Raw genomic sequence first — 45,852 nt, forward strand, 5'->3', positions numbered from 1 at the left:
CGCACAGCCCGTCGGTCTGCCGATCTGGGGTTTGGCGGTGTCCAGATCCATGCAGCGCACGGATTTTTGTTGAGCCAGTTCCTCTCCCCCCTCTTCAACCGTCGAACGGATGCCTATGGTGGCCCGATCCACGCGCGGATGCGGTTGCTGATCGAAACCGTTGACGCTGTGCGCGCCGCAGTGCCGTCTGATTTCACAGTCGCGGTCAAACTGAACGCCACTGACCAGCTTGACGGCGGACTGACGGAACAAGACGCGCTCAGGGTGGTTGCCGGGTTAGACGGGAAAGGCGTCGATCTGCTGGACATCAGCGGCGGGACCTATTTTCCCGGCGCGCCATCTAGTTCCGAACGGGCAACCAAAGGTCCCTATTTTCTCGACTTCGCGCGCGCCGCGCGGCGGTTGACCAAGACCCCACTCATGGTGACCGGAGGGTTCAAGCATCGATCAGAAGCAGACGCGGCAGTCAAATCAGGGGATGTGGATGCGGTCGGCATAGCACGCGGCTTCATCCTGGACCCTGATTTGCCCAGCACTTGGCAGGCTGGGAAAAGTGACCCGGTCTTCCCTCGCTTCGCCACTTTGCCGCCGGGTGGGATGACGGCTTGGTTCACCATGCGAATGACGGATTACGGAGAAGATCGGGACGGGCCGGTGGATCGGGATATTTTTCAGGCTATCGCGGAATATGAAAACCGCGACCATCAGCGTGTAGGGATTTGGAACGAGAAGTTTGTTTGAAAACGCCCCTGCCTCCGAACACGCCAAACATAATCGACGAGGGCGTAGATACTGTCGTGGCTTCTACGCCGATCTATTCCGAAAAGCGCCAACATCGCAAACCACCGTCTATCCAACAGATGTTTTGGGAACGTCCACAATGTTGGCTTCACACCTCTGAAACCAATCAAAAAAAGCATTGGCCCCAGGTTTGCACGGATGGTCATAGCGCGTGAATGTCGAACGTATCAGAGAAACCTTTTATCTTCGTTGCGCCGAATGTCTTTTCCACATGGGCACCTTCCAACAGCGCCAGTGTTTCCTGATCTATCAAAATTCGGCTACCGGTTCGCTGGGTTTCCGCTTCAAGACGGGCCGCAAGGTTTACGGTCGATCCGATGCAAGTATACGTCGCCCGGTTGTCCGTGCCGGCATATCCGGCAACAACCTCGCCGGTTGAGATTCCGATGCCGATCTTCAAGGCATCTTTCCCTTCCGCGCGCCGTTCGAGATTTAAAATTTCGATCATGTTGTGCATCTCATGTCCCGCCGCCACCGCACTTTGCGCAGAGTTGGGCAGGGGTTGCGGAACCCCAAAAAGCGCCATCAAACCGTCGCCCAGCATCAGGCTGACAATGCCGCCATTGCTGGTCACAGCCTCGAACATCAAAGTGTAGAAGGTATTGAGCAGATCAATGGTTTCTTCCGGCGCGAGGTTTTCCGACAACGTCGTGAAGCCCCGGATATCGCAAAACAAAACCGACGCGTTGGCACGTTTGCCGCCGATGGCGAAGCCGGACGCTTGCAGGTCCTGGGCTACTTCGGTGGTTGCAAAGCGTTCAAGCAGACGCTTCTGTTCGTCCCGCAGTCTTTTCTTTTCGAGGCCACTGGAAACGCGTGCACTGAGAAGCGTCTTGTTGACCGGTTTCGGCAAGTAGTCTTCGGCCCCCAATTCAATGCAGCGCACCACATTGTCGAGCCCTTCGACAGATGAGGTCACAATCACCGGCAAATCGCGCAGGTCGGTGTCCGACTTGATCGCCTCAAGAACCTGGAATCCGTCCATTTCCGGCATTTCAATATCGAGAAGAAGCAGGTCGAAAGGCTGACTGGACAGCATCTCCATCGCAACCCGACCGTTTTCCGCCACCGAAGCCTGGTGACCCAAAAGCTCGACATTCCGGGACAACAGCAGGCGATTGACCTTGTTGTCGTCGACAATGAGCAGATGTCCGGGGGCGTCAGTCATCAATCAAGCTCCGAAGCGCCGCTGCTGCGGAGTTAAGGGCCGCCTCCAACGCGTTCGCATCCGTAAGATCACCGGCCACGGGCGGCTTTCCAAGCTCGACTTTCCTGGCCAGTTCGGCAAGCGCCGTTGCACCAAATGTGCTTGCATTGGATTTGATGGAATGTGCGGCCCGACGGTATCTGTCGGCATCGGCCGCGCCCGCGGCTGCCTTCAATTCGCTTATCATTCCGGGGGCTTCGTCGAGAAAGGTGTTCACAAGCTCGGCAGCAAAGTCTTCGCCTGTCGCGTCTTTGAGTTCCATGAAGATTTCATGATCAATTGGGCTATCTGTCATGGATCACCTTCTTGTTCGGGGGGAGTTCAAAAGGGCTTCAATTAAAACGGGGACTCGGATCGGTTTGGTGATGTAATCATCCATACCGGCGTCCAGGCACATCTCGCGATCGCCCTGCATCGCGTTCGCAGTCATGGCAATTATGCGAGGACGGCTGCCATCGGGGAACGCCTTGTTGATCCGGCGGGACGCCTCCAACCCGTCCATTTCGGGCATCTGCACATCCATGAACACGACGTCGTATGTTTGTCGGTTTACGCTTTCAACGGCCTCAGCGCCGTTGCTGGCCAAATCCGCGCGATACCCCATCTGCTCCAACAAGCGGAGGGCGAGTTTCTGGTTCACCAAATTGTCTTCCGCCAGCAATATGCGCAGTGGGTGGCGCTTTGCCATATCGGGGTCTGTTTGGGGTTTGTCCGGTGGTTTGGCCACTTTCAATTGCACCTTTTGGGTCGCAAACAATGTGACCAACGTATCAAATAGCTGCGATTGACGTAACGGTTTGGCAAGGTTGGCGGCAAACAACCCGTCCTCAAGATCCACGTCGCGCTGGCCGAGTGAACTGAAAAGGATCATCGGCAGTGCCGGCCGCTTTGTGCGGATCTTTCCTGCAAGTTCCTCTCCATCCATTTCCGGCATATGCATGTCGAGGATGGCAAGATCGAACCGGTCGGCCTTTCCCAGCAGGCCCAGCGCTTCGGACGGGGTTTCACACGTCGTGGTTTGGGTGCCCCACTTCTCGGTTTGGAGAGCCAGGATTTTGCGATTGGTGGCGTTGTCGTCCACCATCAGAATACGCTTGCCCTCAAGCTCGGGCTGAACGCCAACCAGATTGCGAGACGATGACTTCACTGGTTTCGCCGCTTTGGCCCGGATCTTGAACAAAAAGGTAGAACCACGCCCTTCGCCTTCGCTTTCCGCCCACATTGTCCCACCCATAAGCTCTGCAAGACGCTTGGAGATCGCAAGACCCAGACCAGTGCCACCATATTTGCGGGTCGTTGAACTGTCTGCCTGGCTGAAAGATTGAAACAGACGGCGCATGCCCTTGTCAGACAGGCCAATTCCGGTGTCGCGAACTTTGAACGTGAGTTCCAACGCGCCCTGCTCCTTGGCTGATCGTTCAACGGACAGAACCACTTCGCCGCTTTCGGTGAACTTCACGGCGTTAGACAGAAGGTTCAGCAGAATTTGCCGCAATCGGGTCAAGTCGGCGCTGATCGCCGGGGGCAGGGCATCGTCGAACTCATAGGCCAAATCGAGCTGTTTTTCGGCAGCTTTGCCGCTGATCAAATCCAGCGCGCTTTCTATGCATTCACGCAAGTCGAACGGATGGTTCTCGATATCCATTTGCCCGGCCTCGATTTTTGAGAAATCGAGAATCTCGTTGATGATACCCAATAGCGCATCGCCACTGTCGCGGATCGTATTGGCATAATCGCTCTGCTCCGCATCCAACTCGGTGTCCATCAAAAGCCCGCTCATTCCGATCACGGCGTTCATCGGGGTTCTGATTTCGTGGGACATGGTGGCCAGAAAAGCGCTTTTGGCTTCGTTGGCCTCTTCCGCGGCCTTGCGCGCTTCTTCGGCCTCTCGGAATAGGCGCACATTCTCAATTGCTATGACGGCCTGGTCGGCAAAAGATTCCGCCATGGCAATATCGTCATCCGAAAATGGCTTTTTCGTTTTCCTGATGAACACAAGGCCACCCAGGCAGGTGCCGCCACGCATCAACGGAACACCCAGGTAAGCCTCGGTTCCGTTTTCCTTATGCAGTTTTTTCGCCAATCTCGGCAGTTCATGTGATGAAAAGTCGGAAACATGCCGTGTTCTTCCCGACATTAGTACCGATGACTGGAAATTGTCTTGTGGATCAAGCGGGTGACGGGACTGTCCGAAGTCGCGTATCAACCCGTGCGGTGAAGCCACGGCCACTTGCCACCAGGATGACTCATCGGCCAAGGTTGCTATCGCCATATCACACGAAACAAGCCGGGTCGCGGACTCTACGATCATCTCAAAAACAGGCGTTGTATCCGTAGGCGATTGGCTGATCACCCGTAGTACATCAGCACTCGCCGTTTGACGCGCGAGCGCAGTTTGCGTGTCATTGAACAATTGAGAATTCTGGATCGCGATAATCGCCTGCGACGCGAATGTCTCCATTTGCTTGATTTGCTTTTCGTCAAAAGCAGCAGCCGTTCGGCTGCCCATGCTGATGACACCAATTGTGGCGCCGTTACGTATCAGAGGCACGGAAAGAACGGATCGATACCCTTCGAGGTTCGACTTCAGAACCGGATCATAAAGAAGGTCTGCCTGCGTATCCTCGACATAGTCGGCCTGTCCACGAAGAAGTGCACGCGCGGTCGCCGATGAGTTCCCCGGTTCAAATGGGTGCGCCTTCAGAAACTCGGTAAATCCGTCTGACAGGTTGTGCCCCGCAAAGAAATGATACTTCCCGTCCTCTGGTTTCTTCAAGGCGACGAAGGCATCCTGAAGACGGCAGATACGGGACGAAACCGCCAGCAACGCTTCCAGCACGGGTTCCAATGCGTCAGGAGATCGGGAAATCACCTCGAGAACTTCAGTCGTGGCAGTTTGGTACTGCAAGGCCTCTTCGACTTCTGCGGTGCGTGCCTGCACTTCTTCGAAAAGCTGCGTGTTGTTGATGGCGATCAGTGCCTGAGACGCAAAGGTTTCCAAAAGGCTGATCTGTTTGTCGTTAAACGCCGAAGCCTGCCGGTGCGCCATGACGATGACCCCAAGCGTCAGACCATTTTTGACAAGCGGAACGCCCAAAGTGGTCAGGTAATCGCCCATCTCGGCCGCTTGTTTCCATGTGTAAGTCGGATCGTTGCGCGTATCCTCGATGTAGACTGTTTTTCCATGCAACGCCGTTCGCCCGATGCACGAGCCTTCTTCGGGAGCTATGGGGTTGTCTGACAGGAACTTCAGAAACGCATCGCTCACGTTGTGGGACATGACCACCCGGTACAGCCCGTCGTCTGGGTCCCGCATCGCGAAGAATGCATATTCCGGTGAACATATGCGCGAAGAAACCTCGAGGATGGCATCCAGCACCGGCGGCAGATCGTTGGGCGAGCGGGAGATGACATCCAGCACTTCTGACGTGGCTGTCTGGTACTTCAGTGTCTCTTCCACTTCGGCCGTACGTGCCTGAACTTCTTCGAACAACTGGGTATTGTTGATCGCAATCACGGCCTGGGCCGCAAAAGTCTCTAATAGAGAGATCTGCTTTGAATTGAATGGCGCGACCTTGTCGTGGCAGAGCACGATCACACCGACCACCACTTTTCCCTTGATTAGCGGGACACCTAGCAGCGAACGGTACTTTCCGATGCGAGCTGCCTCTTTCCATGCGTATTCGTCAGCTTCCGTGTCCTTGTAATAGACTGTTTCCCCTCGAGCTGCTGTTTGGCCAATTCCGCTCCCGTGACCGGCCGGAACAGGGTTGGCCTTCATGAACTTCATGAAAACACTGTCAAAATCGAGCATGATGTCCGTGTGGTAAAGGTTATCTTCCGGATTGAGGATCGAAATCGCTGCGTATTTTGGTTCGCAGATCCGGCTTGCGACCTTCAGGATTTCCTCAAGTACCGGCTCCAACTCGTTCGGAGAGCGCGATATGACCGACAACACGTCTGACGTGGCGGTCTGGTATTCCAGCGCTTGCTCTACTTCCGCAGTGCGTTTCTCAACCTCGCGGAATAGGTTCGCGTTTGTGATGGCGATAATGGCCTGGTCTGCGAAAGTTTGAAGCAACTGAATCTGTTTCTTGGAAAACCCGGAAACTTCCGGCGACCCGAGCGATAACACGCCCACGACCTTGCTGTTCTTGACCAACGGCACCCCAAGCAGTGATTTGTATTCACCGACGCCGCTTTCTTCCATCCATGTGTAGGACGGGTCCGCTTCGACATCTTCGATATAGATTGTGCGCTTGGACAGAATGGCCCGCCCGCTTACACCGCTCTCACTGGGCGAAATAGGGTGTGATTTGACGTAGTCCGCAAAAGCCGTGTCCTGAGTGAGCGTCGAGTGAACGTGAAATAGTCCGTCGTCCGGATTCAACATCGCAACATAGGCATCCTGCAACTCGCAGATACGCGACGCCTCTTTGAGGATGGCATCGAGAACGGGCGACAACTCATTTGGTGACGCCGAAATAACCCGCAGCACTTCAGATGTGGACGTCTGGTATTCCAGCGCTTGCGTAACTTCCGCCGTGCGGTCCTGGACCTCCCGAAACTGGCGAACATTCTCCATTGCTATCACGGCCTGGGCCGCAAAGGTCTGGACCAGAGCGACGTCGTCATCTGAGAACGGTGCAACTTCACGGCGATAGAGCACGATCACCCCAAGTCCGGTGCCGCCTTTCATCAACGGAACCGCAAGAACCGAGCGTGCTCCTTCGATCTCGACCATCTGAACCCGTTTCGGGTCGCGGTCCCGGTAATAAAGCGGATCATCGGCGATGTTGTCCCGACGAATGACCTGCCCATCGACCATGGGCCTGATTGCGATCAGTTCCGTACGTGTCAAAGGCTCGGTGAATTCCCTGAGCGCTTCATCAAAATCGGTTCTCGCGCCAATATTGGCCGGGATCGTTGCAAGACCGCGTTCGTGATCAGCGACACACAAGAAGGCCAGCGGTGCCTTGCACAAACGGCTGGCATTTTCGAGAATGCTGTGGAAGACCGGCTTGTCGTCGTCGCGGCTGCGGCTGATGACTTCAAGGATTTCTCGCGACGCTTTCTCCCGCTCAAGCCGTTCCTGAACTTCGCGAAACTGGCGCGTGTTCTCGATGGCAATCACCGCGTGTCTGGCGAATTCATCGATTAGCTGCACATCAGGGTCGGCGAATGGACGCACCTCGCGGCGGCTGACCGCGATGGCCCCGATGGCCTGCCCCCCCTGCATCAACGGAACTGCGACGCGGGACCGAATGCCTTCTACCTCAACCATCGCAACCGCCGTTGGATTGCCCGAGCGATAGTAATCTGTGTCAGCTATATCGTCGACGCGAACTACCTGACCTGTTCGTATTGCGATAGCGGCTGTAAACGAACCTTCGAGAGGCCACTCCGTTCCTATTTCAGCCCCTTCTTTTTGGTGACCCCAAGCCGCCACGAGCCTTCCGCAGGTTCCAGCAGAGTTTACCAGAATGAGTGCGGCCTGATCCGCACCACAAACCTGAGTGGCCTGCTGAAGAACCACCTCAAAGACCCGCGCATCGTCGTCCCGGCTTTTGCTGATCACTGTCAGAACTTCCCGCGTCGCCGTTTTGCGTTCCAACTGAGTGTGCAGCTCTGTCATTTGGCGTGTATTGTCGATGGCGATGACAGCCTGAGCTGCAAAGCTCTCGACCAAAGCAATCTCGTCATCGGTGAAAGGGCGTACTTCGCGCCGATAAATCCCGATGACGCCAACCGGGTCGCCGTCCACTGAAATCAGAGGGACTGTCAGAAACGAGCGGACACCTTCTTCATCAACCAACTGACGGCGCCAAGGGTCCCCGTTAATGTAATGGTCTGTCAGGCGTAAATCGACGTTGTGAATAACCCGCGCTTCCCGCACAGACTCGGCAATCTGAAGATTTGAGTCCAACGACCAGCGATCAACACCGACCTCGTACGTGGCCAATTGATCGCCGTAATGGGCGGCGTATTCTAGATGCGTTCCCGCTTCATTCAAAAGGCTCAGCGTCGCGACATCGGTTTCACACAGCCGGGCGGTGTTTTCGAGGATCGTTTTAAAGACCGGAGCTTCATCCTCCCGAGAACGGCTAATTACCTCAAGCACTTCGCGCGTGGCGCCCTCGCGCGCCAGGCGGGTCTGCAATTCGCGGAATTGGCGAACATTCTCGATTGCGATCACGGCTTGCGCGGCGAATGTTTCCACCAGCCGAACCTGATCATCGGTGTATGGGCGCACTTCGTTGCGCGCCAACATCAAACACCCGATTGCCGAGCCATCCAGTTTCAATGGAACAAACAGATTGCTGCGGCATCCATGTGTGTCGACAATCAGCTTGAAACGCTCATCACCGGACTTGTGAAAATCGGTATCTCCCATATCGACAACGCGTTTGGTCTCGCCGCTGAGAATGGTATCGGTCACAAGGGAATTGCCCGGCTCCATGGTGTACTTACCGTCGAGCCAGAGCTGTTGAATGTCCGGGTGCAGATTAACGCTGGCCACCAGTTGCTGAAGGGCACCCCCTTCTCGCCCCAGAACCAGACCGGCGAAGAAAGCGTCGCAGAGATCTTTTGCCAGCGTTACAATCAGATCGCAGACCGGTTGCACGTCATCCTTGGTCTCGGAGATTGCCTGCATAACCCGCGCAGTCGCTTCGAACCGCGCCTGCTGATCAGCGACGCTGAACCCCTCAATTTGCGCGGATGACGACGCAGGACCTGCCGTCTCTCCTGATGGTCTTTTTTCACCCACGTGAGGTTAAGCTCCCCAGTCAACTCATGAAAAGTACCAGGTTCGAGTTTAGAGAGCATGAGATAGAAGTCACTGAGTTTTCTTCGCGGGTCCCGGAATCAGCGTTGCCCCGCAAACAGCCCAAGGGCACATGATCCGATCATTTCAGATGAGCCGTGCCAAAACACACATGACGAAGCGAGCTGCCGTCAGCACCTTTTTCAGGTGTTCTGTTAGCACTTCATTGAAAAATCTGGATTCAACAAAGAAAGCGTTTGGGACTTGTCGATGCGTGTGCTCGACATGCGCGCGTTGAATTGTGTTGGCAACAGCGATCCCATCATCTTCGGGAGAAAGGTATTCCGTCGTTCGCGCCTATCGCAAACTGATCCGCACGAGCCTCAGGCGGAGGCGACGTCCTTCATTTGGATGAGCTGAATGAGATTTCCGCACGTGTCATCAAAAACAGCCATGTGAACTGCCCCCGCATCCATCGGTTCGGTGACGAAATCCACGCCCAGATTTTTCAGCCTCTTGTACTCAGCATCAAGGTCCCGGACCTGAAATGAATGTGCGGCGATGCCGTCTGCAACAAGGGCTGCTTTGTAAGGCCCCACCGCCGGGTGGTCGCTTGGTTCAAGCAGCAACTCAGTCCCTTCGGGATCTTCCTTTGATACGACCGTCACCCAACGGTTTTCGCCCAATGAGATATTGTGCTTGACCTTGAACCCCAGGGTTTCAGTGTAAAACTTCTCAGCTTTGTCTTGGTCATCAACAAATATGCTGGTTACGTAGATTTTCATGTCTTGGATCCGTTTGGTTTGTAATTTGTGAGCCATGATGCAGCCGCGATGTGCTCATCGCTCACGCGCAAGGAGTGCGTTTTTGTCCGACCCTTCCATTCAACTTCGATCAAGCCTGCCTTCTCCAACACCGCCAGATGCTGGGAAACCGTCTGCCGGGACAACGCAACACCATCCTCCGCAACCGATGCGGCGCAAACTTCGAACAGCGACTGGGCAGGTTGCCTGCTCAGACGGTCGATGATGCGGCGGCGGGTGCTGTCGGAAAGTGCCTTGAAGATTAGGTCGAGCTGATCATCTTTCATGGCTTCAATATGCAGCAACATTACTGCATGTTTCTTGCGCCGGAAGAGACGTTCACGAGTCCTGCGAAGATGCCAGAAATGGGCGCACCAGGACTATTTTTCATACGACTTGACACATGACGGGCGGATGACTAAGTCGACAACCGCCTGAGGCATACCGCTTCGTGCAACGGAGATTTTATGAAAGAGACCCGGGACTAACGCCCGTTCCTGGCGACCCAAATTCAGGAACACAAACATTGATAGGCACACTCACGCGCGATGCTGAGTGAACCTGTTTCTGTGCTTTCGTAAGATCGAGACATCCCAATGAATATCTCAAAGCACGAGCAACGTGTTTTGCACGAACTCGCCCTTGGCGGGGCGATCCACTTCGAACGCCTAGAAAACGGCAAAATCCACGACGTCACTTGTTACACGCGCGACGGTCATGTCCTGACCGACTGCAGCCTTGGCGTCTTCAAGCGCCTTTTGAAGCGACGTTTCATTCGTTCGAAAAACGGCAGTCCTTACCGCGCATCCGCGTTGGGGATCAAATCTGTGCGTGCGCAAATGAACCAAAGATAGGAAAGAAAAATGAACCATATGAAAATCGAGGTCATCGGGCTTTTTACCCAAGTTCAAGTTAGTTCCGACAAACAAGCAGACACCGCACCCCTGAGCTTTTGACCCTGTCGCAATTCTGGATGCAGCTTGAGTTGAGGCCCGGAATCGCAAAGCCGCTCGATGGTAAGGCGATTGCGGTCGCACTGATCATGCAGCCGGAGATGACAAAGTAATCTTTGGTTAGGCTCCGTAGTCTGCACATACCCTTCGCCATCCAATTGGCGGAGGGTTCTTTCGGCTACACAGTGCTCAATCTTCTTTTGGGAAATACGTCTTCCACCTCGGCTCTTGGCCTAAACTCGGTGCAGGGAACTGGCAAAATCTTGCCGGGGAATTGGCAACCCTCTTTTCATTTCAGATTGGATTACCGTAAAAGCCTCGAAAGTCTTCGAACAGGCAAAGAAGCGACTTGCACACCAGCGCCCGCAAAACGAATACAAACCTGCCGATTTTGCTCGGCACTGCCCGAACCGCGATTGCGTTGGGGCTTTTCATTCTTGTTTCTGCCTGTGCCCAAAACCCATCCGAAAGGGAACTCAATCCCGAACGTCAGTCAATGGCGTTGCGCGAGGTTTCACAAAAGCAGGCCCGGGGGCAAAGGGTGTGGTGCGTACCCTATGCACGAAGCCTCAGCGGCATCGAAATTCGCGGCAACGCCAAGGACTGGTGGGGCAAGGCGCACAATATTTTTCAGCGGGGCAATGAACCGGTTGTCGGTGCGGTGATGTCGTTTCGGGCTACCCGAGGGATGCCGTTGGGCCATGTGGCTGTCGTGTCCGACATTGTCACCGAGCGGGAAGTTATCGTGAACCACGCGAACTGGCACCGCAATAAGGTAACATTGAAAATGGGCGTCAGGGACGTATCCAAAAACAATGACTGGACGCTGGTCCGGGTCGAAAGTCAGCCGGGCCGGTATGGCAGTTTCTACCCGGTGAACGGATTCATATATCCGATCGCTACCAAGTAGCCCAAACTAATTTCTCTTCTCGTTCGCCGTAGACCCGTAGAATACCCCGCGCGCAATTCTCATCCCGGTCGTTAAGCACGGTCACTGACCGTCCTCGCACAGAAGACGAACAGTGGCGTCGCTCGACATCTCAAAAAATTCAAAGCTTGATTTGTAACACCCGTTTCGGTCCGGCAATAGCAATTGGTAAGTTTTCACCCGAACGGCGTTACCAGAAGGCAACCAGACAAAACTTCGCCGACATTTATTGAGCTTCGATCTCCGACAATGGGAGGTTACCGTGGCCAAAGCTTTGCGCCAAAGATGCAAATCTTTGGGCGAAATGCAAAGCTTTGGGAGCACCTACAACCTGTTGTGGGTTTGCGCATATCGCCGCGCCTATACTATTGATTTAATTCATGAAATTCAAGCGAGCTCGCCCACAACTTTGCGCGACGTTTGCGCAAAAATTTGCGCGATTTGCCCAAAAGCTTGCTCACTCACCATTTTGGTGTCGGCTTAAATCCTTCCGAAAGTCTCTTTTAGTTCTACGACTTGAGCTACATCCAACATTCGGGTTGGCATACCTCGCAGTGCCAAGAGTAACTTGGCTGTTTCTTCCAGCTCTTCTGCTGCACAGACCGCTGAGAACAGATACTTTCCTGAAACGACGGGGCCGTGATTAGCCAACAGAACCGCACTATACTTGCCGCCCAATTCGCGGATCAAATCACCGGATTTCGGATCACCCGGCTTGACGTATGGAACCAGTTTGACCGTGCCGACGCGCATGACCACATACGGCGTAAGTGGTGGAATACAGTCGTCTGGATCGGTGTCTTCCAGGCAAGATAGAGCAGTGGCCCAGGTCGAATGCAGATGAACCACCGCACCCGCGTCTGGCCTCGTCTCATAGAAGGCTTGGTGCAGAAAGACCTCCTTGGTGGGCTTGTCGCCGGAGACGTGGATGCCATCCAAATCAATCTTGGCGATACGCTCTGGGTCGATATCACCCAAGGTGGAATTGGTTGGCGTCATGAGGATTCCGTCATCAAGACGTGCCGAGACATTGCCCGCTGTGCCGACGGAAAAGCCACGCGCAAACAGCGAAGCACACAGTTCCGACATCTGCTGCCGTAAAGCCAATTCTTCAGATCTCATTTGCCGGCCTCCATCATTCTGAGGGCTTTAGCAAAAAAGTCCGGAGCGCCAAAGTTTCCAGATTTTAGGGCCAGCGCAATAGGTTCAGTTTTTCCAACGCTCAGGACTGGCACGCCCGGGTCGATCTCTGGCCCAATTGACATGGCCGGAGACCCCAGTGCCTCAGAGATGACCTTGGCAACAGCTCCCGACGTCTCTCCTCCTGCCACCACAAGGCGCTTGTACCCCGTTTCGGCAAGTTCTCGTGCTGTATCTGCAAAGAGATTGTCCAGCTTTTCCGCCACAGCCTCCTGACCGAATTTGTTTTGGATCGCCCGCACATCATCCGGGCTTCCCGATGAATACGCGAGCGGTGCCTGACCCGGATGCGTTTCAAAGAAATCCAGAAGCGTTTGCGTGGTCACATCCCCGGACATGACACCCGAAACATCGATGGCGAAGGTCGGATGGGATTTCGAATGAACATCAATCTGTCCACGGGTCGCGCCTGAGCAAGACCCGGCAAGGATAGCGGCAGGCCCAGAGATACCTGTGAACACACTGCCACTTCTTATGGATGAAGCTCTTCTGACGAAGTTTCTCGGTAGCCCCAGTGCTATCCCCGATCCCCCAGTAATGAGCTGGGCATCCTTTAGAGCCTCACCCCAAGCCAGCAAATCCTCGTCCGAAATCGCATCGCCGATCACAAAGCGTTCGTCGGCGTTCTGCAACGCATCAAGAATTGCCCCTGATCCTTGCTTCACGGTGTCAATTGACACCAATCCTACCGCTTCTTCAGTCTGATGCTGCAACCAACGCCTGATGTTCGCATCCGTCATCGGAGTAAGAGGGTGATTTTCCATCCCAGACTCGTGCAATAGCTTGCCAAGCACAAAAAGATGGCCCTGATAGATCGTTCGGCCAGTTGTCGGAAAAGCCGGGCAGAAAACCACCTTTCGCGCGCCCAGTTCGTTGGCCAACGCTTCCACAACGGGTCCGATATTCCCATCCATATTGGAGTCAAAGGTTGAGCAATATTTAAAGATGAACTGCTGGCATCCTTGGTCTGCGAGCCATCGCAAGGCTCGCAGGCTGTCCGAAACAGCTTCTTCGACAGGTGCGGTGCGGCTTTTGAGCGAGATCACACCCGCTTCAATCTCTTCGTCAGCCGGGATCGTCGGAATACCTGGGAACTGCGCGGTTCTTAATCCACCTTCCGGTTCAACGCCCTTCGCCAAGGTGTTCGCAATATCGCTCGCACCGGTAAAATCGTCCGCTATGACACCGATTTTCACAGTTCAATGTCCCCCGCCGGCCCTGGATCCAGCCTATGGATATGCGGTGCCGCGCCTACGGGAAATACCGCACGCACAAGTGGATCATGGCCGGGCACGATAAGCCTAGGATGCGACGCTAACTTCTGGAGTGTCTCGAAACCATCCATCATGTCTTGCAGGTCGACGACGATAGGAAAGGCTTTGCGCGCCATGAAATTCTCGTAATAATGCGAGGCATCAGAGGCGAGTACCATCCACCCGGCCGCCGTTCTTACGCGCACGCATTGCAACCCGCGCGAATGCCCACCGATGCAGTGCACCGTGATCCCATCTGCAATCTCGGCTTCTCCGTCGTAGAACACGACTTTGCCCGAATAGAGACGCTTTACGACCTCGCAGACATGGCCAGCCGTGAAAGGCACACGCAGGTGGTCATGGCACATGCAGGGACCTGTAGCGAAGACCATTTCCGCCGACTGCATGTGCAACTTCGCGTTAGGGAACATATGCACCCCCCCTGCGTGGTCATAATGAAGGTGGGTCACGATGACCTCAGTCACCGCTTCCGGCGCGATGCCTAGAGGCCGCAAAGCCTCGCGAGGGTCCATCGCGATGGGACGACCACGGGCGGCAGCCTCATCGGAGTCGTAGCCAGTATCGACCAGAATGACTTTTTTGCCGCGTTTGAGCACCCAAACGAAGTAATCCATCGCATGAGGCGCGTTGTGATTGTCATCGATGATGAAACTATCAGCTCGCGTCCGGGCATTTCGATCCGCGTATTTCACGGCGTGAATTTCCCAATCGTTCATCGGATGACCTCGGAATACTGTTGAACTACCTTGGTGGCGATCATATAAGCCACTGCCGCATCAAAGGATTGAAAATGCGCGCTTTCTAGGTGGGCAGAGAACGCCACGCTGTCATCATAAACCTCATAGAGAAAAACTGTCTCGGGATCGTCGCCGAGGCAAACGTCAAACTGATGGCATCCGGGTTCTTCACGCAAAGAAATTGAAGCGTTTTCGACCATCAGCGGCAAGAAAGCTGCTCTCGTACCGGGTTTGAGAGTGAAGGTGACAGTAACCGCAAACATCAGACAGAAATTCCTTTTAGGCGTGAGTAAGCGCGCTTTGCGACGGGCAGTTGGCTGAGGATCAGACCAATGTTGAGCACCAGCAGAATGGCCGCACCGGGTCGTGAAAAGAAGACCGAAAGATCCCCGTCCGACAAGAACAGCGACCGGCGGAAGGTTTCATCGAACAGACTGCCCAGAATAACCCCGATAACCAAAGGCGCGATTGGGTATTTCATCAGGTTCATGAAATAGGCAACTGCGCCGACGCCAAGCATCAGATAAAGATCATTGATGCCCCCACCAACGCTGAAAGACCCAATTGTTGTCAGAACCATAACGACGGGCAAAAAGATGGTCTGCGGGATGGCAAGTATTTTGATAAATACCCGAGCGGTGAAAAGCCCCATCAGGAACATCGTCAGCGAGGCCAACACCAGGATTGCAACCACGCGCAGAATGATTTCGGGGTCTATCGTCGGGCCCGGGATCACGTTGTTGATCTTGAAGGCCCCCATCAAAGCGGCGGCGGGTGGTGAACCGGGAATGCCCAACACCAACAGCGGGATCAGCGCGCCGCCAATACAGGCGTTGTTTGCAGTCTCAGAGCACAACAGACCTTCCAAGGAGCCTTTTCCGTACTTGTCGCCCTCGGTAGATAAGGTCTTGCCAACACCGTAGCTGACCCAACCGGCTACATCTTCGCCTACTCCGGGAAGTGCTCCGACCCCTGTCCCAATCACGCCTGACCGGCCAATGGTGGGCAGGTAGCGTCGAATTGAGCGAAGGTTCGGAAGGATACGACCTTTCAGGGCCAGAACTTTCCCGGCCTCAACGTGCGTCAAACCGTCAATGATTTGGGGGATCGCAAAGGCCCCCATCAAAACCGGCACGACCTGAAACCCGCTCAACAGGTAAGACCAGCCGAAAGTATAGCGCGGTTCAGACAACAAAGGGTCGAGTCCCACCATGGACATCGCAAGCCCGATCAGACCGGCGATCCATCCCTTAATCACCAGGTCTTCGCTCATCAAAGTGCCAGAAAGCAGAATGCCGAAGAGGGCCAGCAATGCTTTCTCCGGGCTTGCGATGTTCTTTGAAACCAAAAGCAGCGCCCAGACGAAAATCAAAAGTGTGATGGTCCCGATAACTGTGCCAATGAAACTGGCCGTCGTGGTCAGCCCAAGTGCTTCGCCCCCTCGGCCCGCTTTGGCCAGAGGGTAACCATCCATGGCTGTTGCCGCGCTGGCTGCCGTGCCCGGAATGTTCAGCAAAATAGACGGGTAAGAGCCGCCGTAAATCGCGCCGACATAGGCCCCGAGCAAAGCGATGAGCGAATAGTCGAGCGGGATTTTGTTGCCGAAGAAGCCCGTCAGGATCGTCACGGCCAGGGTTGCCGTAAGGCCGGGCAATGCGCCGAACGTGATGCCCAGGAATACGGATGCAATCAAATACAGATAGGTCAGCGGGTCCACTGCCAGGCCCACGAATGCAGTCCCAAATCCAGCCAGTTGCGAAAGAATAAAGTCCATCCGGTCAGTCTTTCCATGGCGGACGAAGCGTCACGTAGTAGTGGTATTCGATTTGCTTGAAGATCAGCCCGCCGCGCGCGGGCACGTTCTGCCGGAAAATAAAGGCCATCGCACATACGAGGATGAGCGGGGCAAGTATTGCCACCAATGGAACGAACCGCAAAACCCATTCGGAAGTCGCTTTGGTCAACACCACTAGTGTTAACGCGACCCACAAGGCCAGAGTGAACCAATCATCACCGTGTGCATTCCAATCCGCCTGAGCAGGAAACACGGCGAACGCAAACAAACCGGTGACGACAACTGCGACACAGGCCACCAAAGCACGCCGCGCATGACCTCCGTAGTAGCCGTAAGTCAAAGCTGTAATCAGCAACCCAGAACACAGAATGAAGTCCACTCTGGGGACCAGTCCGACGACATATGCAAGAAGGATCAGGCCGATTGTTGATGCTCGATAGGCTTCCGACTTATCCCATCCGATCCCCAAAGCACTGAGCGCGTTTTGGGCTCCACCTGAACGGATCGAAATAGCCAGCAAGACGAGGGACAAAACAAGTAATCCACCGAAGATGAACAGCGGTACAATTGCAGCCGAGTTGTACCAATCAGATCCACTTACACCTGCGCGGTTTTCACCCCAAAGCGGGATGTCCGACGTCTTCCAAAGGAAAAAGGTGGAAATTGCTATCAGACCAATCGATGCCCAGAAATCGCGCGCCCGCATGATCAGTGTATCGTCAGGTTTGTCCATTGCCTGCCTCTTGTCGGAAAGGGCGCGATCAGGCGCGCCCTTTCAAAAGTGATCGGATTATGGCTTCTCGATACCCAGCGACGCCGGATCGACGGTCGCTGCGCCCAGATCTTGCAAGGTATAGGCAAAGGTAGCTTCGAGGTTCGCAAACAGCTCTTGAGCTTCTTCGCCGTGTTGACCACCGACATCATAATTGTTTGCAGAGGCCCATTCAGCCACGGTGTCGGAGGCAATCGCTTGCTCGAAGGCATCACCAAGCGCGGCCTTTACGTCGTCCCCGGCTGAACTGTGAACTGCAAACCCGATGGCCTGTTTGAGCGGCAAATACTGATCGAGACCGTCATAAATACCAAAGGCAGAAGGCACTGTTGCCCCTGCAATCTGCGCATCTTCGGGCGTCAACATCGCAAGCGGTTTAAGTTGACCGCCTTCGATCAACGGGGCCTGTTCAGCTAGAGAAGTCACAACCAACGCAACTTCACCCGCTATCGCTGCTTCCTGCCCTGGCGCTGAGCCTTTGTATGGAACAAACTTGAATTCTGCACCGGACCCTTTTTCGATGGCCAGAAGGTTCAAGTGGTGGATCGAACCTGCGCCGGAAGCCGCCGCTGGAATAGTGCCAGGAGCGGCTTTCGCAGCGTCGACCAGTTCTTCCAGAGTATTGTAAGGACTGTCCGCCGGAACCGAGATCAGATCAGGTGATCCGCCAACAATGAACGGATACCAGAAGTCAAATTTCTTATCCCAACCACCCTGCACAGCAGCGGTGACGTTCGATTCAGACAAACCGACGAGTGTATAGCCATCGTCTGGTTGGTTCATCACGTAGACCATCCCGTTGGAGCCTGCGACACCACCTGTTTGGTTGATCACATTGATCGAGACCGGAAGGTGTTTTTCCATCTCGGCCATGATCATTCGGTTGATCGTGTCCGTTCCGCCACCGGCCCCCCAGACCACGGCTGTGGTGATATCACGATAGGGGTAATCCTGCGCAGCAGCTGCGCCTGCAATACCGGTCGCCATCACAGCCGCGGCCGCCAACTGCCCTAGCTTTAGTTTCATTTCCAAGTCCTCCCAAACATCTTTGCGTTTATTATTGCATTTATTTGCGTATACATTAAAGAATGCGTTGTCAACGGACTGTAGTGAGATCTGCAATCGCGCTATGAATACGAAACGGGAAGGAAGCGGGCTAAGATGAAAAAGAATTATGATGTGGCAGTGTTCCACGGCGACGGGATCGGCCCTGAAATTATGGCCCCTACTCTTGAAATTCTGCGCCGGCTCTCAAGCAACAATCCCAGCTACGAATTGGTGTTTACGGACGCGCCGGCAGGCGCATCCCACTACGCAAAAACTGGAGAATCGTTTCCTACCGGGTCACTCGAAACTGCACGCAACGCCGACGCGATTCTGCTCTCTGCAATGGGTTTGCCGGATGTTCGCTACCCTGACGGAACCGAGATTTCACCGCAGATCGATCTGCGAAAGCAACTGGGACTTTTTGCTGGTGTGCGACCGGTGAAGGTATGCAGCGGACAAATGACCCCCTTGGCGCTGCCCCCCGGAAAAGAGATCGACTTTGTCTTGATACGCGAAAGCACAGAAGGACTGTTCTTCACCCAAGGCGCTGGCGAAGTTACTGAACACGAAGCACGTGAAACTTTGCTGATCACTCGTGAGGTGTCCGAAAAACTGTTCCGTTTCGCGTTTGAACTCGCCCAGAACCGCAAAAGAACCGGGCGCGGCCGGGGTCGAGTTACATGTGTCGACAAAGCCAATGTATTCCGCGCCTTTGCATTCTTCAGATCGATGTTTGATGCAGAAGCCGCCCACCATCCCGATTTGCAGGCAGACCATGCTTATGTTGATGCCACCGCACTGTGGATGGTCCAAAAACCTTGGGAGTTCGATGTCTTGGTGACCGAGAACATGTTCGGAGACATCCTCTCCGACCTTGGTGCAGGTCTTATGGGCGGTCTTGGACTGGCTCCATCAGCGGATATCGGGTTGAATCACGCTGTATTCCAACCCTGCCATGGTTCCGCTCCAGACATCGCAGGACAGGGTATTGCCAACCCTTTTGCGATGATCCTGTCCGCAGCAATGATGCTTGAATGGTTGGGTTTGACCCATGATCACCCAGGCCTGTCCAATGACGGCGAACGATTGCGTGAAGCCGTGGAAAAGGTGACTGCGAACGGAAAGAACCTAACGCGTGACCTAGGTGGCTCCGCCGGAACGCAGGATGCAGCCGCGTCGGTATTGGAAGCATTGTGGGCATGAACACTCGACAAACCATCAGAGTCGCGTGTGTGGGTGCGGGGTATTTCAGCAGGTTCCACTACGAAAGCTGGTCCCGAATGCCCGGAGCGGTTCCGGTTGCATCCTGCAACCGTGATATAGGCAAAGCGAAAGAAACAGGACTGGCCGCTTACGATGATCTGTCAAAAATGCTGGAGGCGGAAAAACCAGATCTCGTGGACATCATTCTTCCACCTGTGGCGCAAGCCGACGCCATTCGAACTGCGCTGCATTCGGGCATAAAGTGGCTGATCTGCCAAAAACCTTTCTGCATGTCATTGGATGAAGCTAAGAAGATCGTCTCAGAGGCTGAAGTGGTTGGTGCAACTATTGTTGTACACGAGAACTTTCGCTTTCAGCCTTGGTATCGTGCAATCAAGGTGGCTATGACCGAGGGTCGAATTGGCACACCTCTACAAGCGACTTTCCGGCTTCGGCCCGGCGACGGCCAGGGACCGCGCGCCTACCTTGACCGGCAGCCGTACTTTCAGGACATGCCACGTTTTCTGGTACATGAAACTGCTGTTCACTGGGTAGACACATTCCGATTTTTGTTCGATGCGCCCAGCGCAGTTTATGCAGACTTGCGCCAAGTTAACCCCGTTATCTCGGGCGAGGATGCAGGTTACATCCTGTTTGACCACCCCAACGGTTTGAAAGCTCTGTTCGATGGCAACAGATGCCTTGACCACCGCGCCAAAAACCCGCGTCAGACCATGGGCGAAGCTCTCATCGAAGGAACAGAAGGATCACTGGTTCTTTACGGCGACGGTTCAGTAGAATTCCGCGGTTTTGGAAAACAGGAGCGACAGCAGATTTTGCCTCCAAGCGATCATGATGGATTTGGAGGAGACTGCGTCCACGCCTTGCAAACTCACGTCATTTCGGGCCTTCTACGGGGCACGCCGCTGGAAAACACGGCCCGAGATTATTTGGATGTGATCCGCATTGAAGATAATATCTATCTCTCAGCTGCGGAGGGACGAAAGATCAACCTGGAGACGCCGTGAAGGATCAGGACGCAAAAACTCTTTCCAATACACAACGCGCTGTTAGGGATTTGCGGCGGATGATCCTGTCTGGCGAACTTGCGGCCGGAACTGACCATCTGGAGTCAGAACTCGCCGAGACCCTTGGCATGTCCCGCACCCCGATACGGGAAGCTGCGCTGATGTTGGAAAGCAAGGGATTGCTGGAAATGCGACCCCGCAAGGGCGTGCGGATACTGCCCGTTTCATCAGATGATATGCGTGAAATTTACGACATATTGACGGAACTCGAGAGCCTCGCAGCACAGCGCGCTGCCGAAGCGGGTTATTCAGAAGATGAACTGACAGTACTTGCCGGGTCAATTGCAAAGATGGACCAAGCCATCGAGGCCGAAGACCTTGAAGCCTGGGCCGAGGCCGACGAGTTGTTTCATCAGGAGCTTGTTAGGTTGGGCGGCAACAAACGGGTCGAAGCGATTGTCGCCATGATGAGCGACCAGGTACGCCGCGCGCGCGCAACGACGTTGTTCATCAGGCCCCTGCCCGTCAAATCCAATGAAGATCACCGGGTTGTTTTTCAAGCGATTAGTGAAGGTCGTCCAGATACCGCCCGTGAACGTCATCGAGAACACAGGCTGCAAGCACAGGCTATGCTTTGCGGGATACTTGAAAAGCATCGGCTTAACAGCCTCTGATCTTCTCACATCCGGTCATAAATCAACTAAAATAGATGCTTGTTTTAGGCACCGAAGGCGCTCCGAATACCTGCCTAACACGGCAGTCCATCGTTAAGTCCGGCAGTTCTGACTTACTTTTTTCAGGTCACTCAACCAATCACTGCATCGACGGGGTTGCAATAGTACGATTTCGGATTAATTTAGTTCGATATCGTACTATTGGAGAGTCAAGATGCCAAATCGAAGACGTTTTCTCAAGATTCTAGGCGGAGGCACAATACTGGCGGCAACCGGCGCGGTTGCGTTTCTCGCTACACGCACGCCGCATGACGCGCTGGCTCCGTGGACGCCAAAACCGTATGACGACCCACGCAAAGCCGCTTTGTCCTATGCAATTCTCGCCCCAAACCCACACAATTTGCAGCCTTGGCTGGTCGAGTTGGTTGGACGAGACAAGGTGCGCATCCACCGTGATCCTGATCGCGAGCTTCCGGAAACCGATCCTTACCACCGCCAGCTCTATATTGGTCTCGGCGCATTTGTTGAGACTATGATCCTGGCGGCAGGTGCACAGGGATTTGATACCGAGGTCAAGTTACTGCCCGATGGGGATGATGGACCTATCGCTGAAGCAGTGTTTGTTCCTGGTGGAGCACCCGACCCAATCTCAGATCAAATCCTCAAACGGCATTCCAACAAAGAACCGTACACTGAACAGCGCCTCTCTGCCGACCAAGTGTCTACGCTTGGCGATTATGCAACTTTGATTACCGATGAAGATTTGGTGGCCCGTATTCAAGATCTTACGAAACGCGCTTTCGAAATCGAAATGCGTACACCGCAGACCCTGAAAGAATCCGTCGACCTGATGCGGATCGGGAAAGCAGAAATAAACGCCAACCCCGACGGGATTGAATTACGCGATCCCATGCTGGAAACGCTGCGACTTACCGGCCTATTGGACAACGAGACCCTGATGAACGTTGACCACCCAGGCACTCAGTCACACATGCGAGGCTACTTCGCCATGCTAGACGCGACGCCGCAATACGCAGTCCTCACGACAGCTACAAATACGCGTAGTGATCAACTCGATGCCGGACGTCAATTGATGCGTTTTTACCTGAAGACAACCGAAATGGGCCTGGGCGTTCATCCGGTCAGTCAGGCCCTTCAGGAATATCCTGAGATGGCCGATGAATACGCTCTCGCGCATGAGCTTCTTGCGTCACCAGGCCACACGGTGCAAATGTTGTTACGTTTGGGGTATGGGCCTGAACCAATTGCCACGCCCCGCTGGACTCTAGAGACACGAATTCTGAATGAAGCCTGAAGATGAGACCAACGAAGTCTACCGGTTCTTCACCGAGGTCGGGATCATCAATCAGTTGATCTCGACCAAGCTAGAAGCGTTCTTACCTGGCAGAATGACCGCAACCCAATTTGGCATATTGGGCCACCTGGTCCGGCGCCCCGACGGAGAAACTCCGCTACAGCTATCGAACGCGTTTCAAGTGCCCAAGACGTCGATGACGCACATGCTCTCCAGCCTTGAAAATCATGCCCTAATTACCCTTGAAGCCAACCCCAATGACAAGCGTTCGAAAATTGCCCGGTCCACGCCGCAAGGCGCGGAGTTTTTGAGTGCTTGTATGGAACAGATGTCAAAAGCGCTTGGTCCAGTATTGTCCGAACTCGGGTTCGATCCATTTCACAATTCGCTGCCGAATCTGACGCTCATACGCAAAGTTTTGGACAGCGAACGGGACTAAGAAATACCAACACCAACCAGAATACGAAGCCAAATTGTTAGAACATCATGCAATCTCCGCCCGGGGGAAGCGGCGGTGATCCTTCAGGCAAGGTGGGCGTGTAGTCAAATGTCACAATCTTTGCGCCACCGTCGAATGCCACGAACAATTGGTTTGATCCTGGCCTTATGGCGATGCCTTCCGGGTCGGTTCCAAACTCCAACAAGCTTTGCTGGGCGAGTAGTTGGCCGTCTGCCGTGAACTCATACAAGCTGTTTGACCCTTCCCAATCATCAACAATCAACATGTGACCGGTACGCGGATCAATCGCGATTCCTTGCGCCTCACTCAACGGAGGAGAAAGCTTCATGGTATCCAACCTTGCCGTCAAAGCACCCTCTGAAGTGAACCAAGATAATCGTTCAGGGTCATCTTCCACGGTCACAATCTGCCCTTTGGCATTGATCGCGATCCCTTCAGTATCCGCAAACCCACCTTCAAGTTCAAAGGGTGTTCCTAAAGCGGTTCCTTCCTTGGTGACACGTTGGAGTCTTCCAAGACCGTCGCCAACCAACAAGTGATCCCCTTCGATAGCAATTGCTTTGATCCGGAAGAGATCACTGGATATTCGGCGCAATTGATCCCCTTGCAACGTAACGAGAATTGCCTCGGGTCCCTCGTTCGCAATCCACAGCCCGCAAAACGTTGGATCGTAGTCAAGACTTGCGGGTTGATTGAGCTCGTAGTGCCCTGTTTCGCGAAGATGCAATGCTGTGGCCGGGGTAGACACAGCAAAGATCAACAAGGCTATGGTTCTTGCAATCAATCTAGATGCTCCTAGAAACTGCAATGCAAAGGTGTATCGGTGTCGCGAAGATTCAATGCAAAGAACGCGTAATCTCCTAACGACAATGCGCATCAATTTGCCTGATCAGAGAGACTGAGAACACGAAAAATCTGCACGGGGTTACCGATGCCCTTCAGCTCTCTTTCTTCCAGTTCTTCTGTCTCCACATAATCTTCTATGTCTAATAGCGCCCGTTGGTTCAAAAGGATCTGCCCGTCGCTGGCAAAATCGCAAAGCCTCGATGCAGTGATCACCACGCCGCCGATAGCGGTATAGTCGGCCCGACCATGAAACCCGATAAGCCCAAGGGTTGCGTAACCGCTGCTGATCCCGATACCCAAACCCATCGCATGCCCAAGCCTCAGCCAGGGTGCTCGAATTCTGTCAAAGGCTTCGCTTATTGCTTTAGCCAACCGCACGGCTTGCAGGACGGGTTGCTCGCAGGGAACCGGATCATTGAAGAAGACCATCAAACCATCTCCAGCTCGGTATCCAATCGTCCCCTTGTGTTGGGCAACTAACTGACCGACGTCATCGTGGAATTGCTGGAGAAGGGTAATGACATCTTCCGGCTCAATCGCCTCGGAAATGGCGGTGAAATTACGGATGTCGCAGAATAGGCAAGAGATGTATTGACGATGGGTTTTAAGAAGCTCTTCAGAATTTTCTTCTACGACGAGCTCCGCCACCTGAGGAGCAAGGAATTGTTTAAGTCGCCCCAGCCTGTCAATTTCGCCTTCCTGGCGCTTCACCTTCTCTGTCAGCCTTTCGTTTAACGCCTCTATTTCATGCGTCTGGTCACGAACCTTGTGGTTTAACGCATCGAGTATAAAGTTCTGGTTTAGCAAAGCTGCAATCACCAAAAGTACATAGGCGAGCGCTTCGACGCGTTCGTCATAGCCGAAATACAGCGTGATAATCAAAATAAGGGCAGCAATCCCACCAAGGACGAGTGGAAGCTCTTTGGCATGTCGTTTACGGTCTCTCCACAAGAAACTGACCGCCAACAAAGCAAACACCCACATGAGCACCGCTTGCACATGTGGGTTTATGGAAAGCGCTTCATAGCCAACCAAATAAGTCAACAGAATTCCAGAATAGCATGTGGCCAAAGAGGCAAGTGCAGCCAAAACTGCTCCGATCCCTATTGGCATCGAAATTCTGAATTCCTCCGTTGCCCTTCCGATACCATCGGCTACAGCGTGCGACCTAGGTTCCGCGACGGATTCATTTCTGTTCTCGGGATCAGACATGGTCCTCGTTTGCGCTTGGCTGCTGCCAGAGTACGTTTGAAATGATGTTGCGTCAAAACCGCCAACCCTGCAGCCGGACGGTCGACGTTTCCGCGAAATCGGCGCCGTCAGACAAAACAACCTCAAGTTTCACATTGGTTGGCAACCGAGGTGAATTTCGGAACCTGAACGTCAGTAAAAACCAATCTCACTGACATCTACGCGGGCCTCGTGATCGCGCCCGTAGGCTACAACTCCGACGGAGGTGATTTCGTCAGCAACGGGAATAGCGCGCAACATGGCACCTGAAGCTTTGAAGCCTGACAGAGGCAAATAGACTTCGGTCCATTCTTCAGAAGTTGCGAACGCGGCCTGATAGTATTGCCAAGGAAGCACCGTGCCACGTGTTCTGAGGTGAACGAAGTAGTGCTCGCCGTTGCCCCGTACCAATAGCCTGACGCCTGATACACCCTCATCTGGCCGATCAGACAACTTGCGCCGGAACTGGATGAAGCCGCCGTTATTTTCTGTACTGACGGTTCCGGTCAACCGTGCGAATGCAACATCACCCTCCGAACGAAACTGCACCTGCCCTGAAGAAACTCCTCCCATTACGGTGTCGGCAACGTAGTCCCAACGCGTCTCCGGTGACTCGGAGAAGTCTTCTGCAAGATTTTCATCAGCCTGTGCCATTGTAGATCCGATGATAAAAAGACTTGAAACAAGCCCAGCGAAGTTTCCACGCATATCGTTCTTTCTCAGTTCAGTATTGCAATAGAAAGGTTCAAGACAGTGGCAAATGCGACCCATGCAAAGTACGGCAGGAAGGCTAGTGCAGAAATCCGATCCGAATTCCTGACCTTAACGATGAACACAACGATGACAGCCAACAACGCGACAATGACCAAAAGGGCAAACCACGGCAGTTGCAGTACGAAAAAGGTCGGGGACCACAAAAAGTTCAGACCCATCTGTGCCCACCACAGCTTCATGGCGGTCGAGCTTCGGTCTGTTTCAAACTGGCGCCAACCCGCCATAGCGATCAAGACATAAAGCACCGTCCAAACCGGCCCAAAAATCCAATTTGGTGGATTGAAAGCCGGTTTAGAAAGCTGTGCATACCAATCGCCGGGTGCAGTCAGTGTCCCAATCAGGATGCCGCCTCCCACCATCAGCGCAAGGAATGCTATGCGGATCAACCAATTCGACATTGTTGGATAGCTTTCAGCAGTCCTTGGTCGTCACGTTCACAAGTGCTTCGGAAGAGAAGGTCGCAGTATTAGTCTCATCCGCATCGGTATATGACACCGTGGCGCCTGCGATCTCCGACCTTGTTACGGTGACTTCGCGTTGCCCGATAGTGTCATCGACATCGATGGTAAAGGCGAGATTGTCCCCGGCTGCGAGGGAGGCGATCTCAAGCTCAATTGTATCTTGCCCATCCACGACCGCTGGAATTTGACGCAGAGCATCCGCACCCTCAACGAATTCGAGAGGTTGGAACACCTCCACGCCCGCACCCTTTTCGGTAACGTCGAAAATCAGACGCCCGGCAGATTGCGACAAGTCAATTTTGACGGTCGAGGCTTCTACTTCGCAAGCTCCGAGGTTTGTCAGAACAAAACGGTCCTTGGGTGCGCCTTCTATGAATCGAATTTGCACACCAGCCTGAAGGGACGTGGCCGCAAATAATCCGACGGTCGCCGCGAGAATACACTTCGGGAGCATATTTTTCTCCTTGCTAAAGAGTTCTTGATGGATACGCCTGGGTGGGTTTCTTGGATCAGACTTTGAGCTACTCCCCGATGTTTGGACAGATTTTGGCGTTGTTTAAGCTACTCTCTGCTCCTGCTGATCGGTTTGGTTTTTGTCTTTTCTCAGCCAATAGACCACGGCTGGCGGTCTACCGCCAAGTGCGGAATGGGGGCGTTTGCGGTTGTAGAACTCGATCCATTTCCTGACGCCCGCTATTGCCTCTGACCCGGTCTCCCAGGCGTGCAGGTAGACGCATTCGGATTTCAGGCTCCGCCAGAGCCGTTCGACGAAGATATTATCAAGGAACCGGCCCTTGCCATCCATCGAGATACGCACGCCGGATCGGCGCAGACGGTCTGTCCAGACAAATGATGTGAACTGACTGCCCTGGTCAGTGTTCATGATCTCAGGCGGGCCGAAGCGGTGTATGGCCTCATTCAGCGCGTCGACGCAAAAGTCGGCCTCCAGCGTGTTCGATATCCGCAAAGCCAGAACCTTGCGTGTGTGCCAGTCCATAATCGCCACCAGATACAGGAACCCTCGTCGCATGGGCAGATAGGTGATGTCTGCGGCCCAGACCTGATTGGGTCGATCCACCCGAAAACCGCGCAGCAGATATGGATACGTCTTGTGCCCTTTCGCCGCCTTGCTGGTATTGGGCTTCTGATAGATAGGCATCAAACCCATCAGCCGCATCAGGCGACGGATGCGCTTCTCGTTCACCAGATGACCTTCGTTGCGAAGATGCCAGGTCATCTGCCGAACACCAAAGAAGGGCGTTTCCAGAAACTGCTCGTCGATCTGCCGCATCAACATTAGATTCAGAGCGGTCTTGCCCTTGGGCTGATAGTAGAATGATGACCGCGAGAGCGACAGCAGCTTGCATTGCTTGCCAATAGGCAGGTTGGCATTGGCAGGCTCGATCATTTTTCGCCTCACTTGCCGATCCCCGGTTTGAGCTTTCGTGACAAAAAATCGTTGGCGACGGCCAACTCCCCGATCTTGGCGTGGAGCTCCTTGACCTGTTCTTCGTCAATCTCAGGGGTTTTCTTGCCGCCACGCTCGAACACGCCAGACGCGCCTTCAAGCAGCGCCCGCTTCCAGCTGTGGATCATCGTCGGGTGAACGCCAAACTGGCTTGCCAACTCAGCAACCGTCCGCTCGCCCTTCAATGCCTCAAGCGCAACTTTGGCCTTAAACTCAGGCGAATGGTTCTTCCGTTTCGACATCTCTGATCTCCTCTTCGTCGAAGACCAGCAGACAACAAATCGTAGCCCACGTCAGTGTCCAGTTTTCGGGGGGTAGCTCACTTATACCCTATAATTATCGTGGTTTAGCCGACAGGAGCTTTCGAAGTTCAATGCTCCACAGTCAGAACGGCGAAGTCAAAACATGCCGTTGTCATTCTCGCTGTTTGCTGGAACTTCCTGAAGAACGTCCCAGTGCTCGACTACCTTACCGTCAACGTCCAGGCGAAAAATATCTATCCCTGCGTACTCGAGACCATCGGGCCAGATCTGGTGGCAATGCAGAATAACGTGGTCGTCTTCAGCAAAGGCACGTTTGATATCCACACGCTTTCCCGGGTATTCGGTGGCCATGCGCTCGAAATACTCGACAAAGGCTTGCTTGCCGTCGCCAACATGCGGGTTGTGCTGCGTATAGGTTTCGCCAACAAAGGTTGCGATGGCCTCGGCAGGTCGACACGCGTTGAACATCATTTCGTAGAAAGCGATGACGTTTTTCTTGTTTGTTTTGAGGTCCGGCATACTGATCTCCAAATCGACGTTTGCACCGCCCAAAAAATGTTGGCCCACGCAAGTTTTGGAAGCAACCCGGCAAGGACCTCAATCCCTAATCGGCAAGAAGTTACGAGCTTGATTTTGCGTTGCGACTATTTTGAGGGTTAGCCACTTATTCGGTTTCTTCGAAGTCAATATGAATATGATTTCCATCAGGATCGGCCACATGGATTTGCACCATTCCAGCCCCCGGGACATCAGTTTTGCGATACTGGATCTGACACGAGATCAGTTTTTCCTCGAATGCTCTCAACCCTGTGGCTGAGAGCGCAAAATGCTCGAGCTTGAGCTTTACTTCGGAGCCGACATTAGGCGTTCCTTCGTGACCCACAAGGTGAACCACGGCGTGATCACCCGCATACAACCAAGCTCCGGGAAACGGAAAATCAGGGCGGGCCCCGAGTTTTAAACCCAGGACCTCTTCATACCAAGTAACCATCTCAGGCAACCTTGTGGTCACGATATTCACATGATCCAGTCGCTCAATTCTCATCTAAAAACCCTCAAGCACGAGCTTTCCTTTGGCCTTGCCGCTTTCGAGGATAGCATGCGCTTTCATTAAGTTTGTAGCATTGATCCTACCAAGTGTTTCGGTCGCTGTAGATCTGATCTCTCCATCATCTATCAACGCGGCGACCTGATTCAGGATTTCGCTTTGACGATTCATATCTCCAGTCCCAAAAAGCGACCGAGTGTACATGAACTCCCAATGCAATGAGATCGATTTGGGTTTGAACGGCGCGATGTCGAAGGTTTCAGGATCATCAATCAACCCAAAGCGACCTTGAGGTGTCATCACCTCTCCAGCTTCAGATGCGTATAGCTCGGACTGGTTCGTTGAATAGATGAAATCCACGCTTTCGATACCGAGAGCCCCGAGTTGCGCGCCCAAAGGTTCCGCATGGTTGATGACATGGTGTGCGCCAAGCTCTCGAACCCAGTCTTGCGTCTCGGGTCGGGACGCAGTGGCAATCACCGTCAAGTCAGTGAGAGCCCGCGCCAATTGAATGGTGATTGACCCGACACCGCCTGCGCCACCAATAACCAGCAACGTATTGGTTCCGCCGGAAACGGCATCTTGGACTCGCAAGCGGTCGAACAGCATCTCAAAGGCAGTAAGCGTCGTTAGCGGCATCGCCGCAGCTGCTTTCGCCGGTATGGATTTTGGCGCTGATCCGACAATACGTTCATCCACCAGATGAAACTCGGCATTGGTTCCCGGTCGGTCTATTGCCCCGGCATACCAAACTGCATCTCCCGGACGGAAAGTCTCAACCGTTTCGCCAACTGCTTCGACGATGCCTACTGCGTCCCACCCCAAAATATCAGGTGCTGGACCTACAGGAGCACGTTTTTGCCGAATTTTCGTATCGACCGGGTTCACTGAAACGGCCTGCACTTTCACCAACAAGTCATGCCCCTTCGGCGTCGGTTTGTCGGCCTCGAAGTCGATTAAGGCGTCCGCCCGATCAATCGACCCTGTCTCACGGTATCCCACGGCTTTCATAAAGTGCTCCTTTGTTCGGTTTTGTATCAACCGATGACTGTCATTTCATTCAACGTGAATTCTGCAACGGCACCCTCTGTTGCTTCCAGGTAAGCCGCAAGGTGCTGAGCACCCATGTGGGTTTGCCAAAGCTCCCGGCTTTGCCAGTTTTCGTAGAATACGAAATGGGCCGGGTTGCCGTTGTCCTGATGCAGGTCGTAGTTAATGCAACCCTCTTCGGCACGGGTTATGTCGATGAGCTTGATCAACTCACCCTTTACAAGGTCGATCTTGTCGGGGTTGGCTTTGATGTTGGCGACAATTGTCAGCTTGGCCATTGGAATAGGTCCCTTGTGTTCTTGAGCGATGCGCTAGATTTACGCCGCAGTCTTTTCGGGATAAACGGGGCGAGATCGAACATATAATCCGGAAATTCCGTTTAATGCTTTTAGACAATCTTCGCTTGTTTCTGACTATAGCCGAGAAAGGCAGTCTTGTGGCCGCAGCGCGCGCAACAGGGATGTCGAGCACGACAGTGTCCGAGCGACTCGCGGCTCTGGAGGCACACTACGGAGTGGTTTTGTTCAACCGCACCACTCGTTCTATTAGCCTGACCGAAGAAGGCCGTACACTAGCCGATGGAGCAAGAAACGTACTCAGTGAGGTTGCGGACCTGGATACGCTTGTTCGGCACGGCGCCGAAACTTTGTCTGGTCCAATTCGCATAAGCGCGCCTATCGATTTGGGGCGGAGCTTTGTTTCCGAGGTTATTGCCGAATTCACCGAAGAGAACCCTGCCGTCTCAATCGAACTGTCCCTCTCGGACGGCTACGTCGACCTTGTAGGCCGGGGTTTTGACCTCGCCGTTCGCTTCGGCAACATCACAGACAGCTCGCTCAGATTACGAAATTTAGGAAGCTACCAACGTTTCGTATGTGCCTCCCCAAGTTACCTAGCCTTATTCGGAACGCCTGAAAAACCAGAAGATCTATTGAACCACAACTGCTTGGTTATGAGGTTTGGCGACATAATCGACAACGTTTGGGAGTTTGGATCAGGACCAAATGCCCAGCGCGTATCGGTAAAAGGAAATCGAATAGTCAATGATGGTTCACTCATCCGCGAATGGGCGATTGCAGGTCATGGGGTCGTCTTGAAGTCGGAGCTGGATGTCGGCGAAGATGTTCGATCTGGCAAACTTGTTTCTGTCTTGCGCGACTTCCTCCCACCGCCGAAACCTTTGCAAATGATGTTTCCGCCGAGCCGAGCCCAACCACGTCGCATAACGGCCTTAGCTGAGCATTTGCGTCGCAAATTTGGCGTGAGTTGAGGCCGCAGGGGAAGTCACTAATCTGACAGCCGTTATGTTTGCTCAATGAATTTCAAAGTCGCGTTTGCTAGCTCTGCCGCAGCATCTTCTTGAATGAAATGCCCCGCTTTAGGCAAAACAGTATGATTTTGACCAACTGCCCCAGGGATCGACTTTTGGAACAGTTTGTCTACCCCCGCCATGACCCTGTCGTCTTCTCCAAAAACAGTCAGAAACGGGGTGTTTAGGGTCTTGAGGGTTTCCCATGCGGCTCGGTTGGCTTCAGAAGCTGGATTGTCAGGCGAGTCGGGCACCAACACTGGAAACTCGCGAGCGCCTGCCAGATAGCGCGAATCCGGAAACGGTGCGTTATAGGCTGCAACCTCTTCATCTGAAATCTTCGATGTTGTGCCGCCAAATACGATACGGCCCGAATTAAATTCAGGCACAGATTGTGAATATTCCCGCCATGAAAGAAATGCCTCACCCAAGGGCACGTCACCGGTAGGTAGGGCCGTGTTCGCCACAACCACACGAGAGAAACGCTCGGGCATACTCGCAACCAGCCGCAAGCCAATGAGTCCGCCCCAGTCCTGACACACCAATGTGATGCCAGTCAGGTCAACTTTCCGCAACCACTCGGACATCCAGTCTACATGGCGTTGGTAGGTGTAGTCGGATCGCTCGGTTGGCTTGTCCGACCGCCCAAACCCAATCAAATCAGGAGCCAGAACTCGATGGCCCGCATCCTTGAATAACGGAATCATGTGCCTATACAGGAAGCACCAGGTTGGCTCTCCATGCATCAACAATACGGGCGGTGCCTGTTCCGGTCCCTCGTCCAAATAGTGCATTCGGAGACGACCGCCTTCGGTATCATCCACATCAAGATAATTCGGGCCGAATGCGAAATCTGGCAACCCGTCAAACCGATGGTCAGGTGTTCGAAGGAACTTCATTGTGAACTCTCCAATATGCCGACGGTATTGGCCAAGCAACAGTGATCGATAAAACAAAGACGGTCCAGTACCAGCGTATGTCGACGTCAGGTTTGCATTTGTTCGCCGCCCTTCTTCTCTTTCTCGCAGCGAAAGTCCATTTGTATAGATCTCGGATTTTCTGCTCCAACAAAAGGATTGGCCTCCAAGACCTCATCTTGCCAGTTCTTCTGAGCTGAAGCAGAGTTCATTGTGCGGGTCGCCGAGAAGCGGCTCAGAAGAAAAGCGCAAGTCCGGTCATTGAAACAACCAAGAAAAGGAGAGTCATGATTCCGCCCGAGCGAACGAAATCGACCACCCGATAGCCTGCTGGGCCCATGATCAACGCATTCACCTGGTGTGTTGGGATCAAAAATGAGTTGGACGTTGAAATTGCCACGGTGAGAGCAAATACGGCCGGGTTACCACCCGCTGATACGGCAATAGAAACCGCCAGCGGCACCAGCAGAACAGTTGCACCTACGTTGGACATGACCAGCGTGAACGCCGTTGCCAAAACGGCGATCCCTGCTTGCAAAGACCAGATCGGCCACCCCTTCAGGAGGGCCAACACATGCGCGGCAATCCAATCCGCAGTGCCAGTGTTCTGAACTGCCTGGCCCAACGGGATCAGCGAAGCCAGTAGAAAGACTGTGCTCCAACTTATCGACTCGTAGGCTTCGTCAATCGAGAGCACCCGGCTCAACACCATCCCAATAGCGCCGATCAACAGGCATAATGACAAGCGCAGATCAGAAAACAGAATTAAGCTCAACACTATTAGGAAGAAAGCAAGCGCCCATCCGACCTTGTGTGGGCGTAACTCTTCTTGGGGAAAGTCCGAAGTTACGACGACAAAATCCCTGTCTGACTTCAGTCGTGTCAGACGGTCCCATTGCACGTGCACGACACACGTATCACCCGCCTGCAAAGGGACTTGCCCGATATGCGTGGCTGAATGATCTTCGGTTTCTACATGGCTCAGTGTTTCTTCGCCGCGCTGAATGGCCAACAGAGACAAACCATGTGTCTGACGGAGACGCAAATCAATCGGAGTCTGGCCGATCACTGAAGAACCGGGCGGAATAACAACCTCTGCCACCCCCGATTGGGTCGCGGCGAAATCATCTGCAAAGACATCCAGTTGGGGCAGAATCTCTAAGCCATAAGGCTCAGCGAACTGATGCTCAACCACACGGCGCAGGCCAAGCACTGCAAGCCGCGCTGGCGCTTCGATCTTGGTATCCGCCATCGGCGCGATGACCTTGTGGCCGCGATAGGATGTGCCGAGAATGTATAAATTATGGGCGACCATGACATCCGCGAGCGTTTGTCCAATCAAGATCGAACCTTCTGGAACACGTATCTCGAACATATCAGCCCTAAGCCCATAGGTGTTTTCGACGTAGGTCTGCATGGACCGGGCTGAGCTTGCGTCTTCTCCACGCTCCCGCTGCGCAGGGAGGACCCAACGACCAAAGAGCACAAAGTAAAGTACCCCTGTCAGCACCAGCATTACACCGATAGGCGTGACTGAAAACAACCCAAATGTCTCCATTTGTTGGTTAGCCGGAAGAGATGAGTTTGCCGAAACAATCAGGTCGTTCAACAGGATGAGGGGTGACGACCCGACCAATGTGATCGTACCACCCAGAATCGCGCAAAACCCCATGGGCATAAGCAACCTACTCATCGGTATTTCTGTACGCGCTGAGATGCGGCTCACAACGGGCAAAAAAAGCGCAGCAGCTCCCACGTTCTGCATGAAAGAGCTGATCACACCAACCGTAGTTGAAATTATCGGGATTATCCGAGCCTCTGTCGTGCCTCCATTCTTGAGGATCAGGGCCGCAACCTTTGACATAAGCCCCGTCTTATCAAGCCCAGCCCCGATTACCATAACTGCGATGATGGACATCACTGCGTTCGAGGAAAAACCTTCAAAGAGCTTTGATATATCGGCAAGATTACCCAGCCCCGGGAGATAGCTCAGTGCACCAAGCAGCACCATTACAAGAATTGCTGCGACATCGATCCGTATAATCTCGGTAACAAAAAGTAAGACGGTAAAAGACAATAGACTCAGTACGGCTATCATTTCGTATGTCAGTGTTGGTAATTCCATATCGCACTCCCAACCTAACGTTACCTGACTACCAGCAAATACGAAGAACCAACTCTGCGCGTCAGATAAGGCCAAAATCCATCAGGCCGACTCACGCGGCTTGTTTTCTCGGACGTGATATCTGCTGAAACCTGGATTTCGCCAACCCAAAGAGACGCTGGTGACAAACTCCCAAGCCTCTCTTAACCATCGCAATGCAAAATGAATTTTCACTAATTCTCGAGTACAAACACTTACATATTCCGTATCGTCATTATTCATATGGACTCGGCGCAGACCTTCGCTGCACTTAATGCCAGCAACAGCTTTGCGGGCTATGCTGCCCTAGGCGCGAGTATATGCTGGTCATTCCTGTCTGTCGTCGGAAGTTTTGGGTTAGTTGACGTACTTTGCAAGAAGAGTCTTCACAGGCAACGAGGCATTCAATCGAGTGGCCAATAAGAACATCCCTCCAATCTTTCGCTGAAGGTAAAGAACATCCATTGGAAGCTGGGGTGGGAAATACCCGGCCTCAGCCAAAGCCATGCCTTCTTTGTTCAAGTGGTTGGAGAGCGCTCGGTCGGAGAAATCAAATTCATCCGCAGATAGGATTGCGTCAAAAACGCTGCGGATCATTCCGAGGATGCGGTCGTCGTATGGGCCGTCGTCTGCAATAAGCTTCATTTGGATCGCAGCCCTACGAAGATCTGCATCATCCTCTAGTAACCCTGCGCGTAACAAATGCGCGTAACTATCGATTGCATATGGTTGCAGCGCACGTGCCGCGCCAAAATCCAAGAGACTAATCTTCCCATTATCTGGGTTGTATCGGTAATTGGCAAAGTTTGGATCGCTTTGAATGATGCCGAAGTCAAAAATCTCGCGTAGCGTGAGATCGACCAGTGCCTCGGATACTTGATTGCGTTCCAATTTGGTCGCATCACTCACTGCTTCGATTGGGCGACCTTCCAGAAAGGACATCGTCAGAACTTCTGAATTGCTCCAATCCGGATAGAACTCTGGGACTTCGAAAGCTTCATCTGCCTGCAACAGTTCAGCAAAATAGCGCAGGTGTTGCCCCTCGCGTTCATAATCCGTTTCTTCATGTAATTGTCTGCGTGCCTCTTGGATATACGGACCCAGATCAAAGCTTTTGGGGAGCAGACCCGACATCCGAACCAAAGCAGCCACGTTGGCAACATCGCTGTCGATACTGCGAGCGATATTGGGATACTGCACTTTGATCGCCACGTCGCGCCCGTCTTTCAAGGTTGCACGATGTACTTGCCCTATACTAGCCGCCGCAATGGGCCTTACATTGAAGGTGTGAAAGGCCTTTAGCCAGTCCTGGCCCCAGTTTCGGTTCAAGACGTCACGCAGTTGTTTGGGGGGCATGAAATGCGCCTGATCTCGCAAACGCGCCATGATGTCAGCCAGTTCAGGCGGCAAGACCTCACCTGCATCCATCGAAATCAACTGACCCACCTTCATCGCGGCGCCTCGCATGCGAGCGAGTTGATCCGCGACTCGTGTCACGTTGCCGGGTGTCATCAACAAACCACGCATATCGGGTCGCGCGCCGCGACCGATCTCTCTTAGGGCGCGTGCTGCCATGTTCCCCGCAATGCCTGCCGTCATGCTGCTTAAACCGGCAACACGGACCAAACGGCTTGTAGGAACTGCCAAAGGGGTTGGTGAGGATTTAGGGTCGGTCATCAATACTCACCAAAATTCCGTGCCCGGAGCGCCATTTATGCGACCCTTCAAGTTTTCGGTGACCCAACCTCCATAGAAATCCCCGGGTTGCGGGATCACCCGGTACTCATCAACAAAACAGGCGTCCATAAGTCCGGCGTAAAAGGCGAGATAGCCCTTAATCCGTTCAAATTTGATGGTTGGTGCAGCATAACTCCACGCAGCTTTCTTAGCCGCAGCTGCCCCGCTCTGAACGTCCCAGTAGCTCGCAACACCCTTCCACTCGCAGAATGATCTACCCGAGGCCTTTGTCAGAACGGCATCAATGTCTTGCGGCGGAATATAATACGTGGGGGCGTGGTGGGTTTCGAGAACCTGAAACGCCTGATCGGTTTCCACGATTGTTTGACCGCCGAGCTCGATCCGCACTCGATGAGGCACTGCCCGCAGCGCAGGTGGTCGCGGATAGTCTTGGATGTTTTCAGTTGTCCAACCTGTCATTTCGAACCTTGGTTATGAATCAGTTGTTCCATCTTCGAACTAGCGCGCCGACAGCGTTATTCTAGCGATAGAGCTTTCAGCGTATGGCAGGTTAACTTGCACCAAAATTGGGCTTAGTGTCAGCTTGGGACGGGCAACGTTATTTGACCGACTTTGCAGCCCGAACCGTCGAAATGAGTGTCCTAAATCTACCAGTTTGCCAATAGTTCGCCCATGCGCTCTAGGCCAAGGTCGAGGTTGGCAGCAGCACCTCCCCCCACACCCAGTCGGATGTGGTTCTGCATCCCGTAAGACGAACCCGGTAGTAGAAATGTCCGATAGGGATCGGCGAGCAAGCGTTTGGCGAACACGTCGCCATCAATCCCATCGAGCCGTGCCAAACCAATTAATCCAGCCTGAGGTTTGACCCAATCGAGGTTGGGCTGATCGGCAACAAACCTATCCAGGCGTTCCAGCGTTTTCATCCCAGCTGCCCGTGCAATTTTCAAAGCCTGATTATATTGGTCAGACCTCAAGGCGATTTCGGCGATGACTTCGCCAAGAATATTCATAATTTCGCTCGAGTTTTCCCGCAGAATAATAGCGTCCCAAATGAGATCTGAATCACGGCATATCATCCAGCCGGTGCGTAGCCCCTGGAGCCCCAGTGCCTTGGAAACGCTGCCCGTCGTGATACCCCTTGGATACAAACCAGCAATCGAAGGGGCACGGGACCCGTCCCACTCCAATCCCGCGTAAACCTCGTCAACAACCAGCCATGCACCTACGCGATCTGCGATTTGGACAAGCCTTTCCAGCTCTGCTTGTGTCATCAACTGCCCGGTGGGGTTATTGGGGTTGGTCATAAAGATGAGCCGCGTGCGCGCTGTTACTGCGGCCTCAACTTTGTCGAGCGGCAATACCCAACCAGCCCTCTCTTCGCGGTCGACAACTTTTAGCGTCGCGCCAACTGCCTCTGCCAATACGCCCGCTTGTGGCCAGCCCGGGCGTTCCGTTACGACTTCGTCGCCCGGTTGGACCAATTGCATGAATGCAAGATAATTGGCTTCCGCGGCGCCGGCGGTGATCAGAACGTCGTCTGGCTTGCAAACATCATACAAGCCAGCGCGGTCCAAAACATGCCGTCGTAAAGCAGGCAGACCCCGAAAGCTCTTTTGGTTCCAATCCAACGGCAGCGCTGGATCCAGCGCATCCATGAACTCACCCAAACGCGGCGACTCGGACAAGGAAAACCCAACGAAAGCTTCTGGATCCGCTTCCGTGGTATCCAGTAGGTATTGAAAAAGTGTGTGTATCTTGACTTTCATGCTCTACTCAAAATCTTTGTAGTCAATCAGGGAGAGAGTCTGTGCAAGCAGAGGGATTTGTCAAAGGGCGACCGATTGACCTTGTGGTTTTGGACTACGGGCTGTTCAAGGTCCATTCCACTGGCCGCATCATAGGTATCTGCGGGTTTCTGATCCGAACAGATTTGGGAGAAGCAATACTCATCGACACTGGATTTCCTGAAAAATACGCCATTGATACCGACGCCGCGGTCAAAGAAGATCGATTGTTCGAGTTTGGCGAGGTTCTGAAGTGCGAACCAGATAATCTGCCACGCGCACAGCTGGCAAAACTCGGGCTTATTCCGTCAGACATTGCATTACAGATTTGTACGCACTCCCATATCGACCATATCGGTGCATTGGGCGACTTTCCAAACAGTCCCATTCTCATCTCCTCTGCCGAGCGAGCCTTACCTCGCCCCTTGTATTGGGGCGATATGCGGCCGATGGAATGGCCCGAGCAGGATTACCTGGTTATTGATGACGACGTAGAGATTGGGCCAGGTATCTTCGTTTTGATGGCACCCGGTCATGCGCCTGGCCAGATCGCGGTAATGGTCGATCTTCCGTCGGGGGCGATTTTATTGACCAGTGATGCGATTTCCCGACCAGCAGAAATCGACGAGAAGTTTGCCGGGTCTTGGGACGAAGATGCAGCAATTGCCAGCGCAGACAGGTTGATGCGTCTGGCATCCGAGCGAGATGCCTTTGTAATCTATGGGCATTGTCCAAAGCAGTGGGCTGTTCTGAAGAAAGCACCAGAAGTCTACAGCTGATCCCACCCCTTGGACCATTTTTCCGGAAAGTGATGTCGCACCAAAGAATTATCTGACGTCGCGCCCTTGGTTCAGAATAATCACATTCCCACTGGAAACATCCCCTGCCGGTGAAATGAGAAAACCAACCCAAGAGGCGATTTGCTCAGGTAGCATCGCATGACCATGTGGCATGGCACTAACGGCTTTCTTCAAGACTTCCTCGGTCAAGACATTGAACAACGGTGTCTCAGTCATGGCAGGTGCCAGAGAATTTACACAGATTTTATCCTTTGCGTATCGACGGGCGAGGTCTTTTGTTAGAGTATCCATCGCAGCCTTTGACGCACGGTAGTGCGGAGGGTCAAAAACATCGAAATTGTAAGCTCCGTTCGATGAGATATTGACAATCTTTTTGCTTCCTTCGCGTTCCAACATCAATTGGACCGCCTGCTGGCAGCAATAGAAAGCAGAATTAAAATTGATTGCCATCTGCTTTTCGAGTTCCTCGGGCGGAATGTGCGGGAAGTCGGACATGAAGCAGGTGCCTGCATTGTTTACCAAAGCATCCAGACCGCCATGCGTTGTCTTAATGCCATCAAACGCCTGAGCGATAGCCGAATGATCAGTTAAGTCAACGCAGATTGGCGTGAAATTCGAACCTAATTCTGTCGCCAGTTCACCTAAACCCTCCTCATTGAGGTCCAGTCCAACAACGTGGAAACCGACTGCCGGCAATTGGCGGCAGATGGCTTGCCCCATCCCTCCCGCGGCGCCGGTCACAACAGCTGTTTTCATAGTAACTCCTCTGACCTCGGCCTCGTATGAGGCACAATAGAGTATAGTATGAACCTGGCATCCCTTTTACATGAAATTGGCACGGTTCAATTGGGCTTGAAATCACCGCTCGTCCGCTTTGGGCTCAGTTTGGTCATTCGCAGCTGTCTGCTAGGTAACTGCTCTGCGAAAATTTCCAACATTGGACTTTCGAAAATCGCTGATGCAGCGTGGCCTTTTAGGCGCGTCAAAGGCTGCGCGGCATTGCATCGGGTTTCCCGTTTGCAGCCTCTCAACGAGGCGGAATTGGCGCGAACTTAAGTCTGAGCACTTGGACCGTAGTGCCACAAACGCGAAAATTCATTGCTTAAGCGGACGGCGACCTCCGTGGCGGCTACTCCAAACCAAAATTTTGGCTGCGTTGCTCTAACGCGATACGAAAGTTCAAGTTCCAACTAGGGACTAAGAACAAACCTGACGGCGCTACATTTGCTGCATTCTTTCGCCGGTGTGCGTGGTTACGACCGTGTTATCGATCCGCCGTTGGCGCGTTGTCGGGTACTTGGCGACCTTAATCCAGCGCAGGACATTGCGTCGGTAAGACGGGGGCAATCGCTCCCATTTGTCCAGGTTCAATACAACGGATAAATCGTCTGGGACGATAAGAGCATCGACATCGTCAAAAGTTCCAAAGCCCTGAAGCTTTACCGGCTTGTATGGAAGCCTCTCCGGCGGGGTGCACTATGCCTTCTTGCCCAAGGCGCTCCGCCCTGTCCTTGTAGCTTTTGGACCAAGCTTGTTGTTTTCGCGGGCCGATAAGTTGCGCCGTCCAGTCTTCTTCGATTGGAAATCGTCTTCCATCAATCCAACCATACGCAATCAGCGCATCCAACACTTCATCCCGACTGACATATCTACGCAGATGTGCAGCCTTCCACGTGATCAGTCGGACGCTCTCAGGTTGGGTAAAGTGCTTGTTCAGCCAGTCCCAAAGTTGATCTCTGGATGTGACCTCACTCTCAGTCATACGCTGCCGAGGAGTTCATGCTCGTGTCATCCGTTGCAAAAAAGCTTCAGCCGTCTTGACATGCTTGTTTTTGACTTCTGACGTCATGCGCCCAGCCGTACGGCACATCATCGCCCATCGGGGATTTCCTGCAAGTCTATCGGTGTGTTTCAGGATAAAGCGCCAATAAAGTCCGTCCCAAATTTCGGCCCAAGGCCCTTTGCCCCAATGGCTCATTTTGCGAACATAGTTTGAGCTGGAAAAGTACGGTTTGGTGGTGATCAACCCTCCATCGGCATGCTGGCTCATCGCGTAGGCATTAGGAACCATAACCCAATCATAGCTGTCGACGAACATTTCCATGAACCAGCGATAGACATGGTCCGGATCAATCTCGCACAGAAACATAAATCCGCCCAGTACCATGAGGCGTTCAATGTGGTGGCAATACCCAGTTTTGAGCACCCTTTTGATCGTGTCATCCAGCGGATCAATACCAGTGGTTCCGTTGTAGAAAGAGCGGGGCATGGCGCGGTGATGGCCCCAGTGATTTGTCGTGCGCATCGGCACACCTAGGCCATCATAAGTCGCGCGCATGAACTCGCGCCAGCCACTGAGTTGGCGGATGAAACCTTCTACAGAATTCAGGGGAATGCCCTTGCGATCCGCATGCTCCAGGGCAGCGTCCAAAACTTGTTTCGGCGTCAACAATCCAATGTTCAAAGCAGGCGTGAGAATGGCATGCCATAGCCAGTTTTCTCCCTCAACAATGGCATCTTCATAGTCGCCAAAACGTTCGAACCGCCGTTCCAGAAACTGCGTCAACCAGACGGACGCAGCGTTGTGTGATGTCGGATAATACAACGTATCTAGGCTGCCTAATGCATCTGGAAAGTCAGCAACAACGCTCGCTTTTGCGGCTTCATCAACTGCGTCATGGGAAGGCCAGTCGATCCAAGGCAGGCTGCCCAACAGCGCCTTGGGCACTTTTTTGCGATTTTCCTCGTCAAAACTCCATCGTCCCCCGGTCGGTTGACCGCTGTCCATCAAAACGTTCAAGCGTCGGCGTTGGCTTTTGTAGAACTCAGCCATGAGCCAACGTTTTCGACCGAGAGACCAATCCAGATTGTCGGCCCGCGTATTCAGAAAGCCAGGCGATGGCTTGATGTCGAGCGTGATGCCGGTATTGCTAGCCGCCGCCCGCAAACGTCTTTCCGCAATGAAGTCTACTGGATCAGCTATGATCATTTGGCTGACACCGCGATCACGTAGGTTTTGAAAAAGTCGCAGGCACGCGCCCGACTGCCGCTCAAAGGGCCAGATCGCGGCATCAATGCCCTTAGCGACCAAGCCATCGCGATAGCGCGCCATAGAGGCGCGGTGCAGCCAAAGCTTTTGTTTATGCATCGTGGCTGGGTAATGCGCATCGCCAAAGAACAGCGGGTCTTCGAAAAGCACAACAGTGTCTGGCCCGGCGGACAGACCCGGGTGTTGGGCAAACAATTGGTTGGGGAGTAGAAGGACTGCAGAGGACACGAGCTATTCTCTTTGTTGGGTGGCTAGGTTCAATTGGCCTAAGAGCGACGGGATCTTCTTTCGAAGGCTGAAGAATCCGGCCCTTGCATGAGGCCATGTCATAGCGTCGTACGGCAGCATTATCCTATTCAATGATAGGCCTGCGTCTCTCAATAAAGGCTCCGCACGATCCAGCCATGACCGAGTGGGGCCGACAGGCACATAGGCTGTTGCAATGGTCGTGACGCCGGCATTCCGTGCTGCCTCGATCAACGGACCACACCAATCCTCAGCTGATTTCGCGTGTTTTCCATGGGGTTCCAGGGCGCTGTTCATCGCGCCCTTGGCAAAATCCTTTGCGGCGTCCCCCATCGGGTTTGGAGACCGACCATGCGTCGCCAAAAGTCCAATCGCGGCAGCAGGCGATGTCCGCACTAAGCAGTCACTTGACAGATCATCCTCTGTCAACAGCAACAGATAAGGGCTGTCTGCGGGAATGAGCGGGATAGAAAGTGGAATGAGCGGGTGATCTACCGGCTCGGTCAACGGTTCTGCAAATTTGGCGAGGCCTTTTGGTTGAAACCGTCCTTGCGTGTATTTGGCAATATTATCGGGTCGCGCGAGGTAGGTTTTGCCTTTCGTGTGCAATCCGCCGACCCACCGCCAGCTCAGCGTGTTTGACGCGGGATCGCCATCCAGCAAATGCCGCAAAAAGAAGTCCGCGCCAAGATGCCAGGGTATGTGGAGCGTAAAAATCCAAATTGATGCAAACCACATGCGCGCATGGTTGTGGAGGTAACCGGTCGTCACCAGTTCCAGCGCCCAATGATCGAAACAGTCGATGCCGGTATTGCCGTTCACTGCATCGTTGAAACGGATCTCTAAGCCCTGATCGAATTTTAGTCGCTCTAAAGCGCTCAACAGATCCCGTTGATAATGTGCCCAGACGCTGGGCCTCTGTTCCAGCCAGCCCTTGAAGTAAGTGCGCCAGAACACTTCTTGAACGAACTTCTCCGCCGCGTCGGGATTATGTGACGCTAGTACAGTTGCCAGTACCTCTTGTTCCGTTATCAAACGGTGGCGCACCCAAGGTGACAAACCCGATACATTGCTGCGTTGATCGGTCCCAAAATCGTAGTTCCGCTTACCTGCGTAATGCCGACCGGCGCGTCCTACGAACTGCTTCAGCCTTTTAAGGCCATTGGTTCGTGTGGGCTTGAAACTGATCGTCTCTTTCGCTTCCCCAAGTTCTGGAAAAATCTCGGTCATGCGGCCGACCTGCATTTTTTCGAGCAGTAATTCACTTCATCCCAAACTTTTTCCCATTTCTTGCGCCAAGTGAAAGGGCGCTGACAGACCGGGCAGATTTTCTGGGGTAAATCGGCTCTCTTTCGCATCTTCACCAATGGTCCCCCAAAGGCAGGCCGAGTTGCATTTGATCTTGAGAAGCCCGCGCGACTTTGCGAGCACTCCGCCTGGTCTTTCGGCTCGCGTGTTTTGTCACGATGGCTCGCGCTTCGGAGCGAAACTCCGCGCTTCGGCGGACGCTCCAAACCCGCTCGCGCGCGGCCTTAGCCGCTGCGAGATGGTCAAAAACACGCGCTGGATAAAGCGTTCCAATGATTTGTTTCGCGCCGTGAGCTTTCCAAGGTTCATGGATATGCTGATCAGTGATGTGGGACAATTCCGGCAACCATGTCCGAATGAACAATCCTTCTGGATCCTAATCATAGCCCTGCTTAACCGGATTATAGATGCGAACAGTATTGATGCCGGTGGTGCCTGATTGCATCTGCACCTGGTTCCAGTGAATGCCCGGCTCGTAGTCAGTAAACATGCGCGCCAAATGCTCACCCGGGGCCCGCCAATCCAGCCAGAGGTGATAACTCGCCGCGGCCATCACCATCGCGCGCATCCGAAAGTTGAGCCACCCCGTTGCTTGCAACGACCGCATACATGCGTCCAAGAAAGGATAGCCCGTTTCGCCGTTGGACCATGCAGCCAAGAGTTCGGCATCTGGCGCTTTCGGTCGAAGATCGTCGTAGAGCAGATGCAGATTTTCAAACTCAATCCGAGGTTCATCCTCAAGTTTTTGAATAAAATGGCAATGCCAATGCAATCGGCCCGAGAAAGAGCGAAGCGATTTGCACCGGTCCTTTGCTTGCGGCGGCAATCTTCGTCTCTGCTTTTCAGTCGCTTGCGACACCTCGCGCATCGAAAGCGCACCCCAAGCCAGGTGGGGCGATAGCCGCGAACACGCAACAGCCCCCTGCAAGGGGCTGGACATTTCGCGTTGGTATCTTTTGCCACGGCGGGTCAGAATGCTGTTCAGACGTTCCAAACCCGCAGCTCGTCCACCTGCTTGACGACCAACGCATAGATCATCCCGCAAGCCGAGGTCGTGCCCCGTGGGAATGTATCCTGGTTCTACGCCGATATGCTCTAGCGCAACTGGTGAAGAAACGGGCAGAGCCATAAACCTATCCCAACTTTCCGCCCAGCCGTCGCGAGACTTGAGCCTCCGAAAAACGCCATGGTTTTGTACTTCGCGCCACCGCACGCCATGCTCCCTGCACCACGCAGCGGCCTGACGGTCCCGCTGATACGTCCAATTTTTTCCAGTTTCCTCATGTGACCAGAGCTCGTCGATAAGACCACGATCTTTTAACTGGGAAAGGACCTCCACAATTTGCCCGATGCGCACAATGAGCGGCTGGCCCAGTTTCCCAAGGTCTTTTCGTAACCCAGCGATTGTCTCAGCAACAAAGTTCCACTGCCGTGTTGACGCGTCGGGTTGCTGCCAAAGCTCAGTTTCAACCACATAGAGTGGCAGAACTGGCCCGACCTCAGACGCTTGCGCTAGTGCCGGATGATCCGTTACCCGCAAATCTCGTTTGAACCAAACGACCTGCACGACACCTCCATTGTTCAAGTAGTGTACGAATGGCCACTAAAAATGGATCTTTGTTAAAGTCGTCTCCGCAATTCGCTGCTGACGTGGCTTTTGCACAAAAGCCATTGGCCTTCGGTACTTGAATGTTGGAAGTTTCTGCGAGCGAGACTGACACCTGCGAGGAGGGGTCATAGGAGTGCTGTGTGCGCCCGAACTCGACCTTTTTCTAAGAGGACCATTCAGCAAAAAAAATTGCCTCCCGGCGACGCCACTCACTTTCGTCTCCAGGAGGCTAACCAGACAGATCTGGCTACTACGTGAGCAAAATTGACAATACAAACTTGCTACACACGCCGATACTTGAATCTAAAATACAACAATTCAACATTTTTTACGCGCGATAAAGTAATTTTTCTCGCGTGTTATATGTTTGCTTGTGTATCAGATCTTGCAGTCACGTCTCTGAAGACAGGGTCCCATTGTGCGAGTAGTTGGTCACTAGGTGGGACAACACTGTCGTAAATGAGTAGCCAAGCCATTCTGGTTAACTACGCATGTCCAATTTCGCATTCCAAATAGTCTGGGCAGTCCCATGACCAGACTATGGCCCGCGCTGTCTGTCATCCCAGATCAAGACGGCGCGGGCATTTGGATCACTGCTGCGTTCTTGCACTGCCTGTAGCAAGCGACTGCTTGGGGCTCGGTGCAGTCGTTGGCGATGGTCTGTTTGAACGGCGGTTTTGGGCCCTCCGTGCAAGGGAGAGTGATGCGGGGGAATGGGCTTTTGCCAAGGATCTGGACGTACTAGGCCACGCAAGGAGCGTACCGTCGGATCGAAGACCGGTGTTCTGATAGCATGACATGCTTCACGCCTGTCCTAAGCGGCGCTAGTCTCCGGTCATGGCAACGCTGAAAGGAGCCGCCCAATGTCCCTCTTCTCTAAACTCTT

General features: G+C 53.5%; 43 protein-coding genes and 1 pseudogene (1 of these 44 cut by a window edge). 10 read left to right on the forward strand and 34 right to left on the reverse strand.

The window, feature by feature from the left end:
- On the forward strand, positions 1–741 hold the 3' portion of the coding sequence (locus ACR0FE_RS17800; RefSeq protein WP_480914352.1) for an NADH:flavin oxidoreductase/NADH oxidase family protein. It extends 450 nt beyond the left edge of the window; only the last 741 of its 1,191 coding nucleotides appear in the window; its start codon lies beyond the left edge, outside the window; it ends in the stop codon at positions 739–741.
- Positions 742–943: 202 nt separating this feature from the next.
- Here the strand turns inward: ACR0FE_RS17800 and ACR0FE_RS17805 are convergent, their stop codons facing one another.
- The 5 genes from ACR0FE_RS17805 to ACR0FE_RS17825 all read right to left on the reverse strand — a co-directional run bounded on the left by ACR0FE_RS17805 (position 944) and on the right by ACR0FE_RS17825 (position 9,885).
- Positions 944–1,969, reverse strand: a complete 1,026-nt coding sequence (locus tag ACR0FE_RS17805) for an adenylate/guanylate cyclase domain-containing protein (RefSeq protein WP_480914354.1) — start codon at positions 1,967–1,969, stop codon at positions 944–946.
- Complete coding sequence (locus ACR0FE_RS17810) at positions 1,962–2,303, reverse strand: Hpt domain-containing protein (protein ID WP_170612252.1); 342 nt, start codon at positions 2,301–2,303, stop codon at positions 1,962–1,964. Before ACR0FE_RS17810 ends, ACR0FE_RS17805 begins: the two co-directional genes overlap by 8 nt.
- 3 nt (positions 2,304–2,306) lie before the next feature.
- Positions 2,307–8,777, reverse strand: coding sequence for a GAF domain-containing protein (locus tag ACR0FE_RS17815; protein ID WP_480914356.1), 6,471 nt, complete (start codon positions 8,775–8,777; stop codon positions 2,307–2,309).
- Between the two features lie 380 nt (positions 8,778–9,157).
- Positions 9,158–9,559 (reverse strand): VOC family protein, encoded by a 402-nt coding sequence (locus tag ACR0FE_RS17820; RefSeq protein ID WP_170612256.1) that lies wholly within the window; start codon positions 9,557–9,559, stop codon positions 9,158–9,160.
- Complete coding sequence (locus tag ACR0FE_RS17825) at positions 9,556–9,885, reverse strand: ArsR/SmtB family transcription factor (protein WP_480442099.1); 330 nt, start codon at positions 9,883–9,885, stop codon at positions 9,556–9,558. The genes ACR0FE_RS17820 and ACR0FE_RS17825 overlap by 4 nt, the downstream gene beginning before the upstream one ends.
- 288 nt (positions 9,886–10,173) lie before the next feature.
- Here ACR0FE_RS17825 and ACR0FE_RS17830 point away from each other — a divergent pair, with 288 nt between their 5' ends.
- Positions 10,174–10,431 carry a YjhX family toxin gene (locus tag ACR0FE_RS17830; RefSeq protein WP_170612258.1) on the forward strand — a complete coding sequence of 86 codons (258 nt, stop codon included), beginning with the start codon at positions 10,174–10,176 and terminating at the stop codon, positions 10,429–10,431.
- Between the two features lie 448 nt (positions 10,432–10,879).
- Positions 10,880–11,440, forward strand: coding sequence for a CHAP domain-containing protein (locus ACR0FE_RS17835; RefSeq protein WP_480914358.1), 561 nt, complete (start codon positions 10,880–10,882; stop codon positions 11,438–11,440).
- 498 nt (positions 11,441–11,938) lie between these two features.
- Here ACR0FE_RS17835 and otnC read toward each other — a convergent pair whose 3' ends face one another.
- From otnC to ACR0FE_RS17870, 7 genes are read right to left on the reverse strand one after another with little or no spacing between them, the layout of a single operon-like run.
- Positions 11,939–12,580: a 3-oxo-tetronate 4-phosphate decarboxylase gene (gene otnC, locus ACR0FE_RS17840; protein WP_480914359.1), complete on the reverse strand. Its 642-nt coding sequence runs from the start codon at positions 12,578–12,580 to the stop codon at positions 11,939–11,941.
- Positions 12,577–13,854, reverse strand: a complete 1,278-nt coding sequence (otnK, locus tag ACR0FE_RS17845; RefSeq protein WP_480914360.1) for a 3-oxo-tetronate kinase — start codon at positions 13,852–13,854, stop codon at positions 12,577–12,579. Before otnK ends, otnC begins: the two co-directional genes overlap by 4 nt.
- Positions 13,851–14,648, reverse strand: a complete 798-nt coding sequence (locus ACR0FE_RS17850) for an N-acyl homoserine lactonase family protein (protein ID WP_480914361.1) — start codon at positions 14,646–14,648, stop codon at positions 13,851–13,853. The genes otnK and ACR0FE_RS17850 overlap by 4 nt, the downstream gene beginning before the upstream one ends.
- Positions 14,645–14,932 (reverse strand): putative quinol monooxygenase, encoded by a 288-nt coding sequence (locus ACR0FE_RS17855; protein WP_480914363.1) that lies wholly within the window; start codon positions 14,930–14,932, stop codon positions 14,645–14,647. Before ACR0FE_RS17855 ends, ACR0FE_RS17850 begins: the two co-directional genes overlap by 4 nt.
- Positions 14,932–16,443: a tripartite tricarboxylate transporter permease gene (locus tag ACR0FE_RS17860; RefSeq protein WP_170612270.1), complete on the reverse strand. Its 1,512-nt coding sequence runs from the start codon at positions 16,441–16,443 to the stop codon at positions 14,932–14,934. The genes ACR0FE_RS17855 and ACR0FE_RS17860 overlap by 1 nt, the downstream gene beginning before the upstream one ends.
- A 4-nt stretch (positions 16,444–16,447) precedes the next feature.
- Complete coding sequence (locus ACR0FE_RS17865) at positions 16,448–17,197, reverse strand: hypothetical protein (RefSeq protein ID WP_480914365.1); 750 nt, start codon at positions 17,195–17,197, stop codon at positions 16,448–16,450.
- Between the two features lie 57 nt (positions 17,198–17,254).
- Entirely contained in the window at positions 17,255–18,262 is a 1,008-nt protein-coding gene (locus ACR0FE_RS17870) for a tripartite tricarboxylate transporter substrate binding protein (protein WP_170612274.1), read from the reverse strand.
- Between the two features lie 135 nt (positions 18,263–18,397).
- On the opposite strand from ACR0FE_RS17870, the gene ACR0FE_RS17875 reads away from it, so the two are divergent.
- The 5 genes from ACR0FE_RS17875 (at position 18,398) to ACR0FE_RS17895 (ending at position 22,942) form a co-directional block, all read left to right on the forward strand.
- Positions 18,398–19,486 (forward strand): isocitrate/isopropylmalate family dehydrogenase, encoded by a 1,089-nt coding sequence (locus ACR0FE_RS17875; RefSeq protein WP_170612276.1) that lies wholly within the window; start codon positions 18,398–18,400, stop codon positions 19,484–19,486.
- Positions 19,483–20,514, forward strand: a complete 1,032-nt coding sequence (locus ACR0FE_RS17880) for a Gfo/Idh/MocA family protein (RefSeq protein WP_480914396.1) — start codon at positions 19,483–19,485, stop codon at positions 20,512–20,514. The genes ACR0FE_RS17875 and ACR0FE_RS17880 overlap by 4 nt, the downstream gene beginning before the upstream one ends.
- Positions 20,511–21,188 carry a GntR family transcriptional regulator gene (locus tag ACR0FE_RS17885; RefSeq protein ID WP_170612280.1) on the forward strand — a complete coding sequence of 226 codons (678 nt, stop codon included), beginning with the start codon at positions 20,511–20,513 and terminating at the stop codon, positions 21,186–21,188. The genes ACR0FE_RS17880 and ACR0FE_RS17885 overlap by 4 nt, the downstream gene beginning before the upstream one ends.
- Before the next feature lie 214 nt (positions 21,189–21,402).
- Entirely contained in the window at positions 21,403–22,503 is a 1,101-nt protein-coding gene (locus tag ACR0FE_RS17890; RefSeq protein WP_480914368.1) for an Acg family FMN-binding oxidoreductase, read from the forward strand.
- On the forward strand, positions 22,493–22,942 hold the full coding sequence (locus ACR0FE_RS17895; protein ID WP_480442107.1) for a MarR family winged helix-turn-helix transcriptional regulator: 450 nt from the start codon (positions 22,493–22,495) through the stop codon (positions 22,940–22,942). The genes ACR0FE_RS17890 and ACR0FE_RS17895 overlap by 11 nt, the downstream gene beginning before the upstream one ends.
- 37 nt (positions 22,943–22,979) lie before the next feature.
- Here ACR0FE_RS17895 and ACR0FE_RS17900 read toward each other — a convergent pair whose 3' ends face one another.
- From ACR0FE_RS17900 to ACR0FE_RS17945, 10 genes are all read right to left on the reverse strand, one after another.
- Positions 22,980–23,747, reverse strand: coding sequence for a hypothetical protein (locus ACR0FE_RS17900; protein ID WP_480442109.1), 768 nt, complete (start codon positions 23,745–23,747; stop codon positions 22,980–22,982).
- Between the two features lie 92 nt (positions 23,748–23,839).
- The gene (locus tag ACR0FE_RS17905) at positions 23,840–25,021 is read right to left on the reverse strand and encodes an adenylate/guanylate cyclase domain-containing protein (protein ID WP_480914371.1); all 1,182 of its coding nucleotides are present in this window, start codon (positions 25,019–25,021) and stop codon (positions 23,840–23,842) included.
- Between the two features lie 171 nt (positions 25,022–25,192).
- Positions 25,193–25,747, reverse strand: coding sequence for a CIA30 family protein (locus ACR0FE_RS17910; RefSeq protein WP_480914372.1), 555 nt, complete (start codon positions 25,745–25,747; stop codon positions 25,193–25,195).
- A gap of 11 nt (positions 25,748–25,758) precedes the next feature.
- A complete protein-coding gene (locus ACR0FE_RS17915; RefSeq protein ID WP_480914374.1) occupies positions 25,759–26,211 on the reverse strand; it encodes a TspO/MBR family protein in 453 nt (150 codons plus the stop codon).
- Positions 26,212–26,224: 13 nt separating this feature from the next.
- Entirely contained in the window at positions 26,225–26,728 is a 504-nt protein-coding gene (locus tag ACR0FE_RS17920) for an aggregation factor core (RefSeq protein WP_480914376.1), read from the reverse strand.
- A 102-nt stretch (positions 26,729–26,830) separates the two neighbouring features.
- A protein-coding gene (locus tag ACR0FE_RS17925) for an IS3 family transposase (RefSeq protein WP_480914378.1) occupies positions 26,831–27,984 on the reverse strand; the annotation gives its coding sequence in 2 pieces (ribosomal slippage) (positions 26,831–27,691 and positions 27,694–27,984; 1,152 coding nt in all).
- A gap of 156 nt (positions 27,985–28,140) precedes the next feature.
- Complete coding sequence (locus ACR0FE_RS17930) at positions 28,141–28,524, reverse strand: nuclear transport factor 2 family protein (RefSeq protein WP_480914380.1); 384 nt, start codon at positions 28,522–28,524, stop codon at positions 28,141–28,143.
- Positions 28,525–28,669: 145 nt separating this feature from the next.
- Entirely contained in the window at positions 28,670–29,050 is a 381-nt protein-coding gene (locus ACR0FE_RS17935; RefSeq protein WP_321250639.1) for a VOC family protein, read from the reverse strand.
- The gene (locus ACR0FE_RS17940) at positions 29,051–30,064 is read right to left on the reverse strand and encodes a zinc-binding alcohol dehydrogenase family protein (RefSeq protein ID WP_480527296.1); all 1,014 of its coding nucleotides are present in this window, start codon (positions 30,062–30,064) and stop codon (positions 29,051–29,053) included.
- A gap of 26 nt (positions 30,065–30,090) precedes the next feature.
- A complete protein-coding gene (locus ACR0FE_RS17945; protein WP_170612296.1) occupies positions 30,091–30,381 on the reverse strand; it encodes a putative quinol monooxygenase in 291 nt (96 codons plus the stop codon).
- 104 nt (positions 30,382–30,485) lie between these two features.
- Between ACR0FE_RS17945 and ACR0FE_RS17950 the strand changes: the two genes are divergently transcribed.
- Positions 30,486–31,373: a LysR family transcriptional regulator gene (locus ACR0FE_RS17950; RefSeq protein WP_170612298.1), complete on the forward strand. Its 888-nt coding sequence runs from the start codon at positions 30,486–30,488 to the stop codon at positions 31,371–31,373.
- Between the two features lie 32 nt (positions 31,374–31,405).
- On the opposite strand, the gene ACR0FE_RS17955 is transcribed toward ACR0FE_RS17950, so the two are convergent.
- The 5 genes from ACR0FE_RS17955 to ACR0FE_RS17975 form a co-directional block, all read right to left on the reverse strand.
- Positions 31,406–32,311, reverse strand: coding sequence for a haloalkane dehalogenase (locus tag ACR0FE_RS17955; RefSeq protein WP_480914383.1), 906 nt, complete (start codon positions 32,309–32,311; stop codon positions 31,406–31,408).
- A gap of 253 nt (positions 32,312–32,564) precedes the next feature.
- The gene (locus tag ACR0FE_RS17960) at positions 32,565–34,454 is read right to left on the reverse strand and encodes an SLC13 family permease (RefSeq protein WP_480914385.1); all 1,890 of its coding nucleotides are present in this window, start codon (positions 34,452–34,454) and stop codon (positions 32,565–32,567) included.
- Positions 34,455–34,829: 375 nt separating this feature from the next.
- Entirely contained in the window at positions 34,830–36,149 is a 1,320-nt protein-coding gene (locus ACR0FE_RS17965) for an ABC1 kinase family protein (protein WP_480914386.1), read from the reverse strand.
- Between the two features lie 6 nt (positions 36,150–36,155).
- Positions 36,156–36,629, reverse strand: a complete 474-nt coding sequence (locus tag ACR0FE_RS17970; protein WP_480914388.1) for a DUF427 domain-containing protein — start codon at positions 36,627–36,629, stop codon at positions 36,156–36,158.
- 188 nt (positions 36,630–36,817) lie between these two features.
- A complete protein-coding gene (locus ACR0FE_RS17975; RefSeq protein ID WP_170612305.1) occupies positions 36,818–37,936 on the reverse strand; it encodes a pyridoxal phosphate-dependent aminotransferase in 1,119 nt (372 codons plus the stop codon).
- A gap of 41 nt (positions 37,937–37,977) precedes the next feature.
- Here ACR0FE_RS17975 and ACR0FE_RS17980 point away from each other — a divergent pair, with 41 nt between their 5' ends.
- Positions 37,978–38,733, forward strand: a complete 756-nt coding sequence (locus ACR0FE_RS17980) for an N-acyl homoserine lactonase family protein (protein ID WP_170612306.1) — start codon at positions 37,978–37,980, stop codon at positions 38,731–38,733.
- Positions 38,734–38,781: 48 nt separating this feature from the next.
- On the opposite strand, the gene ACR0FE_RS17985 is transcribed toward ACR0FE_RS17980, so the two are convergent.
- The 7 genes and pseudogenes from ACR0FE_RS17985 to ACR0FE_RS18015 all read right to left on the reverse strand — a co-directional run bounded on the left by ACR0FE_RS17985 (position 38,782) and on the right by ACR0FE_RS18015 (position 44,924).
- Entirely contained in the window at positions 38,782–39,510 is a 729-nt protein-coding gene (locus ACR0FE_RS17985; protein WP_170612308.1) for an SDR family oxidoreductase, read from the reverse strand.
- 462 nt (positions 39,511–39,972) lie between these two features.
- Positions 39,973–40,152, reverse strand: coding sequence for a YdeI/OmpD-associated family protein (locus tag ACR0FE_RS17990; protein WP_480442127.1), 180 nt, complete (start codon positions 40,150–40,152; stop codon positions 39,973–39,975).
- Positions 40,153–40,168: 16 nt separating this feature from the next.
- Positions 40,169–40,516, reverse strand: coding sequence for a YdeI/OmpD-associated family protein (locus ACR0FE_RS17995; RefSeq protein WP_480914390.1), 348 nt, complete (start codon positions 40,514–40,516; stop codon positions 40,169–40,171).
- 15 nt (positions 40,517–40,531) lie between these two features.
- On the reverse strand, positions 40,532–42,031 hold the full coding sequence (locus ACR0FE_RS18000; RefSeq protein ID WP_480914392.1) for a cryptochrome/photolyase family protein: 1,500 nt from the start codon (positions 42,029–42,031) through the stop codon (positions 40,532–40,534).
- A 3-nt stretch (positions 42,032–42,034) separates the two neighbouring features.
- Positions 42,035–43,279 carry an FAD-binding domain-containing protein gene (locus tag ACR0FE_RS18005; protein WP_480914394.1) on the reverse strand — a complete coding sequence of 415 codons (1,245 nt, stop codon included), beginning with the start codon at positions 43,277–43,279 and terminating at the stop codon, positions 42,035–42,037.
- Positions 43,276–43,407 (reverse strand): DUF2256 domain-containing protein, encoded by a 132-nt coding sequence (locus tag ACR0FE_RS18010; protein WP_480442129.1) that lies wholly within the window; start codon positions 43,405–43,407, stop codon positions 43,276–43,278. The genes ACR0FE_RS18005 and ACR0FE_RS18010 overlap by 4 nt, the downstream gene beginning before the upstream one ends.
- Before the next feature lie 2 nt (positions 43,408–43,409).
- Positions 43,410–44,924 (reverse strand): annotated as a pseudogene (locus ACR0FE_RS18015) (FAD-binding domain-containing protein).
- Between the last annotated feature and the right edge of the window lie 928 nt (positions 44,925–45,852).

This window comes from Ruegeria sp. K7 (assembly GCF_056531785.1).

What these genes read in the sequence shown, in the direction of transcription:
- ACR0FE_RS17985 (WP_170612308.1), bottom strand. Translation starts at nt 39,510, where the DNA reads ATGAAAACAGCTGTTGTGACCGGCGCCGCGGGAGGGATGGGGCAAGCC.
- ACR0FE_RS17895 (WP_480442107.1), top strand. Translation starts at nt 22,493, where the DNA reads ATGAAGCCTGAAGATGAGACCAACGAAGTCTACCGGTTCTTCACCGAG.
- ACR0FE_RS17975 (WP_170612305.1), bottom strand. Translation starts at nt 37,936, where the DNA reads ATGAAAGTCAAGATACACACACTTTTTCAATACCTACTGGATACCACG.
- ACR0FE_RS17850 (WP_480914361.1), bottom strand. Translation starts at nt 14,648, where the DNA reads ATGAACGATTGGGAAATTCACGCCGTGAAATACGCGGATCGAAATGCC.
- ACR0FE_RS17880 (WP_480914396.1), top strand. Translation starts at nt 19,483, where the DNA reads ATGAACACTCGACAAACCATCAGAGTCGCGTGTGTGGGTGCGGGGTAT.
- ACR0FE_RS17915 (WP_480914374.1), bottom strand. Translation starts at nt 26,211, where the DNA reads ATGTCGAATTGGTTGATCCGCATAGCATTCCTTGCGCTGATGGTGGGA.
- ACR0FE_RS17920 (WP_480914376.1), bottom strand. Translation starts at nt 26,728, where the DNA reads ATGCTCCCGAAGTGTATTCTCGCGGCGACCGTCGGATTATTTGCGGCC.
- ACR0FE_RS17820 (WP_170612256.1), bottom strand. Translation starts at nt 9,559, where the DNA reads ATGAAAATCTACGTAACCAGCATATTTGTTGATGACCAAGACAAAGCT.
- ACR0FE_RS17905 (WP_480914371.1), bottom strand. Translation starts at nt 25,021, where the DNA reads ATGTCTGATCCCGAGAACAGAAATGAATCCGTCGCGGAACCTAGGTCG.
- ACR0FE_RS17950 (WP_170612298.1), top strand. Translation starts at nt 30,486, where the DNA reads ATGCTTTTAGACAATCTTCGCTTGTTTCTGACTATAGCCGAGAAAGGC.
- ACR0FE_RS17995 (WP_480914390.1), bottom strand. Translation starts at nt 40,516, where the DNA reads ATGACTGAGAGTGAGGTCACATCCAGAGATCAACTTTGGGACTGGCTG.
- ACR0FE_RS18005 (WP_480914394.1), bottom strand. Translation starts at nt 43,279, where the DNA reads ATGACCGAGATTTTTCCAGAACTTGGGGAAGCGAAAGAGACGATCAGT.
- ACR0FE_RS17935 (WP_321250639.1), bottom strand. Translation starts at nt 29,050, where the DNA reads ATGAGAATTGAGCGACTGGATCATGTGAATATCGTGACCACAAGGTTG.
- ACR0FE_RS17940 (WP_480527296.1), bottom strand. Translation starts at nt 30,064, where the DNA reads ATGAAAGCCGTGGGATACCGTGAGACAGGGTCGATTGATCGGGCGGAC.
- ACR0FE_RS17970 (WP_480914388.1), bottom strand. Translation starts at nt 36,629, where the DNA reads ATGACAGGTTGGACAACTGAAAACATCCAAGACTATCCGCGACCACCT.
- ACR0FE_RS17930 (WP_480914380.1), bottom strand. Translation starts at nt 28,524, where the DNA reads ATGCCGGACCTCAAAACAAACAAGAAAAACGTCATCGCTTTCTACGAA.
- ACR0FE_RS17830 (WP_170612258.1), top strand. Translation starts at nt 10,174, where the DNA reads ATGAATATCTCAAAGCACGAGCAACGTGTTTTGCACGAACTCGCCCTT.
- ACR0FE_RS17865 (WP_480914365.1), bottom strand. Translation starts at nt 17,197, where the DNA reads ATGGACAAACCTGACGATACACTGATCATGCGGGCGCGCGATTTCTGG.
- ACR0FE_RS17955 (WP_480914383.1), bottom strand. Translation starts at nt 32,311, where the DNA reads ATGAAGTTCCTTCGAACACCTGACCATCGGTTTGACGGGTTGCCAGAT.
- ACR0FE_RS17960 (WP_480914385.1), bottom strand. Translation starts at nt 34,454, where the DNA reads ATGGAATTACCAACACTGACATACGAAATGATAGCCGTACTGAGTCTA.
- ACR0FE_RS17805 (WP_480914354.1), bottom strand. Translation starts at nt 1,969, where the DNA reads ATGACTGACGCCCCCGGACATCTGCTCATTGTCGACGACAACAAGGTC.
- ACR0FE_RS17825 (WP_480442099.1), bottom strand. Translation starts at nt 9,885, where the DNA reads ATGTTGCTGCATATTGAAGCCATGAAAGATGATCAGCTCGACCTAATC.
- otnC (WP_480914359.1), bottom strand. Translation starts at nt 12,580, where the DNA reads ATGAGATCTGAAGAATTGGCTTTACGGCAGCAGATGTCGGAACTGTGT.
- ACR0FE_RS18010 (WP_480442129.1), bottom strand. Translation starts at nt 43,407, where the DNA reads ATGCGAAAGAGAGCCGATTTACCCCAGAAAATCTGCCCGGTCTGTCAG.
- ACR0FE_RS17910 (WP_480914372.1), bottom strand. Translation starts at nt 25,747, where the DNA reads ATGCGTGGAAACTTCGCTGGGCTTGTTTCAAGTCTTTTTATCATCGGA.
- ACR0FE_RS17875 (WP_170612276.1), top strand. Translation starts at nt 18,398, where the DNA reads ATGAAAAAGAATTATGATGTGGCAGTGTTCCACGGCGACGGGATCGGC.
- ACR0FE_RS17965 (WP_480914386.1), bottom strand. Translation starts at nt 36,149, where the DNA reads ATGACCGACCCTAAATCCTCACCAACCCCTTTGGCAGTTCCTACAAGC.
- ACR0FE_RS17810 (WP_170612252.1), bottom strand. Translation starts at nt 2,303, where the DNA reads ATGACAGATAGCCCAATTGATCATGAAATCTTCATGGAACTCAAAGAC.
- ACR0FE_RS17860 (WP_170612270.1), bottom strand. Translation starts at nt 16,443, where the DNA reads ATGGACTTTATTCTTTCGCAACTGGCTGGATTTGGGACTGCATTCGTG.
- ACR0FE_RS17945 (WP_170612296.1), bottom strand. Translation starts at nt 30,381, where the DNA reads ATGGCCAAGCTGACAATTGTCGCCAACATCAAAGCCAACCCCGACAAG.
- ACR0FE_RS17855 (WP_480914363.1), bottom strand. Translation starts at nt 14,932, where the DNA reads ATGTTTGCGGTTACTGTCACCTTCACTCTCAAACCCGGTACGAGAGCA.
- ACR0FE_RS17890 (WP_480914368.1), top strand. Translation starts at nt 21,403, where the DNA reads ATGCCAAATCGAAGACGTTTTCTCAAGATTCTAGGCGGAGGCACAATA.
- ACR0FE_RS17870 (WP_170612274.1), bottom strand. Translation starts at nt 18,262, where the DNA reads ATGAAACTAAAGCTAGGGCAGTTGGCGGCCGCGGCTGTGATGGCGACC.